General features: G+C 46.2%; 47 protein-coding genes (2 of these 47 cut by a window edge). 34 read left to right on the top strand and 13 right to left on the bottom strand.

The window, feature by feature from the left end; translation table 11 throughout:
* Positions 1-477, top strand: the 3' portion of a protein-coding gene (locus MOX91_RS03350; protein WP_370396663.1) for a PEP-CTERM sorting domain-containing protein. The gene continues 417 nt to the left of window position 1, outside the view; the window shows 477 of its 894 coding nt (coding positions 418-894); the start codon falls outside the window, past its left edge; the stop codon is at positions 475-477.
* A gap of 54 nt (positions 478-531) precedes the next feature.
* On the opposite strand, the gene MOX91_RS03345 is transcribed toward MOX91_RS03350, so the two are convergent.
* Positions 532-1,332: an HAD family hydrolase gene (locus MOX91_RS03345; RefSeq protein WP_370396662.1), complete on the bottom strand. Its 801-nt coding sequence runs from the start codon at positions 1,330-1,332 to the stop codon at positions 532-534.
* Positions 1,333-1,529: 197 nt separating this feature from the next.
* Here MOX91_RS03345 and MOX91_RS03340 point away from each other — a divergent pair, with 197 nt between their 5' ends.
* The 4 genes from MOX91_RS03340 (at position 1,530) to MOX91_RS03325 (ending at position 7,310) form a co-directional block, all read left to right on the top strand.
* On the top strand, positions 1,530-1,823 hold the full coding sequence (locus MOX91_RS03340) for a DUF4282 domain-containing protein (RefSeq protein ID WP_370396661.1): 294 nt from the start codon (positions 1,530-1,532) through the stop codon (positions 1,821-1,823).
* Positions 1,824-1,930: 107 nt separating this feature from the next.
* Entirely contained in the window at positions 1,931-3,142 is a 1,212-nt protein-coding gene (locus MOX91_RS03335; RefSeq protein ID WP_370396660.1) for a hypothetical protein, read from the top strand.
* Positions 3,143-3,279: 137 nt separating this feature from the next.
* Complete coding sequence (locus tag MOX91_RS03330) at positions 3,280-6,063, top strand: glycoside hydrolase family 38 N-terminal domain-containing protein (protein WP_370396659.1); 2,784 nt, start codon at positions 3,280-3,282, stop codon at positions 6,061-6,063.
* A complete protein-coding gene (locus MOX91_RS03325; protein ID WP_370396658.1) occupies positions 6,063-7,310 on the top strand; it encodes a beta-galactosidase in 1,248 nt (415 codons plus the stop codon). Before MOX91_RS03330 ends, MOX91_RS03325 begins: the two co-directional genes overlap by 1 nt.
* A gap of 198 nt (positions 7,311-7,508) precedes the next feature.
* Here MOX91_RS03325 and MOX91_RS03320 read toward each other — a convergent pair whose 3' ends face one another.
* The 3 genes from MOX91_RS03320 to MOX91_RS03310 all read right to left on the bottom strand — a co-directional run bounded on the left by MOX91_RS03320 (position 7,509) and on the right by MOX91_RS03310 (position 10,451).
* Positions 7,509-7,766, bottom strand: coding sequence for an LEA/WHy family protein (locus MOX91_RS03320; protein WP_370396657.1), 258 nt, complete (start codon positions 7,764-7,766; stop codon positions 7,509-7,511).
* A gap of 74 nt (positions 7,767-7,840) precedes the next feature.
* A complete protein-coding gene (locus tag MOX91_RS03315) occupies positions 7,841-10,024 on the bottom strand; it encodes a pentapeptide repeat-containing protein (protein WP_370396656.1) in 2,184 nt (727 codons plus the stop codon).
* Positions 10,017-10,451 (bottom strand): hypothetical protein, encoded by a 435-nt coding sequence (locus tag MOX91_RS03310; RefSeq protein WP_370396655.1) that lies wholly within the window; start codon positions 10,449-10,451, stop codon positions 10,017-10,019. The genes MOX91_RS03315 and MOX91_RS03310 overlap by 8 nt, the downstream gene beginning before the upstream one ends.
* 226 nt (positions 10,452-10,677) lie before the next feature.
* Here MOX91_RS03310 and MOX91_RS03305 point away from each other — a divergent pair, with 226 nt between their 5' ends.
* Positions 10,678-11,676: a tyrosine-type recombinase/integrase gene (locus MOX91_RS03305; RefSeq protein ID WP_370396654.1), complete on the top strand. Its 999-nt coding sequence runs from the start codon at positions 10,678-10,680 to the stop codon at positions 11,674-11,676.
* 8 nt (positions 11,677-11,684) lie between these two features.
* Here the strand turns inward: MOX91_RS03305 and coaD are convergent, their stop codons facing one another.
* Positions 11,685-12,158 carry a pantetheine-phosphate adenylyltransferase gene (coaD, locus tag MOX91_RS03300; protein WP_370396653.1) on the bottom strand — a complete coding sequence of 158 codons (474 nt, stop codon included), beginning with the start codon at positions 12,156-12,158 and terminating at the stop codon, positions 11,685-11,687.
* Positions 12,159-12,235: 77 nt separating this feature from the next.
* Here coaD and MOX91_RS03295 point away from each other — a divergent pair, with 77 nt between their 5' ends.
* The 16 genes from MOX91_RS03295 to MOX91_RS03220 all read left to right on the top strand — a co-directional run bounded on the left by MOX91_RS03295 (position 12,236) and on the right by MOX91_RS03220 (position 33,706).
* Positions 12,236-12,832, top strand: a complete 597-nt coding sequence (locus tag MOX91_RS03295; RefSeq protein WP_370396652.1) for a CDP-alcohol phosphatidyltransferase family protein — start codon at positions 12,236-12,238, stop codon at positions 12,830-12,832.
* A 2-nt stretch (positions 12,833-12,834) separates the two neighbouring features.
* Entirely contained in the window at positions 12,835-13,344 is a 510-nt protein-coding gene (locus MOX91_RS03290) for a phosphatidylglycerophosphatase A family protein (RefSeq protein ID WP_370396651.1), read from the top strand.
* Positions 13,345-13,476: 132 nt separating this feature from the next.
* Positions 13,477-14,730: a transcription termination factor NusA gene (gene nusA, locus MOX91_RS03285; RefSeq protein WP_370396650.1), complete on the top strand. Its 1,254-nt coding sequence runs from the start codon at positions 13,477-13,479 to the stop codon at positions 14,728-14,730.
* Positions 14,731-14,766: 36 nt separating this feature from the next.
* Complete coding sequence (infB, locus tag MOX91_RS03280) at positions 14,767-17,283, top strand: translation initiation factor IF-2 (RefSeq protein WP_370396649.1); 2,517 nt, start codon at positions 14,767-14,769, stop codon at positions 17,281-17,283.
* 16 nt (positions 17,284-17,299) lie between these two features.
* Positions 17,300-17,662, top strand: coding sequence for a 30S ribosome-binding factor RbfA (gene rbfA, locus MOX91_RS03275; RefSeq protein ID WP_370396648.1), 363 nt, complete (start codon positions 17,300-17,302; stop codon positions 17,660-17,662).
* A gap of 25 nt (positions 17,663-17,687) precedes the next feature.
* Positions 17,688-18,695: a DHH family phosphoesterase gene (locus MOX91_RS03270; RefSeq protein WP_370396647.1), complete on the top strand. Its 1,008-nt coding sequence runs from the start codon at positions 17,688-17,690 to the stop codon at positions 18,693-18,695.
* Positions 18,696-18,698: 3 nt separating this feature from the next.
* Positions 18,699-19,430, top strand: a complete 732-nt coding sequence (gene truB, locus MOX91_RS03265) for a tRNA pseudouridine(55) synthase TruB (RefSeq protein ID WP_370396646.1) — start codon at positions 18,699-18,701, stop codon at positions 19,428-19,430.
* Complete coding sequence (gene ribF, locus MOX91_RS03260) at positions 19,430-20,377, top strand: riboflavin biosynthesis protein RibF (RefSeq protein ID WP_370396645.1); 948 nt, start codon at positions 19,430-19,432, stop codon at positions 20,375-20,377. Before truB ends, ribF begins: the two co-directional genes overlap by 1 nt.
* Positions 20,378-20,421: 44 nt before the next feature.
* Entirely contained in the window at positions 20,422-20,931 is a 510-nt protein-coding gene (locus MOX91_RS03255; protein WP_370396644.1) for a thioredoxin family protein, read from the top strand.
* A 203-nt stretch (positions 20,932-21,134) separates the two neighbouring features.
* Complete coding sequence (locus MOX91_RS03250; protein ID WP_370396643.1) at positions 21,135-21,644, top strand: hypothetical protein; 510 nt, start codon at positions 21,135-21,137, stop codon at positions 21,642-21,644.
* A 31-nt stretch (positions 21,645-21,675) separates the two neighbouring features.
* Positions 21,676-24,471 carry an isoleucine--tRNA ligase gene (ileS, locus tag MOX91_RS03245; protein WP_370396642.1) on the top strand — a complete coding sequence of 932 codons (2,796 nt, stop codon included), beginning with the start codon at positions 21,676-21,678 and terminating at the stop codon, positions 24,469-24,471.
* A gap of 259 nt (positions 24,472-24,730) precedes the next feature.
* On the top strand, positions 24,731-25,756 hold the full coding sequence (locus tag MOX91_RS03240; protein WP_370396641.1) for a TraR/DksA family transcriptional regulator: 1,026 nt from the start codon (positions 24,731-24,733) through the stop codon (positions 25,754-25,756).
* A 5-nt stretch (positions 25,757-25,761) separates the two neighbouring features.
* Positions 25,762-26,346, top strand: a complete 585-nt coding sequence (gene lspA, locus MOX91_RS03235; RefSeq protein WP_370396640.1) for a signal peptidase II — start codon at positions 25,762-25,764, stop codon at positions 26,344-26,346.
* Between the two features lie 39 nt (positions 26,347-26,385).
* Complete coding sequence (locus MOX91_RS03230) at positions 26,386-29,388, top strand: alpha-mannosidase (protein ID WP_370396639.1); 3,003 nt, start codon at positions 26,386-26,388, stop codon at positions 29,386-29,388.
* Between the two features lie 101 nt (positions 29,389-29,489).
* Complete coding sequence (locus tag MOX91_RS03225; RefSeq protein WP_370396638.1) at positions 29,490-32,948, top strand: PPi-type phosphoenolpyruvate carboxykinase family protein; 3,459 nt, start codon at positions 29,490-29,492, stop codon at positions 32,946-32,948.
* A gap of 446 nt (positions 32,949-33,394) precedes the next feature.
* On the top strand, positions 33,395-33,706 hold the full coding sequence (locus tag MOX91_RS03220) for a hypothetical protein (protein WP_370396637.1): 312 nt from the start codon (positions 33,395-33,397) through the stop codon (positions 33,704-33,706).
* Between the two features lie 56 nt (positions 33,707-33,762).
* Here MOX91_RS03220 and MOX91_RS03215 read toward each other — a convergent pair whose 3' ends face one another.
* From MOX91_RS03215 to tyrS, 4 genes are read right to left on the bottom strand one after another with little or no spacing between them, the layout of a single operon-like run.
* Entirely contained in the window at positions 33,763-34,266 is a 504-nt protein-coding gene (locus MOX91_RS03215; RefSeq protein ID WP_370396636.1) for a hypothetical protein, read from the bottom strand.
* Positions 34,266-35,156 (bottom strand): archaetidylserine decarboxylase, encoded by an 891-nt coding sequence (asd, locus tag MOX91_RS03210; protein ID WP_370396635.1) that lies wholly within the window; start codon positions 35,154-35,156, stop codon positions 34,266-34,268. Before asd ends, MOX91_RS03215 begins: the two co-directional genes overlap by 1 nt.
* Positions 35,147-37,339 carry an SF1B family DNA helicase RecD2 gene (gene recD2 / locus MOX91_RS03205; protein WP_370396634.1) on the bottom strand — a complete coding sequence of 731 codons (2,193 nt, stop codon included), beginning with the start codon at positions 37,337-37,339 and terminating at the stop codon, positions 35,147-35,149. Before recD2 ends, asd begins: the two co-directional genes overlap by 10 nt.
* Positions 37,339-38,517, bottom strand: a complete 1,179-nt coding sequence (gene tyrS / locus MOX91_RS03200) for a tyrosine--tRNA ligase (RefSeq protein ID WP_370396633.1) — start codon at positions 38,515-38,517, stop codon at positions 37,339-37,341. The genes recD2 and tyrS overlap by 1 nt, the downstream gene beginning before the upstream one ends.
* A gap of 183 nt (positions 38,518-38,700) precedes the next feature.
* On the opposite strand from tyrS, the gene MOX91_RS03195 reads away from it, so the two are divergent.
* Positions 38,701-39,975 (top strand): glucose-1-phosphate adenylyltransferase, encoded by a 1,275-nt coding sequence (locus MOX91_RS03195; RefSeq protein WP_370396632.1) that lies wholly within the window; start codon positions 38,701-38,703, stop codon positions 39,973-39,975.
* 103 nt (positions 39,976-40,078) lie between these two features.
* Here MOX91_RS03195 and fabG read toward each other — a convergent pair whose 3' ends face one another.
* Positions 40,079-40,825 carry a 3-oxoacyl-[acyl-carrier-protein] reductase gene (gene fabG / locus MOX91_RS03190; protein WP_370396631.1) on the bottom strand — a complete coding sequence of 249 codons (747 nt, stop codon included), beginning with the start codon at positions 40,823-40,825 and terminating at the stop codon, positions 40,079-40,081.
* A gap of 402 nt (positions 40,826-41,227) precedes the next feature.
* On the opposite strand from fabG, the gene sucC reads away from it, so the two are divergent.
* The 6 genes from sucC (at position 41,228) to MOX91_RS03160 (ending at position 47,031) form a co-directional block, all read left to right on the top strand.
* Positions 41,228-42,415 (top strand): ADP-forming succinate--CoA ligase subunit beta, encoded by a 1,188-nt coding sequence (gene sucC / locus MOX91_RS03185; protein WP_370396630.1) that lies wholly within the window; start codon positions 41,228-41,230, stop codon positions 42,413-42,415.
* Positions 42,416-42,426: 11 nt separating this feature from the next.
* On the top strand, positions 42,427-43,332 hold the full coding sequence (sucD, locus tag MOX91_RS03180) for a succinate--CoA ligase subunit alpha (RefSeq protein ID WP_370396629.1): 906 nt from the start codon (positions 42,427-42,429) through the stop codon (positions 43,330-43,332).
* A gap of 197 nt (positions 43,333-43,529) precedes the next feature.
* The gene (locus tag MOX91_RS03175; protein ID WP_370396628.1) at positions 43,530-44,639 is read left to right on the top strand and encodes an acyltransferase family protein; all 1,110 of its coding nucleotides are present in this window, start codon (positions 43,530-43,532) and stop codon (positions 44,637-44,639) included.
* Positions 44,640-44,730: 91 nt separating this feature from the next.
* On the top strand, positions 44,731-44,979 hold the full coding sequence (locus MOX91_RS03170; RefSeq protein WP_370396627.1) for a Sec-independent protein translocase subunit TatA/TatB: 249 nt from the start codon (positions 44,731-44,733) through the stop codon (positions 44,977-44,979).
* A 113-nt stretch (positions 44,980-45,092) separates the two neighbouring features.
* On the top strand, positions 45,093-46,043 hold the full coding sequence (locus MOX91_RS03165) for an alpha/beta hydrolase fold domain-containing protein (RefSeq protein ID WP_370396626.1): 951 nt from the start codon (positions 45,093-45,095) through the stop codon (positions 46,041-46,043).
* Between the two features lie 19 nt (positions 46,044-46,062).
* The gene (locus tag MOX91_RS03160; RefSeq protein WP_370396625.1) at positions 46,063-47,031 is read left to right on the top strand and encodes an alpha/beta hydrolase fold domain-containing protein; all 969 of its coding nucleotides are present in this window, start codon (positions 46,063-46,065) and stop codon (positions 47,029-47,031) included.
* 33 nt (positions 47,032-47,064) lie between these two features.
* Here MOX91_RS03160 and MOX91_RS03155 read toward each other — a convergent pair whose 3' ends face one another.
* On the bottom strand, positions 47,065-48,375 hold the full coding sequence (locus MOX91_RS03155; RefSeq protein WP_370396624.1) for an RsmB/NOP family class I SAM-dependent RNA methyltransferase: 1,311 nt from the start codon (positions 48,373-48,375) through the stop codon (positions 47,065-47,067).
* A gap of 61 nt (positions 48,376-48,436) precedes the next feature.
* On the opposite strand from MOX91_RS03155, the gene MOX91_RS03150 reads away from it, so the two are divergent.
* From MOX91_RS03150 to ybaK, 4 genes are all read left to right on the top strand, one after another.
* Positions 48,437-50,398: a GreA/GreB family elongation factor gene (locus MOX91_RS03150; RefSeq protein WP_370396623.1), complete on the top strand. Its 1,962-nt coding sequence runs from the start codon at positions 48,437-48,439 to the stop codon at positions 50,396-50,398.
* 115 nt (positions 50,399-50,513) lie between these two features.
* The gene (locus MOX91_RS03145; RefSeq protein WP_370396622.1) at positions 50,514-51,641 is read left to right on the top strand and encodes an efflux RND transporter periplasmic adaptor subunit; all 1,128 of its coding nucleotides are present in this window, start codon (positions 50,514-50,516) and stop codon (positions 51,639-51,641) included.
* Between the two features lie 4 nt (positions 51,642-51,645).
* On the top strand, positions 51,646-54,780 hold the full coding sequence (locus MOX91_RS03140) for an efflux RND transporter permease subunit (protein ID WP_370396621.1): 3,135 nt from the start codon (positions 51,646-51,648) through the stop codon (positions 54,778-54,780).
* Positions 54,780-55,250: a Cys-tRNA(Pro) deacylase gene (gene ybaK, locus MOX91_RS03135; RefSeq protein ID WP_370396620.1), complete on the top strand. Its 471-nt coding sequence runs from the start codon at positions 54,780-54,782 to the stop codon at positions 55,248-55,250. Before MOX91_RS03140 ends, ybaK begins: the two co-directional genes overlap by 1 nt.
* Positions 55,251-55,313: 63 nt before the next feature.
* Here the strand turns inward: ybaK and MOX91_RS03130 are convergent, their stop codons facing one another.
* Positions 55,314-55,601, bottom strand: coding sequence for a Dabb family protein (locus MOX91_RS03130; protein ID WP_370396619.1), 288 nt, complete (start codon positions 55,599-55,601; stop codon positions 55,314-55,316).
* Between the two features lie 108 nt (positions 55,602-55,709).
* Between MOX91_RS03130 and MOX91_RS03125 the strand changes: the two genes are divergently transcribed.
* Positions 55,710-57,083 carry a hypothetical protein gene (locus MOX91_RS03125; RefSeq protein ID WP_370396618.1) on the top strand — a complete coding sequence of 458 codons (1,374 nt, stop codon included), beginning with the start codon at positions 55,710-55,712 and terminating at the stop codon, positions 57,081-57,083.
* A gap of 399 nt (positions 57,084-57,482) precedes the next feature.
* On the opposite strand, the gene MOX91_RS03120 is transcribed toward MOX91_RS03125, so the two are convergent.
* Positions 57,483-57,671: the 3' end of a tyrosine-type recombinase/integrase gene (locus tag MOX91_RS03120; protein ID WP_370396617.1), read on the bottom strand. It continues 816 nt past the right edge of the window; 189 of the gene's 1,005 nt are visible here — the last part of the coding sequence; its start codon lies beyond the right edge, outside the window; the stop codon is at positions 57,483-57,485.

Genomic DNA, 57,671 nt, shown 5'->3' with positions numbered 1-57,671 from the left:
AGCATAAACTCAACTAATCGCTTGCAGATGATGTCGGGAACAACCGCAACTTACAATGTTGCAGCTTCAAATTTGATTACCCAAAAAAGCTCAGGTTTGGATGACAATGCAATTTTTTACACTACGGGCGAATTTCAACAGATGCAGGGCGAATTTGTTTTGGATTTTTCAAACATACTGCTTCAAGACTTATTTGATGCCGGTATTGAAGGTGGAACGTATTATGTTGCTTTGGTTTCGTTTGGCGTTACCTACAAAACTCTTGGCGGTTCTGAATTTGCGCCGACTTTGTCTGACAATAGCGTATTCGGAGATTTTGTTTCATTTGAAGGCTTTGAATGGGCAAACGATTCAAAAAATAACAACACTTTGTATGCAGTGTTGAATATTAATCCATCGGTTCCGGAACCTTCAACATACGCGGCAATTTTTGGTGCTTTGGCATTGGCTTTCGTTGCTTACAAAAGACGCAAGTAATTTTTTCATAAAGCAAAAAAGCTTCGTTAAAAAACGAAGCTTTTTTTATTGTCGTTATTTCGGCAGGATTTGCGAGAGAGCCTTTGTGACGCCGCCTTCGTTGTAGGAGTAGGTCTGGAAACGTGCGAGTTTTTTTATTTCGTCCAAGGCGTTTGCCATGGCGTAGCTGTATTTGGCGCGTTTTAGAAGCTCAATGTCGTTTAGATAGTCGCCGAACGCGGCGGTTTGGTCGATGCTTACGCCGAGCGAGTCCTGTATCAGTTTAAGGGCATAGCCTTTGTCGGCGAGTTTGTGGGTGATGTCCATCCATTTCAGTCCCGAGATTTTAACCTGAAAATCTCCGCGCAGTTTTTCAAAATGAGGGAAGGCATTTGTAGCAGGGTTTATTAAGTCGCAAATCGTGAATTTGTAGAAAATGTCGTCATCGACTTGCGATATGTCCTTTACGGGCTTCAAGTAGCCCGAATAGCTCGAAAGCCGCGCCAGAAAAACGGGGTCGGGATTTTCGATGTATGCGAATTTTTTGCCCGAAAGCACTATGTATGTGCCGTCGATTTTCCGCGCGATTTCCAAAAATTGCCGCACGTCGTCTTTTGAAAGCTCCAATGACAGAAGCTCTTTGTCCGCCTTTGTCACATAAGCTCCGTTTTCGGCGGCGAAGAAAATTTCATCGACAATTCCCTTAAACTTGATTTTCATGTTGTGGATTTGCCTGCCGCTTGCCGCCACAAAGGCAATTTTATTGCGGCGCATTCTCTCGAAAATATCAAAGAAGTCGGGGGGAAGCTCCGCCTTTGAATTTAGCAGAGTTCCGTCCATGTCGCTTGCTACAAGTCTGATGTCGGGCAAATCCATAAGGTAAAAACTTTCTTTGATTTGCCCTGCTTTGTCAAGCGCGGGATATTTTGGTTTTTTGCGGCATTAAACATATTCCGTAAAAATAATTAAATGGAATTGGAATTTGACGAATAATAATTTGCAATGATTTTATGGGAATTTGAAAAAATCTTTTGGTATGAAAATATGAAAATGTTTAAAACAAAGGAAATGGAATGAATATAAAAGATATATTTAGTCTCGACAAATTGGTTCTCGCAACTGTCCTGCTTTGGATTTACAGGATTTTTCTCTGCGTTGTGGTTATTGGCGGCGCAGTAAGCGGTTTGGGGCTGATTTTTAACGGAGAGTTCTTAAGCGGCTTGTTTGCCATTGTAATCGGCATTCCGCTCGGCGTTCTGTTTTTGAGAATTTGGGTCGAGCTTGTCTATTTGGTTGTGGCAATACACGAAAAGCTGAGGGAAATCAGAGATATTCTGAAAAATAAAAGCAGCGGAAAATCCGAATAGCAAAAACAAAATATTGTCTTTTCTGCGAACGGGCAAATGCGCGTTCGCTTTTTTGTTGGTATTTTTTTAACTTGAATGTTATTAAATTGTTTCGTAATATTTTGACAATGAAATATTTTACTGCTTTGCTTCTTTTCCTAACGCCTGTTTTGGCTATGTCGGATATGATGGTGTCGCTTCTCGAGGCGTTGACGGCTGCGGATAAATCAAATAAATGTGTTTTGCTTTTTTATGGCGTAAATAATCACGAATATGTTTCTTTCAACTCCCGCGTTCGTTCAGATAAAAATTTTGGAAGACTTGCAGAAAGCAAACTGTTGACGGTGTCTGTTGGCGACAAAGGCTTGGCGATGCAGAAGCTTGCGGGAAGGCCTGTTAAGCTTTCAAACTATAAAAAAGCGGAAAAGTACAGAGAAAATGCTTTAAAAAAGGAGGATAAGCTATATGCTTTGAATAACGCAGTTTTGAATGACCTTAAAATCGAGAAAACGGGCATTTATTTAATCCACCCCAAAACAAATTGCGTTGAACCTCTAAAGTTTATGCCATTTGCCGGAGAAAGTTTTTATATAAGTTATAATTCCCTGCTCATAAAATCCGGAGAAAAATTGACCAAGCCAAATTCCAAAATTTCTCCGATTTGGCGAGAAGATTTTGACGGCGCGATGAAATCTGCGCTAAAAAACAACAAGGTCGTGCTTATAAATTTTGCGCCCTATTATAGGATTAGCAACGATAACACAATCGCAAATTATGCCTCAACACACGCGGAGTGCGTAGGCGTATTTTTCGACAGGTCGAATGAAGGCGCATTTTTGTATGACGGCAAATTTAAGGAACGCCACATGGAGCTTTTGAAGAAATATTATCCCGACTGGGTTCAAAACAGGCTGGCATCCGGCATAATACTGATAAATCCCGCATCGGGCATGGAAATGGAAGTGCGGGGCGCGGGCGTAAAATTTGAAAGGTTAAAAAACATAATAAGGGCGTTTCAAAACGGCAGAATCGAATACTATTTGCATGACGGCGCGATATGCTATGGCAACGATTGGGAGTCTGTGAAAGAAATGGCGGCGGCAAAGGGCAAGAAAATTGTTGTGCTAAATGCAAAAGTTCTCCCGTTTTTGCCCAAGGGCTTACAAGATAAATATATATTGTTTGCAAATAGCGACGATGCAAAATATGAAGGCAAAAAGGAGCTCGACTCCATAGACGTATTTATGACTGTTGCCCACTCTTTACAGAATGCGTGCATTTACAATCCGCAAAGCTGCAAATATAAAATAGTTTCGGTTGGCGATTTGAAAAACCTGTAAGCTTCGGGCGGTTCGGGTTTTTCGGGTAAATCCGTATTTTTCAAGCTGTTAAAAAGCCGTTTCGGGCGGGAAAAAACAGGATTTTTTTGCGAAAAATGCTTGTAAAAATCCAAGCGATATACAGCATTTCTCTAATTATGGCAAAAAACTACCAATACCATTTTATCCCTAACACCCACCTCGACAGAGAGTGGACTCTCGACTTTGAACATACACGCAAAATGACTGTGGACTTCATTGACGACCTCTTGGTCATAATGAAGAAAATTCCCGAATACACATTCTTGCTCGACTCTCAGGCTGTTCCGCTTGAAGACTACTTGGAAATCCGCCCCGAAAAGCGCGCGGAGCTTAAAAAGCACATTTCGGCGGGGCGCATAAATGCAGGCCCTTGGTACAGCGCGCTCGACATGAATACAATCACGGGCGAATCTGTCGTAAGAAATATGCTTTACGGGCACTTGACAGTCGAGGAATTCGGCGAGCCGATGAAAGTCGGCTACACTCCGTTCGGCTGGGGGCAGGTGAGCCAGCTTCCGCAGATTTATAAAGGTTTCGGCATAGATGTAGCGATGTTCTACCGCGGTATTACCCGCGACCAGGCTCCGCGTTCCGAATTTACATGGCGCGGCGCGGACGGCTCCGAGCTTTTGGTTTCGCGCTTCGGCATGGGCGCGCGCTACAACTTTTATTTCGGCGTATGGCGCAAGGCGTTATACAAGACGCAAAACCATCGCTTGCACCGCCGTTTCTTCTGGCATGAAGACTCATCTCCTTTCAAGCTCTGCGACGAATCCAACCGCTACAACCACGGCTATGTCTTCCCGAATGATTGGAAGATGGATAAGGACGCCGCAGAAGACGCTTTCAAGAAGCTTGTTGAAGAGGAAAAAACGCACTTCGGCACTCCGCACATTGCGCTCATGCACGGCATGGATACTTCCACTCCCGACTTGCGAGAAGCGGAAATTCTGGAGCAGTGCAAAGATATTGCAAAGAAGGACGGCAACGTGTTCTACTCTTCTTTGGCGCGTTATGCGAAAGACTTGAAAAAGGCGGTAAAGGGCGAAAAACTCCCCGTGATTGAGGGCGAAGTCCGCCATTTGCAGATGAACAAGTACGGCTTTAACTACATCGCAAACGACATCATTTCAGCCCGCACGAGGCAGAAAGTTCTGCTTGCCCAGACGGAAAACGCGCTGATAAAGAAAGCGGAGCCTTTCGGTCTTATGGCTTGGCTAAACGGTGCGCCGTGGCTTGAGCCTTTCTACAACCTTTCATGGCGACAGTATTTGAAATGCCACGCCCACGACACAATCGGCGGTTGCGGCATCGACAGAATTGAGCAGGACGCGACTTACCGTCTGCGCGATTCCATTTCGATTTCCGATATGATTGCAAGCGAATCGCTCTACGCCTTGCAGGCTAAAATCGACACTTCCTCCCTCGACAAGAATGCGCTTATCTTGACGGTATTTAATCCGCTTCCCTTTGAAAGGTCGGAAGTTGTTTCGGCGTTTGTGGATGTCGCCCGCGAAATTGAAGGCAAGGGTTTTGCAATGGAAGATTTCGAGGGCAATCCCGTCGAATTTGACATCTCTTCCACAAACTATTACGGCAAAGTTTTCCGCGACCATGCCGACTTGGCTTTGATGAGTTATGCCGATGAATACGAATTGAATTTCTTTGCGGATAAAGTTCCCGCATGCGGCTATAAAACTTATCTTTTAAAGCGCATAAAGGACGCGCAAAAGGCAAAGTCCGCAAAGGGTTTCGAGCTTGAAAACGAATTCTTGAAAGCCAAAGTCAATTCCGACGGCACAATCACTGTTCTTGACAAGGTTTCAAACCAGGCTTACGAAAACTTAAACAGCTTTGAAGACGGCGGAGAAATGGGGCACTCTTGGAGCCACGTTTCGCCGATAAACGATTTGATTGTTTCGTCAAAGGGCGTGAAAGCAAAGCTAAGCCGCGTCTCATCGGGTGCGGTTTCAAATACAATCAGAGCCGAGTTTACCCTGAAAATTCCTTCCGACACTCCGCGCTCTTCCGATTATATGGATTGGCGTCAGTCAACAAGGCTCGCAAAGGATTTAATCCCGACAACATTTGTCGTGGAATACACTTTGAAGGCAGGGGCAAAGAATGTCGAAGTCAAGGTCGAATTTGAAAACAAGTGCCGTAACCACCGCTTGCGCGCGGTTTTCAATTCGGGCGTAAAGGCTGAAAACAACTTTGCCGAATCTGTTTTCGACGTTGCGGTGCGCCGCCATATTCGCGACAAGAAAAATCCGTATGTCGAATTCCCCGAACTCACCTTCCCGATGGCTCGTTTCTCGGGGCTTAGAGACGCCAAAAGAGGCTTCGCTGTCTTGGGTGGGGGCTTGCACGAATACGAAACTTTTGCGGACGGCAAGTATGCGCTTACAATCACCCGCGCGTACGAAAACAAAATCTGCACTTCCGGCGATTTTGACTTGGAATACAAGCCCGGCGACCTCTCGCAGGGCATCGGTTCTCACTCCTACAAATATGCCCTCTGCTTCGGCGATTTCGGCGAAGATTACGAATTGCTCTTTAAGCAGGCGGACGAATTTTCCGCTCCGCTTTTGGCGGCGGAAACAAAGTCGAGAAATGGCGGCAAGCTTCCGCTTTCGGCTTCGTTTATGTCGCTTGAAGGCGATGCAATACAGCTTTCTGCGGCAAAGAAGGCGGCAAGGTCGAATTCGATTTCGCTGCGCCTTTTCAATCCGTCAGGCAAGGCTAAGAAATGCGTCGTAAAATTTGCAAAGCCCGTGAAAGAGGCAAAACTTTGCAACCTTAACGAAGAAGCGTCAAAGCGCGCAAAACTCGCAAACGGCGGCGTGGTCGTTGAACTCGCCCCGAAGAAAATACAAACAATATTGGTTGATTTAAAATAATGAAAGCAAGAATCATCAACGGCAAAAAATGCGAACTTAAAGGCGGCAGGCTCTATGTTGACGGCGTCTGGAAGTTTATGAAAACGGGCAAGCCTCTGCGCGACTACGGCAACAAAGAGCAAATCGAAGAATTGATTTCGCACCTGCCGATTTTGGCGAAAAAAGGCTATACGAATTTGGCGTTGAACTGCTACTGGCACCACTTCGACTTTGTGGGCGACGGCACAATCTCCGCCGACATCGAGCCTTTGCGCAGGCTGATTGACGCAATAAACGCAAACGGAATGTTCGCGTCTTTGTCGGTGGAAACTTACGGCGTTGGTGGCGGAACTCTGCCTGCGGGCTTTTGGAAAGCCTATCCGAACGCCGTTGCGGTTGACAGCAACGGCGAAAAGGCAAGCGACACCGAATATGCCTACGCTTCCGTTGTCCCGTCATTGTACGATGAAGACTATTTGAGATGTTCGCGCAATTTCATACGCAACCTTTCAAAAGCCTTGTCCGACAAAGATTTCTTGTATTGCGAAACAACAGTCGAACCCCAGTACATGGGCTCGCGCTATCTCGACTACTCCGAAGCCGCAAAGAAAGCATACGAAGCTTGGTGTGATAAAAACTGCAAGTATGCGCCAAAGTTCCCCGAAACTTTCCCCGCTCCCGAAGAATTTGTAAACGATGTTTCTTGGAACGTATTCCGCGCCCATTGGCTCGCCGACTGGGTGAATAACGACGCTCGCGCCTATCGCGAAGGTTTCGGCGAAAAGCCCGTCTGGATTGCTTCCGACTATCTCGACGCAAACGAAAAAACAATGTGCGCGCGCATGGGAAGCCCTATGAATTTCCTCTTGAATCTTGTCGAACCCGACATTTTGCAGGTCAACTGGACATGGCATTTCGACGACCGCCACCCAAATGCAAAGGCATACGCAAGAGTCCGCGAAGTCATGAACGCAACTAAGCGCGACTGGGTTATAACGGAGCATATGACAATTAACGGCACAGACTACTTCCCGCACGAAATGGAAGCTCTTTTGCGAAATACGATAGAAAATTCCACAAATTTTGGCTGGGAATTTGTCGATGTTGCCGTTGACAATGTCGATCCGTCGCAGGAAGGCGTAGTGATAGCGGGGTCGTTTAAGCCGCTCAACTTTTCGGTTTACAATAACGACTGGTCTCCGAAACCCTCAATGGCAATCGTTGACGATAGATGGGACGAATGGATGTCAATCATCAAGAATAAATAACCATTTTTTGCAAAGAGTCCGCAAGTCAGGATTTTTTATGCCAAACGGCGCAAGACTTTTCCCCCTGCGCCGTTTTTTGTTTTAGGTTTTTCAAAATTATTTCTTTATTGAATTTGCCGGCAAACTTAAAACCTCAAAAGCAAAGGCGCAGTCCGCGGGATGCGGGCTGCGCCTCGTTTTATTGACTATAAGAAGAAATTACCAAAGGGAATAGAGGTAGAGGAAGTATAGGGCTGCCGCCGTTCCCATAATCATAATAAGGGAAATGTTAAGCCCCATTTTGTAAGAGCCGTTGTTTTCGCTTTCGGAAGCGTCTCCTGCCGCGAAATTGAGCTTGTAAAATCTGAAACACAGGAATGCGAATATCAAAACCAGCGCGGTCAAAACCAAAAAGCCCTGCGAGAATACCACTTCCACAAAGAAGTCCCAAAATCCGTATTCCGAGTATGATTTCATCTTTCTTCCCTTAGAAAGAGCCTTCGGGCATAAAGCCCGAAAGCCCCGTATCCTATTTTATACCTATAAAAAAATTACTTTCTTCTTCTGTACGCCGCAAAAGCCAACGCCAATGCCCCAAATATCGCCGCATAGGTCGAGGGTTCGGGCAGAACTACAAGCAATCCGCTGTCGGTAATTTCATAGCCCCAAGAATAGGAGTATTCTTTGCCGTTTACATTCAATACAATATCTTCGCTTTTTACCAAATCTTCCAATCCTATAATCTTGGAAACATCTTCCCAATTCATTACCGAAAATTTTAATGTCTCCGAATTGAATTCCGACCATTCAAAATCTTCCAAGTTTATTACAAGCTTTGCGCCGTCTTTAAAGTTAAACGATGAACCTTCTTCTATTACAAACTTGGTTGAAGAATTTAAATCGGTGTTTATTACAATTTCCGAATATTTTGAAAGCGTCAAAGTTGAATTGTTGACTACTTCAAATTCCGCCCCTTTTTCCAGAGTCAAAATCGCCCCTCCCGAAATTGAAGAACTGGTGTTTAATTTTGCCGAAATAGAAGCACCGCCTACGCTTACAGGTTCATATTTCCTAATTGAAAAATTATCGTCCGATGATTCCATTGAAAAATTTTTAATGATGCCGTCATTCCAAATTGTATTTTTTATGTTTTGACTTCCCTTTATATTATTTAAATTAGCTTCACGTAAATCCGCATTGGTAAAATCAGTACCAACAAGTGTTGCATTGACGAAGCCCGCATTTTGTAGATTTTGTCCGGATAAATCCCAAGCGGACATATTCAATCCCGTAAATTTTACACCGTACAGATCTTTTATTTTCCAACTTTTTGTATTGTAGAGATTTCCTGAATTGAATCCCAAAACTCCTTCAAAATTCGCACCCCTTATTATAGAACCTGTCACTAAAGTACGTTCAAGATTTGTATTGGTAAAATTAATATTGGAAAGATCGCAACCCGATAAATCCCAACGCAAAGAATCATTGCCGGAAAAGTCATTTTCAGAGAAATCAATTCCACTTAAATCTTTGTTTTTATAACTTGCAGTGGAATAAAGTTGCTCCTTGGTAAATCCGTTGCTTGTTGTCGAAGAGAAATTTGCGCCTGTAATTACTGCTCCTTCTAATTTTGCATTTGTTAATTTGGCAGAACTTAAATTAGCTCCACGTAAATCCGCATTGGTAAAATTTACGCCTTCCAAAATAGAGGAATTTAAGGAAGTCCCAATTAACAATGTATCATACAATTCTGCATTTGTTAGATTTTGTTTTATAAAATTCCAATTAGATAAATCTAAATTTCCAAGTTTTATTCCCTCTAAATTTTTGTCTTTATAACTTACAGTGGAATAAAGTTTTTCTTTCGTAAAACCTATTGTTTTTGTAAAACTGGCATTTTTGACTATTGCATCAGTAAAATTTGTATTGGACAAAGTATTTTTATAAAAACTCGTTCCAGTTAAATTAAAACCTGAAAAATCAAAATTGGAAAACAAGTTACCATTGGAATCAAATTTTATTCCTGAAAAATCCTTATTTTTGTAATTTACAGATTTTTTAAGGTTATCTAAATTTATATTTTTTAAGCTGGCAAAATTTGTATTATAAATAACTGCATCTGTAAAATTTACATTTGTAAGATCTGCCGAAGAGAAATTCACCCCTGAAAGAACTGAGTCACTAAAATTGGCATTAGATAAATTTTGTCCTGAAAAAGACCAATCGCTAAGATTACATGCGATAAATTTTATATCTGTCAGATCTTTATTTTTGTAGCTTGCCGTAGAGTATAGTTGTTCTTTGCTAAGATTTTGTTTCCCTTGAATTTGAATACCATTAATAATTGCATCGGTAAATATTACATCGGTAAAAAGAGAACCAACATATGTTTTACCATTTCCCAATATTCCGAATTTAACGTTTGTCAAATTTGCATTGGTAAAATTAGATCCTCTAATATCTGCATAATAATAAGCCTGGGATGAAGCATTATCATATCTATAATAAGCAAAAGTAGAATCTCTTAGATTTGCCCCGATAAAGCTACACCCTTTCATACTTACATTTGCATGAAAATAAAAATCACCCCCATTAGTATAGGTAAAGTCTTTATCAACAAGATATTGTCCATCATAATTTTTATTATCAGCGGCAAATGATATGAGATTTAGTAATACAAATAGAAAAGAAACAAAAAATTTTTTAATATTCATTTTTTTTACTCCCTTAAACATTCAAATATTTATTTTGCAAAACAACGATTATGGCGTTTGCGATGTTTTCTGCCATCGAATTTAATTCATTAGTAGGAAATGTTCTCAAAACCAATTTGATGCTGTGTCTGCTTGCAAGTTTATTGAAAATAAACTGAAATACACTATTCTCAGTTTCTTTATTTCTTGAGGAGCAAATAAGAATATCTAATTGCTCTTTTTCAAAAGAATCAAAAACCTTTATGAAATCATCAATATAATCTCCATAGCTAATTATCCCAATTTTCTTTGGACCACATTTTAAGATTGCGGAAAAATCATTATTTCCTTCTATCTCATTTTTTTTCAAAATCTCTACATTATTTAAATTACTCATTTTTTCAAATAAGAGATTTAGCGTTGTTGTTTTTCCAGTGTTAGCGTTTCCCGTTAAAACTATAATGTCCATAGTATTCCTTGTTTATAATCTTGAAGAGCTATACAGTATTTATAATACTATGCGTTTTTAATGTTTATAACAGATTGAGAATTAGATTATTAGAGTTTAGGGCATTGTAAGGCGAAGAATAAAAATACCAAGTTTAGATTGTGTTTAAAGTTTCAAAAGTTCCAATATATCAAACAAATCCAATCTAAAATTGAAATTATAACTTGACCATAGTATTATAAATACGATGGACACTATATTAAATTCAGCTAAGAAAGTATTAGGTGAGACAACGGTTTCGGCTCTCGATTCGGCAAGGTTTGTCAGGAATATTTTGGATGCAAAGCCAAGTGATAGCAAATTGACGGATGCTCAGTTTATTTTAAAGGTAATTGAAGTCGGATTGCGCCATATCCGCACAAAAGAAATGTCATTTTATAAAGGTTTTGAGTTGTATTATAAAACCAAGAAAGACATTCTCCGTCCCGATTCGCTGAGAGACATTAGATATTTAGGGAATCGCTTGATGCGTTCAAATCCCCAACTTGCCAATCGCAATTTTTCGGAACTATCCCGCTTGGACTGCGAAGACTGGTTAAACGATACATTTTTAACGCCGAGTCAATTCAATAAAGGCAGGTCGTTTTTGCATGCGATATTTGAATTTGCGATCCGCAGGGAGTGGTGCGACAAAAATCCCATAAAGCGAATCGAACGCCGAAAGGTAATCGAAAAAGAAATCATACCTTTGAAACTATCCGAAACAAAGCGGCTAATCCAAACCGCACAACGCGAAAGCCACGAATACGCCGTAGTTGCCGCGCTCTTGATTTACGCGGGAATTCGTCCGCGCGAAGTCCGCAGGCTTTCTTGGTACGATATAGATACCGAAGAAAAGACAATTACTGTCCGTTCGCAATGCTCAAAGACAGGCGGCGTAAGGCATGTCGAAATACCTCCCATTCTCAACAGGATTTTGATTGTCAACAAATCCGAAAACGGTTTGCCTATTTGCCCTACGAACTGGCAACGCCGCTGGCGTAAAATCAGGGATAATTCGGGATTTAAGGGGCTTTGGGTGCAAGACGTTCTTCGGCATACCTACGCAAGCTACTTTGCTAAAAGATACTCCGACCTTCCGCGCCTCCAGCTGAATATGGGACACCGCGACCTATCCCTCCTCCGCTCCCGATACGTCAATATGTCGCAAATCTCTAAATCCGACGCGGCGGACTTCTTTAACTGATTTTACGTTTATTGTTTTTTCAGGGCTTCTATGACGTTCGGGGGGACGAACGAGGCTATTCTTGATTCGTCGTAGTATGCCACTTGCTTTATAATTGTGGAGCTTGTGAAGAAATATTGCTTTGAGGGCATTAACAGCACTGTTTCGATGTCGCCTTCCAAGTGTCTGTTCATTTGGGCGAGCTGGTATTCGAATTCGAAGTCGGAAACCACTCTAAGCCCTCTTATTATGATTGTCGCATTGTGTTTTTTTGCGAAGTCAACCGTAAGCCCTTCGAGGACTTCCGCGCTTGCGAAAGGAAGCCCCGAAATGTTTTCGCGCACGAGCCTCATTCTTTCTTCAAGCGAGAACATCGGGTTTTTGGAATTGTTCGGGGCGACAGCCATAATGATTTTGTCAAAGAGCTTTCCCGCTCTTTTTAAGATGTCCAGATGTCCGAGAGTGATTGGGTCGAATGTGCCCGGATAAATTGCAATTTTCATTTTTTTGCAAGTTAGGGTTAAATTATCTTGCATATGACTGTTATTGAAATCATAAACGAAGGCAACGCTTTTTTAATATGAACGTACCGAATTTTTTAACGGCGATGCGCGTGATTTCAAGTTTCGCGGTCGCGATTTTGCTTTGCATTCCGTGCAAATATCTCGTTTCTGCCGCATTTGTTTTGTATGTCGTGGGAGCGGTTACGGACTGGTTTGACGGGTATATCGCAAGAAAATGCAACATTGTGACCAATATCGGCAAGTTTATGGACGCGCTTTGCGACAAGATTATGGTCATAGGTCTATTTTTAGTCTTGCTTGGGCTTGATATGTTTGGCGGCTATGGGGATTTTTGGAAGATTACGGCGATATTTTGCGCATTCTTTTCAAGCGCGCGCGAGTTTTTCGTAAGCGGAATAAGAATGATTGCCGCTACAAAATCCATCGTTTTGGCGGCTGAAAATCTTGGCAAGTACAAGGCGGCTTTTCAGATGTACGCAATAGGGGCAATCATTTGCGCAAAAATGATGGTGGTTGATTTGGGAATTGCCGATTGCTTTTTGACGCCCCTTGCGTTTTATTCGGGTATGGGTGCGCTGGTTGTTTCCACAATCTTGTCGCTGATTTCGGGCGTTGGATATGGTGTCCGCTATTCTTATTTGTTGAAAGGGTAGCAGTGGACTGGCGCGTATTTTATCCGTGGCTTGGGGTTGCTCCCCAAAAATTTTGTGCAAGTCTTTCAACCTTGTTTTTTCTGGGGGCGTTGAAAGCTCCGGGTACTTGGGGCAGTGCGGCGGGATCTTTGTTTGTCGCGTTTTTGCTTTCGCGTTTTAACCCCGTATTTTACGTTCTATTTGCGGCATTCTTAATTTACTTTTCTATAGGTATTTGCGAAATCGGTGAGCGGGTCTTCAAGTTGAAGGACCCCGGCAAGATAAATTTCGACGAATTTGCGGCGATGCCCGTATGTTATTTGTCTGTTTATCTTTCGGGGGCGTTATGGCATCATTTTTGGGTGTGGATATTGGCGGGGTTTATCGTTTTCAGATTTTTTGACATTGCAAAGCCTTTCGGCATAAAGCGCGTGCAAATTTTAAGCGGCGGACTGGGCTGTGTTATAGACGATGTTTTGGCAGGCGTCTTCACAACATTGGTTTTGTATTTCGCAAGTCTTTTTTATTGTTAAAAAAAAGATGTTGACACGGGCGGTTTGGCGTAGATTATAAGAAGTCAAAATTAAACTCTCGGCAAGGAGTGGGTGCGAAAGCCCGCTTTTTTTTGTCATTTAAATTTTAACTACATAACAAAGAAGAACATCATGAGCAACAGCAGCGAAATATTGGCAATCATCGAGTACATGGAGAAGGAAAAGCAGATTAGCCGTGAGGATATGATTGAAAAAATATCCGCAGCCATCAAGCAGGCCGCTTCTAAAAGCTCTTTGCATTCGGGCAAGGATTTGCGCATAGAAATCAATCCGCGCACGGGGGCAATCAAGGCTTGGACTGCGCTGAAAGTCACTGATTCCGTTGCAGATCCCGCTTGCGAAATACACATCGACAAGGCGCGCCTCTATTTGCCTGATCCCAAAATCGGCGACGAAGTTTTGCGCGAAATGGATTTGAGCTCCCTTGGCAGAATTGCCGCGAAGAATGTTTACCAGAGCATAATCCAGAGCGTGCGCCAGTTTGAAAAAGAGCGCGTCTATGTTGAGTACAGGGACTTGGTTGGCGATATTGTGACAGGCACTGTGCGCCGCCGCGAAAAAGGAACGCTTTTGGTAGATTTGGGCAAGAGCGAAGGCATAATTCCGCGCCGCGAGGCAATCCCGGGCGAAGATTTGGCTATTGGCGACAGGGTTCGCTGCCTGCTCTTGGAAATCGAAACCACTCCGCGCGGTCCCGAAATCATTTTAAGCCGCGCAAGCTACAAGTTTGTAAACCGCCTCTTTGAATTGGAAGTCGCGGAAATCACCGACGGCAGTGTGAAAATCGAGGCAATGGCGCGCGAGCCCGGGTATCGCACGAAGATTGCGGTTTCGAGCTCTGACCCCCGCATCGACCCCGTTGGCGCGTGCGTAGGTTCGGGCGGTTCGCGCGTAAAGAGCATTGTCAGGGAATTGGGCGGAGAAAAAATCGACGTAATTAAGTATTACGATGACCCGAGGCTCTTGCTTGAAGAGTGCATCAAGCCAGCCAAGGCGAAGAACGTTCGCATAATTCCCGAGCAAAAACTGATTAAATTTGAAGTTTCCGACGAAGATTTGAGCGTTGTAATCGGCAAGAAAGGTTCAAACGCCAAGCTTACTTCCCGACTTTTGGGATGGAGGCTCGATATTGAGCAGGAGGCTAAGCAGAATGTCGGTATCAACGACAAGCTCCAAGCTGCCGCGGGATCTCTTGCGCAAATTTTGCCGAACATTACGGAACACCAGGCAATGATTCTCGCAAATAACGGCTTAAACAGCATTGAAACTTTCCACGACGTAACTGTCGAAGATTTGGCTGAAATGGGATTTTCCCCCGTCGAAGCGGAGGAAATATTGAATACCGTAAAGAAATACGGCGTGTAAAATCGGGGAGATTTTAACCTTAAACGGAAATAAAAAATGGGCGTAAGAATACATGAACTTGCAAAAGAAGTCGGGCTGACAAGCAAAGAGGTCATAGACTTCATAAATTCTCGCAAGGAGCAATACGGGCTTGAAGTCAAGAGCGCGTCTAACTCCATTGCAAACCTTTACGCCGATACTATTAAAGGCGACATCTTAAAGAAATCGGCCGAAAAAACGGAAGAGGCGTCTGAAGCTCCTTCTGAAAAAGCGGAATCCGCTCCGGAGCCGAAACCCGAATCAAAGCCTGCCCCCCAACCGGAGGTTAAAGCAGAAGAAAAGGCTGAGCCCGTGGCGGAGAAAAAGCCCGTGGAAGTTCCGCCGTCTGTTTCGCAGAATGTTGCAGAGCCGAAGCGTCCCGCTCCCGCTCCGAAAATTCCGCCCATGCAAAAGCGTCCTGCGCCTTTGCCTCCGCGTCCGATTGTAAAGCCCGCCGTTCAAAAGCCTGTCGAAGCCGCAAAAGCTCCCGATTTGCCGTCGGCGCGCATAGTTCAGCCCGAAGTCGTGGTGCGCGAAGCCCCCAAGTCGGCTCCCGCTCCCATGGTTCCCCCGCGTGTAAACGCTCCGAAAACTCCTTCTGTGCCGCCGAAAATTCCGATGACGCCCAAGTCGCCTTCGGTTCCTCCGCGCATAAATTTACAGCAGGTTAAAACGCCAAATTCTCCCGCGCCCATACCGCCGCGCCCGGGAGTTTCTAGCCAGCCTACCCAAGAACCGGGCAAGGCGAAGATAATTCAAATCAAGCCTCCGATAATCGTAAGGGATTTTGCAAAGGCTTTGGATTTAAAGAGTTTCAGGCTCATTTCCGAGCTTATGGATATGGGCATTTTCGCTTCGATGAACCAGACTATCGAAGAGGATATTGCCGTAAAAATTGCATCAAAGCACGGTTTTGAATTGGACATCAAGCACAGGGGCGAACAGCATGCCCGCGAGCTTGCCGCACAGGCAAAGAAAATCGCGGAGGAAAAGGCTGAAAAAGAAGATCCGAAAAATCTTGAGCCGCGCCCTCCGATTGTCTGCATTTTGGGGCACGTTGACCACGGCAAAACGACTTTGCTTGATACCATCAGAAAAACCAACGTTGTTGCGGGCGAAGCGGGCGGCATCACTCAGCATACCGCCGCCTACCAGGTCGAACTGAACGGCAAAAAAATAACTTTCCTGGATACTCCTGGGCACGCGGCGTTCTCGAAAATGCGCGAGCGCGGCGCAAATGTAACAGACATCGCAATCTTGGTTGTCGCCGCCGACGACGGCTTTATGCCGCAGACGGACGAGGCGCTCAGCTTCGCGCAAAAGGCGGGCGTTCCCGTTGTTGTCGCCATAAACAAAATGGACGCAAAGGGCGCGAACATCGACAAGGTGAAACAGCAAATGCAAAAGCGCGGCATTGCACCCGAAGACTGGGGCGGAGAAACCCTCTGCTGCGGCGTTTCGGCATTGAAGGGCGAGCATATCGACGAACTATTGGAGCTTGTTTTGTTGCAGGCTGAAATGATGGAGCTTAAAGCAAACCCGAAGCGCGACGCAAAGGGCGTTGTCATCGAATCCCAAATCGAGCAGGGCAGAGGCGCGACCGCAACTGTAATCATAAGGGCGGGAACTCTGAAAACGGGAGATGTCATCGTTTCAAAAGGCAATATGTGCAAGGTCAGGGCAATGCTTGACGACAAGGGCGCAAAGCTTCAAAAGGCTCTTCCCGGAACTCCTGTTTTGGTCATGGGCTGGACAGGCGCGCCTGAGGCGGGCGACGAGTTTGAAAAGGTATCAAACGACCGTGTTGCCCGCAAAATGGTAGAAGAATTTGAAGAACAGCGCAAAAAGGCTCTTGCGGCTTCCAATGTCACTAAGCCCGCAAGCATCGAAGACTTGATGGCGGCAATCGAAAGCAAGGATCAAAAGACTTTCAAGTGCATCGTAAAAAGTGATGTTTTCGGCACTGTAGAAGCCTTGGTTGCATGCTTAAAGGACATCAAAAGCGATAAAGTCGCCCTTGAAATCATCGGTTCTTCCGTAGGGCAAATCACCAAAAACGACGTTGATTTTGCCTCCACAGCGTCTGCGTCAATCGTTGCATTTAACGTTAAGCAGGACAACGGCGTTGCAAGCCTTGCCAAGCACGAAAACGTTGAAATTATCACCCACAACATCATTTACGAATTGATAAACAAGGTTCGCGAAGCAATGAAGGCTCTGCTCGATCCCGAACTTCGCGAAAACAAGCTTGGTGCGGCGGAAGTGCGCCAAATATTCAATGTTTCCAAGGGCGGAAAGGTCGCGGGTTGCATGGTAACCGAAGGCATTGTAAAGCGCGACAAGTTCTTGCGCATATACCGTAAGTCCAAGGAAATTGCAAAGGGCAAAATCGCAGACATCAAGAGGTTTAAAGACGATGTTACGGAAGTCCGCGCGGGATACGAATGCGGTATCGGCGTTTCCGGCTTTAACGACTACGAAATCGGCGACATTTTTGAATGTTTTGAAATTTTGGAAGTCCGCCCCGACTTATAATTGAAATTCCTTTTTTATGGACAGCAGAATAGTAAGGGTTGGAGAGCTCGTTTTAAGGGAGTTGAGCGGAATTTTGCATTCGAGGTGGCGTTCCGAGGCTGTTGCCATCACGCTTACCCATGCCGAAGTTTCGCCCGACTTGCGCAAGGCTCGCATTTATTATTCGGCAATCGGCGGGCGCGAAGCCGCCGCGGGCGCAGGCAGGTTTTTGTCGCGCATAAAAAAAGAGCTTAAATCTTTGATGACCAAGAATATCACGCTGAAATACACTCCCGACTTGGAGTTTGTTTACGACTATTCTTTTGAGCGCGGGGCGCGCGTCATGGATTTGATAGAAGAGCTTGAACAATCCGAAGGGGAAAATTCAGGCGAAAGCTGATTTGGATTTTTTCCGATAGTAAATTATGGACGGATTGCAAGAGAACAAAAAATTTTTCCCGAAATTTGAAGGTGCTTTTTCAGAATTTGCGGAAAGCGTAAAAGGCGGAAAATTCGCCGTCGTCGGGCATATGCGTCCAGACGGCGACTGCATAGGCTCTCAGGTCGCGATGGCGTATTTGTTGCGCAAACTTGGCGCCGCGGAAGTTGTGTGCCTCAACAAAAACGATGTTCCGTTTCTTTACAGGGAATTTACTTGCGGCGAAAAATTTTTAAATACCGAAGATTTTTGCGACGAGTCTTTTGAAATTGTGACGGTAGATTGCGCCGACCTGAAAAGGACAAGCGACGAGCTTGGGCGCAAATTTCCCGTTCCGTTTGCCTGTTTCGACCATCATGCTTCAAACAAGCCCTACGCAAGGCTGAACATAATAGAGCCTTCCGCAAGCGCGACAGGCGAGCTTTTGGCGGGGCTTATGGCGGACGCGGGTATTGAATTTGGAGATGACATTGCAAGCGCGCTTTATGTCGCGCTCATGATGGATACGAGGCAGCTTACGACTTCAAACACGAATTTGAGGGCTTTTGAAGTTGCCACTTTTTTGGTGTCAAAGGGGGCTGATCCCGCCGATATTTCCGTAAAGCTCTATCAGCGCGAGAAGTTTGGCAGAATGAAGCTTTTGGCGCAGTTTTTGCAGTCGCTTACCATGCACTACGATGGAAGAGTTTGCATAGGTCTTTTAAAGAGCGGAGTTTACGAAAAAACAGGCTCTTCAAAAGAAGACAGCGACGGCTTGGTTGACTACGCAAGAAACATAGACGGCGTGGAAATCGCCGTTTTGCTGGAGGATTTGGCAGATGGCGGAGTTAAAGGCTCTCTTCGCTCGAAACGCCCTGAAATGCAGGTGAATGAAATTGCCGCGCACTTTGGCGGCGGCGGGCACTTCGCGGCGGCGGGCTTCAATGTCAAAATGTCGATGGACGAATTTTATCCTGAACTTTTAAACATAATCGGGGAACATTTAAAAAGGTAGTTTATGGAGAAAAAAATTGCCGACTACGAAGGTATTTTGCTTATAGACAAGGCGCAGGGGTGCACTTCGCATGACGTTGTAAACGATGTGAGGCATATTTTGAAGATGAGAGCGGTGGGACATGCCGGAACTCTCGATCCTCTGGCGACCGGGCTTTTAATAATTCTTGTAGGCAAGGCAACCAAGGCTTCCCAGTATTTGATGAGCGTTGACAAGGTTTACGAAGGCTCGTTTAAACTCGGAGAGGAGACAAACACTCAGGACAGCGAAGGCGAACTTGTCGCAAGCCTGCCTGTTCCCGCGCTTTCGGGGGAGGATTTGAAAAAGCAGATGGCGTCTTTTTTGGGGGATCAGTATCAGACTCCGCCAATGTTTTCCGCAAAAAAAATTAACGGCGTGCCTCTTTACAAGCTTGCGCGCAAGGGGCAGGAAATCGAGCGCGAGCCGCGTTTTATCCGTATTTCAAAATTCGAGCTTTTGGATTGGAATTCGGAATCGAAGGAGGCAAAGTTCAGAATTGATTGCAGCAAGGGAACTTATGTCCGCACTGTTTGCCACGATTTGGGAAAGCGCATCGGCTGCGGAGCGCATATGACTTCTTTAAGGCGCGTGAAAAGCGGCCAGCTTGATATTTCAGACGCGGTTTCCATAGAGGAATTGAAAGAAATGCCGCCGTCCGCCGTCCGCAAGGCTTTAATTCCCGTAAGCACGGCGGTTCCAAGTATTGCTTTTTAATGGAAAATGCGGTTCAGTCTTTGGACGGCGGCGGGGTTTTTTGCGAGCCTTGCGCGCTTGCCATCGGCATTTTTGACGCGGTGCACAAGGGGCATCAACATGTTTTGAATGCCGCGAAAGATTTTGCCGCAAAAAACGGGGCAAAAGCGTTTGTCTTGACGTTTTATCCGCATCCGTCAAAGGTCTTGGGAGGAGAAAAGGCAGGGGGATGCCCGCTTATTTATCCCGCAGACGTTCGCGCGGAACTTTTGTTGGATTTTGGAATGGACGGCGTTTTCTTTAAGGATTTCACCCCTGAATTCGCCTCGAAAACTCCGGAAGAATTTTTCGGCTTTTTGATGGAGAAATTCCCAAATTTGAAATGCGTCGCGACGGGCGAAAATTTCCGCTTCGGCGTTCGGGCTTCAGCAGATGTCAAAGTTTTGAAGGAGCTTGCAGGCGGGAGTGGCGTTGAAACCATATCGGTTTGCGGAGTTTTGGACGGGGGCAATTTCGTAAGCTCGACGCGTCTTAGGAAAGCTTTGCAAGATGGCGACATGCAGTCTTTTTATGAAATGTCCGGGCGCAACTATTTTTGCAGGGGCAGGGTCGAAGGCGGCAGAAAACTTGGCAGAACCATAGGTTTTCCCACGTTAAATTTGAAAGCCTTTGGCGAGTGTAAGCCGAAGTTCGGGGTTTACGCGTCCCGCTTGCAGAATTTGGACACGAAAGAAATTTTTTGCGGAGTTTCTAATGTAGGGGTAAATCCCACAGTTGGAGAATGCGCCCCCGTATTGGAGACAAATACTTTTGATTTCCCTGATTTCGGGGAGGGCGCGAACATAAAAGTCGAGCTTTTAAAATTCTTGCGCGGAGAGAAGAAATTTGCTTCAATAAATGATTTGAAAGCTCAAATTGCTGTTGACAAGGAGAATGCAAATAAATTTTTCCGCGTTTGTGGCTGTTAAATTTTGCGCTTAAAGGTTCAGGCAAAAAATCGATTTGTTAAACTATGAAAATTATAAAAATTCTATGTTTGTTCGGGGCGGCAGCTGCCTCTTCCATCTCTTTGTTTGCGGAAGCAAAGCCGTCTGATGAAAAAGCGGCAAGCCGCGAAGTTTCCGAAAAATCGGTAAACTGGTTTTTGGATATAAAAAAGGCGGAAAAGCAGGCGGCAAAAGAAGGCAAGCCTCTAATCATATTTTTTACGGGGTCGGACTGGTGCATCTGGTGCAAAAAACTTGTCCGGGAAACGATTTCAAAGCCCGAATTTGTGGATTATGCCAATAAAAACTTCGTGATGCTTTTGTGCGATTTTCCGAACGAAGGGGCGGACAAGGAGCAGATTGCGAAAAACTCCGAGCTTGCAAGCGCGTTTAAAATTGAGGGTTTCCCGACCCTTGTTTTGCTCGACATAAAGAACAAGAAGGCGTTTAATTTCGGTTATTCGGAAGCAAACACTCCGCAAAAGTTCATTGATTATGTCAAGAAGACGATGGAAAAATCAAACGCCGCGAAGTAGCTTTCAAGCCTCTAAGGCGGGCTTTGCCGTAAAAATTGCGCAAAATTTTCTTTTTGCGCAATTTTTGTTTATAAAACTGGCTGAAAATGCCGTTTTTTTTGTTTACGTAAAATCCGCGTTGGGATATAAAAATTTTTGTAAAAGATGCGCGTTTTTAAGTTTTTATGTTGAATGAATTTTAAAAATCTATTTGATTTTGCAAAATGAAAATTTCACCTATAATAGTCTTTGGATTCGTTTTTGCGTCTCTTGCATTTTTTGCGCCTCTTAAAGCGCAGGAAGGGGATTTGCAAATCGCTTCCCTGCAAAAGGAAATCGAGTCTTTGAAATCGACCATAAAGCAGATGGAAAAAGATTATTACGACGTTTTGCTTGAAAACATGAAGCGTCAAAACAAACTGCGCGCGGAAATTCGCAGATTGAAAGAAGAGCTTGAAAAATCCGCCGCGGGAAATATCGGAAATTCTTTTGCGTCCGCCGATGCAGGGGGCGCGCTTCCGAAATCGGGCATTGCAAACTCTCCCGATTCCGCAAAGCGCGAAACTTTTGACAAGGACGCGGAGTATAGGCAGGCGCAGGCTCTGCGCATTGCCCGCGAGCGCGAAGAAGCCGAAAAGAAGGCGTCTCAAAAACCTGAAGAAAAATCTGTGGCGGAAGAGCCGAAGCGCGGAGATAAAAACTCTTCGTTTTGGGACCATGCTTTCCCCTTTTGATAACTTGAAAAATTTTTAAAGAAATAAAGAAATGTCGGATAACGATTTTAAAAATTCATTAAATCTCCCTAAAACAGGCTTCCCCATGAGGGGCGACCTCGTAAAGCGCGAACCCCGACGCATAGAGTTTTGGAAAGAAACAGACCTTTACGGGCGCATTCAAAAGAAAAATGCGGGCAAGCCGAAATTCGTTTTGCACGATGGGCCTCCGTTTACAAACGGCGATGTTCACATCGGCACCGCTCTCAACAAGATTTTAAAAGACATCATCTTGCGCTACAAGTCCATGCGCGGATTTGAGACTCCGTACTGCCCTGGTTGGGACTGCCACGGGCTTCCAATCGAGCATAAAGTCGTGAAGATGTTGCGCGAGGAAAACCGCGTTTTGCCGATTGCGGAATTGCGCGCGGAATGCGCAAAATTTTCTTCGTCTTTCATCGAAAAGCAGACGAAGCAGTTTTTACGCCTCGGCGTTTTGGCAGACTGGAAGCACCAGTATAAAACCATGTCCCACGCATATGAAGCCGAAATTTTGAGGACGTTTGCGGCGTTTGTCGAAAAGGGCTTGGTTTACCGCAGCAAGAAGCCCGTATATTGGTCAATTCCGTGCAAAACCGCGCTTGCGGAAGCGGAAATCGAATATAAAGACCATGTTTCGCCTTCCATTTGGGTCGCGTTCAAATTAGACGAGAACGCAAACAATTCTCTTGGTTTGGACAAGGCCGAAATTGTCATTTGGACAACGACTCCGTGGACTTTGCCCGCAAACTTGGGCATAGCTGTCCATCCCGACGTCGATTATGCGGCTGTAAAGGCAAACGGCAGGACGTTTATTGTTGCAATGCCCCTTGCCGAAAAATTCGTTGCGGATTTGAAGCTTGAAGGCGCGGAAATTTCAAATGTTTGCAGGGGCGAAAAGCTGGTCGGCTTGAACGCCCGCCATCCGTTTATCGAGCGCGACGCTCCCATTGCCGCCGCGCGCTATGTCACGATGGATTCGGGCACGGGCTGTGTGCATACCGCTCCGGGGCACGGTCTTGAAGACTATCTGACGGGGCTTGAAAACGGTTGGGAAATTTATTGCCCGATTGACGACGACGGTAAATATGTCGATGACGGAAGAGTTCCAAGGGAACTTGTCGGCACGAGCGTTTTGGAAGAAAACGGTAAAAATTTGGCAAACATAAAGGTCTTGCAGATAATCGAGGCAAACGGATCTCTTTTGAAGCTTGCCAAAATTTCCCACCAATATCCGCATTGCTGGCGTTCAAAGACTCCTGTGATTTTCCGTGCGATGGACCAGTGGTTCGTGTCTCTTGACAAAAATAATTTCAGGCAGGACGCCCTGAACGCGATTTCGGACGTAAGCTGGCTGCCCGCAAGCGGCGAAAACCGAATCCGCGGGGCGGTTGAATCGCGCCCCGACTGGTGCATATCGCGCCAAAGGGTTTGGGGCGTTCCCATTCCCGCTTTCTACGACGAAAACGGCAAGGCGTATCTTGACGCGGGCGTCGTTAAAGCCATTGCAGACAAGGTTGAAAAACTGGGAACAGCCTACTGGTACACGGCAAGCGAAGATGAAATTTTGGACGGCATCAATCTTCCGGATTCATGGAAGGGCGTTGGCGCGCTCAAAAAGGGCGTCGATACTTTGGACGTTTGGATTGACTCCGGCTCGAGCCACAGGGCGGTTCTTGCAAAAAATCCCGACTTGGCAGTACCCGCCGATTTGTATTTTGAAGGCAGCGACCAACACAGGGGCTGGTTCCAAAGCTCTCTTTGGACGGGCATTGCCACAATCGGCAAGGCTCCGTACAAGAAGGTTATCACGCACGGCTTTATCGTTGACCAAAACCGCAAGAAAATTTCAAAGAGCGACGGCAAGCCGCACACGGCCGACATGTATGTGAACAAGTGGGGTGCCGACATCGTGCGCCTTTGGATTTCGTCTGAAGATTATCAGGCAGACATTCCCGTTTCGGACGGCATCTTTACGCATGTCGCAAACACTTACCGCAGTGTCCGCAACACCATCATGTACCAGCTTGGCAACTTGTCGGATTTCGATTTCGGCAAAGACGCCGTGGCGCTTTCCGAGTTGGACGCGATTGACAAATGGGCGTTGCACAAGGCGGCGTTGTTTGCCCAAGACGCAAAGCAGGCGTATGAAAATTACGAGTTCCACAAGGTTTACCGCCTGATTGACGTCTTCTTCGGCGTAACTCTTTCAAGAATTTACCACGACATCTTGAAAGACAGAATGTACACGTTCGCCGCACATTCAAAGCTCCGCCGTTCTTCCCAGACTGCAATCTGGCTCATAAACGACATTTTGCTGAAAGTGATTGCGCCTATTTTGACGTTTACTGCCGACGAAGCTTATTCTTTCAAAACTTCGGGCAGTGAATATTCGGAAAATTCAATCCACTTGCAAAATTGGTGCGAAGTTGCCGAAGGCTGGCTGAACGAAGGCGTTTACGAAAACATCGAGCGTCTTTTGCAAATTCGCGACATGGTAAATGAAGAGCTTGAAAAATTGCGCAAGGACAAGGTAATAGGCAAGAGCCTTGAAGCGGAAATTGAAATTATGGTTTCATCCGACAGTGCCGATGCCGATATTCTTGAAGCGTACAAGGACAAGCTCCCCGAGCTTTTCATCGTTTCGGAAGTCAAAATCGTCAAGGGAAGTTTCAGCACGATTGCAATTCAGGCAGGCAAGGCGGAAGGCGAAAGGTGCGTCCGCTGCTGGAGAGTGTTGCGCGATTTGGACGAAGACGGCATTTGCCCGCGCTGCCGCGCCGCGCTTGACGAGCTTGCGGGAAAGTAGGCATTTGCGCGGAATATCCGCGCAATGTCTTTTAGGTATTTTTTTATAACAAAACAAGATTATGGCGACTGCGAAAAAAACAAAGAAAATTGCCGCGTCAAAAGCCGTTTCTTCAAAAAAGAAAGCGGCGACCGGGGTCGCGGCAAAAAATGTTGTGTCAAAAAAAGCTCCAAGCAAGAAATTCGTTTCCGCGAAAAATGCGGAAGCAAAAAAAGTGAAGCCGCAGCCAAAACAAACAAAACAACCAATTTCAAAAAAAGTGGCTACAAAAAAAACAATAGCTAAAAAAACTGCGCCGAAAAGCGCGTCGGCTTCAAAGTCGGAGAAAGCGTCTTCTGTCAAGACCGCAAGCGCAAAAACAGAGCATAAGAAATCCGCCCCAAAAGAAGCAAAATCTTCGGAAAGCAAGGCTTCTCCAAAACAGGTTTCCGAAAAGAAAGGCAATTCCTCAAAGAAAATCAGCGATATAAAAAAGCACACCATTTCCGTTGCGGAAGCGATTGCGGAAATCTTGAAGAACAAGAAGCCAAAATCTTCCGCGCCCGTTGAAAAGCTTCCTGTTGCCGGTTCAAAGCAGAGGGCTTGCGCGGGAATTTATTTTTCGATTGAGGATCTCGACAGCTATTTGGCAACGCGCGGCACTGCAAAGCCCGAAGAGGACGCAAGTTCCGTTTCGGCATCCGCTTCAACCAAAAAGTCGGGAAAAGTTTCGGCGGCGCAGGTCGTCCAAGTTCCAAAGCGCGCGTTGTCTGCGGCGAGCATTGCCGATATTTTGGGATTTAATCCGATAGAGCAGTCGCGCTCCGCTTTTGAGGAAAAAGACGTTCCCGCAAAGTGGAAGAAATACTACAAGCTCTTGGTCGAAATGAAAAATCGAATCCAAAACGGCTCGAGCGACAAAGTTGAAAGCGTCAGCTCTTCAAACATCCAGCTTTCGCACGAAAATTCTACTCAGGGCATGGATGTTGCAGACATCGGCGCGAAAAATTTTGAGCGCGACATGGCTTTCAACCTACTTTCAAACGAACAGAACATAATTTCCGAAGTTAACGCGGCAATAGAACGCATAAGAAACGGGACTTACGGCATCTGCGAAGTAACGGGCAAGGCAATTCCCGAAAGCCGCCTTTTGGCGGTTCCCTTCACCCGATGCACAATCGAAGGGCAGAAACAGAAGGAAATCGAACAGCGCAGGCTAAGGGCGGGACAGCGCGCGCGCCAGTATGATGTTGACTTGTCTGCGGACGGGCAGGAATCCGAAGTTCCGGAAGACGATTCTGAATAGGTCAAGTGCTTAACATATCGCAAAAGTCCGAAAACCCCGCAAAGGGAACCTCGCTTTCGTGGTTCTCATGGAGGTTTTTTATCACAATGCTGCTTACCTTCGCGCTGGACAGAATTACAAAGCTTTTGGTCGTATTTTTAATGCCGATTGACGAGTCCAAGCAGATTTCCTCTCGCGTTGTCGAGATTGTTGAAGGGGTTTTTTCAATCGTGCATGTTACAAACCACGGCGCGGCTTGGGGCATCCTTTCGGGGCAGACCTACCTGCTTTCGTCGATTGCGGTTGTTACCATGGCGTCTCTTTGGTTTTTCAGGCGCGAGCTCGGGCTTTCGCACCCATTGATGCAGTACGCCATGGGATTTTTTGTCGGCGGAATTTTGGGAAATTTGTTCGACAGGATTTATTACGGGTGCGTGGTGGATTTTCTGGACTTTACAATCCCCTTTATAAATTACAGATGGCCCGCCTTTAACGTCGCCGATTGCGGAATTTTCGTCGGGGTTGCGATGTACATAATTGTGAGCGTCGTAATTGAACGTCGCGAAAAAAAGGAAAGAACATCCGGCAGAAAAAAATTTGAAGGCAGCTGATTGTTGCCTTTTTTTATGTCCTTTTAACTCTCAAAAAACATGCTTAATTCTCAAAAAACACGCTTTCTCAATCGCCTGAATTTTTTATACGAAAATATTTCATCTGATATTTCGCGCTTGAAAATCACCGCATTCTTGACGCGTGAACCCGTAAAGTTCGCAGACAGGGAAAGCGGCGAAAAACTTGAATTGAAAGAGGGAGACCGCTGGGGCGAGAGGCTTTTTGATTGCGCGTGGATGAAGTTTGAGGGGGAAATGCCCCGCGCAAAAGAAAACATCGCATTGAAGCTCGATGTAAACGGGGAAATGTTCGTGGCGGACAAGGGCGGATCTCCTGTCTGCGGGCTGACTTGCAAAATGTCGACATTTTCGGAGTCTCTCGGCAAGCCTGCCAAATGTTTTTACATTCTTCCAAAGCAGTTTTACGGCAGGAAAAAAATTTCGGTTTGGGCTGACTGCGGGCTTAACGATTTATTCGGCAGGCTGAAAGGCGAGGGCAAAATCGCCTGCGCGCGCATTGTGAAAATCAATCCCGAAATCCGCGAATTGTATTATAATTTCGAGCACGCATACGACTGGCTTTCGGCGGTCGAAAGCGGAGATGAAAACGAAAAAATTTTGTCGGACGCGCTTGTTGAAGCCTGCGATTTGCTCGATGAAAACTTTGAAAAAAATTTAAAATCCGCCTCAAAATGCCTTGAAAAAGTTTTGTATAGAAAGTCCGCGCGCCCGAGGCTTGAAGTGTCGGCAATAGGCCATGCTCACATGGACTTGGCATGGCTTTGGCCCATTCGCGAAACCAAGCGCAAGCTTGCGAGGACTTTCGCAACGGCATTGAATTTGCAGGAGCGTTTTCCCTCCTACGTTTATGGGGCGAGCCAGCCGCAGGGTTATTTGTGGATGAAGGAAGACTATCCCAAGCTTTATTCGCGCATAAAAGAGGCGGTTAAAAAAGGCAGTATCGACGCGCTTGGCGCAATGTGGGTCGAACCCGACTGCAATATGCCCTCAGGCGAAAGTTTTGTAAGGCAAATCCTTTACGGACGAAAGTTTTTTTATGATGAATTCGGAATAAAGCCGGACTATTTTTGGATTCCCGATTCTTTCGGCTATTCGCCACAGTTGCCGCAAATTCTGAAAAAAAGCAGGGTGAAATATTTTATAACACAAAAGCTTTCCTGGAACATGATAAACAAATTTCCGTACCATTCGTTTTGGTGGCAGGGAATTGACGGGAGCAAAGTTCTTGCGCACATGTTGCCCGAAAACACTTACAACAGCCCCATCGCGCCAAGAAGCCTTGTGAAAGTCGAGCGGGAATATGCGCAAAAAGACGTGAGCCGAAACGCGCTGATTGCATTCGGCATAGGCGACGGCGGCGGCGGGGCGGGCGAGGAGCATATACGAAGGCTCTTGAAAAACCGCAAGGTTTTGTCGCTTAACAAAATCAAAAACCGCAAAGTTTCCGCGTTTTTGAAGGATCTTGAACGCGAGTCCGAAAATTTCCCGACATGGAAGGGCGATTTGTATTTGGAAAAGCATCAGGGAACTTTCACTACGCAGGGCAAAAATAAAAAGCATAACCGCTTTTGCGAAAATCTGCTGCGCAAGGCTGAATGGCTCGGCTATGCTTGCGAGCGAATTTTGGGCGGACGCCAAGACATGTCTTTTTTGGAGCCAATAGAAAAAGAAATTTTGCTTTACCAGTTCCACGACATTCTCCCCGGCTCTTCCATCGAAAGGGTTTACGCGGAAAGTTGCGCGCGCTACGAGGAATTGGAAAAACTCCTGATTTCCGCAATCGAAAATTATGAAAGGAAGCTCTCAAACTATTTCGGGCAAAATCTTCTCGTAAACTGCAATTCGTGGAGCGGGAAATTTTACAAATCGGGGCGCGTTTCAAATGTTCCCGCATTGGGATTTTCGGCAGGGGCGGGCTTTAAAAAAGTTTTGAAAGCATCGGCAAAGCCTTTTGTTTTGGAAAACGGAAAATTGCGCCTCGAATTTTCGGATAGCGGTGAAATGCTTTCCCTAAAAGAAAAAGATTCGGGCGCGGAATTTTTCGACGCAAAAAAACCGTCAAACGTTTTTATGGTTTACGACGATTGCGGCGACGCGTGGGATTTCGGCTACGGCTACCGCAAAAACGGCAAGTCCAAAATGGAGTGCGTTTCTAAGAAGTTTTTTGAAAAGTGCGGGGCGGCGATTGCGGAACTGAATTTCAGGTTCGGGCAGTCAACGCTTGTTGAAAGGGTTGTATTGGAAGGCGAAAGCGACGAAATTAAAATTGAAATTTCGCTCGACTGGAAGTCGAAGCGCAAGATGTTAAGGCTTGTTTTGCCGCTTGGCTTCAAGGCTCAAAAGTCTGTTTCGGAAGTCGCGTTCGGATATTATGAAAGAGAGCCGAACGATGTCGGCAAGTGGCGCAAGGCGCGCATTGAAACGCCCGCGCACCAGTGGGTTGCAATGAAAAATAAAAAGATGTTTTTCGCGCTTTTAAACGATTCAAAATACGGATACAGGCTGAAGGAAAACGCGGTTGAAGCCTGCCTTTTGCGTTGTGTGCCGCGCCCCGGTGAGCCTTTGATTTTTGCCGCCGACAAGAGCAAAAATCCGACGGGCGACGACGTTGATTTTGCCGATGTGGGGCGTCAGAATTTCAAATTTTCCATTTTTGCGAAAAGCGGAGCTTTCGACGTGAAAGAAGTTGCGGCAAGGGCGAGGGCGTTAAATATGCCAATCTCGAACGCAAGCTCTGAAAAATCCGCCAAGAAGCGCGATTTTCAAGATTTTTCGCTTGTTGAAATCGACAACAAAAATATTGAGCTTGCGGCGATGAAGCCTGCCCAAGACGGAAAGTCTTGGATTATGCGCCTTGTCAATTTGAGCGGAGAATGCGAAAAGGCGCGCATAGGCTTAAAATTTGTCCCGAAAGAGGCTTTGGAGTGCGATTTGGCGGAAATTCCTGTCAAAAATCCGCAAATGCTTGAAAATCTTGCTTTTGGGGCGCATGAAATCAAGAGCTTTATTTTGAGATACTAAACTTTCGGCAAAATGGGTCGAAAACTTTAACATATCCGCTTGCAAAAAGTCTTGTAAAAAGGGGCTTTAAAGATTTTTATTTCACTGTAATTATCAGAATTATGGATTACGAAACCTACCTTGGCATCAACTCTGAAACAGGTCGCAACATAAAACTCGATTCCGCGTTTTTTGAATACGTCAACATGCGCCTAAGCGCGTTCGGAGCTCCAGTTTTCGGCTCGGAAAGCTCTTATCCGCTGTTGAAGCTCGCGGGGCCTCTGATTGAAAACTACCGCGAATTTGCAAGGAGAAACTCGACGAATTTATGCCCGACTGATTTGCGCATAATGAACTTTTTGCGCGGCTTTTTGGCTGAAACTTTGGACGAGCGCGAAGTTTTGCCGTCCCTTCCGTGGGCTTTCTGCCTCGAAAGAAACGGTGTCGCACGCGCGCTTTCGATGCCTGCCGACAGGGATTCTTACGAAAATTCATATGTGAAATCCTACAAGATAAAGCAGGGTGTTTTGCATAACCCCAAAAATGACAGGCGCACCACCAAGGGCGTTTTCCATGTCGTGGAAGGCGGGCTTCCCGTGCCCGACGACAAAAAGAGCGTTCCAAAGCTTGTTTTTAAAAACCTTTTGAAGGCCGCGCTCGACGCTCCCGAAGAGCTTTTGGAGCTTCCGTTTACTTCGACGCAGAAAGAGAAGGCGAAAATATGGGTATCGCTTTTCATGCGCCCGATAGTGTGCCCGCGCGTTCCCAACGGCTCTCCCGAAAAGAGCATGGAAATTCGCTTTTTTGCTCCCGGAGGGCTTGTTTCAAATTTGGATTTTACCGAAAGCATTTTCGGGAACGCCGGCAATCCTTACCTTTCAAAGAATGACCCCGCAAACGATTTTGAAACTTGGACGGGGCATACGGGCTGCATAATTTTGGCTCCGCATTTGACGCTTCTTACAAAAAAATCTCTGGGCTTGCCGCGCTATGAAGACGCGACCGAACGCCAAAGGCGCGACGGTATGTGCTACAAGGAAGAGTCCGAGCTTTACAACGACGGCGGCGCGTTCAAAATCACGGCGCGCGATGCGGGCGGAGTGATATTTACAATCATTGCCGACAACTATTTCGGCTACTCGAAAAAAGAAGTGAAGACGCAGATAAGCTTTTCCGCAAACCTCTTCGGGCAGTGCGAGGAAGAGCATAGCGGCGGCGCGCTGGCGTATTCAAGTAGGGACTTGGGCGACGATTTCTATTTGTCTTCTTACCCCAATTCCAAAAAAGGCTCGTTTAAGGAAGCAATGGAAATTATGGGCGACACCGTGGAAGTTTTTGAGGACGGATGGGCGAAAGATAAGAAGTATCCCGACATAATTTACGTTCCCGAAAACGCCTATTTCTCTTTGAAAACTCAAACCGTGAGCTGGCAGAAAGACGGGGCAGAAAAGAAAATCCGGCTTTCTCCGCACACAACGTACATTTCCCCGATTGGATATAAAATTGAAATGATGCGCCCGCACGAAACCCGCAGGTGGCGTCTTGTCGGCACGGTTGAAGAGGGTGTTTACTGCCACAAGCCCGCGACGGTTTCGGGCGGGGGCAAGAGCGAAATTTCAAAAGACATTTCAGACGCCATAATCCACGGGCCGTCCATCGTTGCCGATTTTAAAAGCGACATGGAAGCAGTTTCGGCAATCATAAACAAAAACTACGGCGACAGAAACAAAGACCCCTCTCAAAACAAAGGCAAGGACAGCCGTCCGATTTTGGATTCCCGCCGCACGATGGGTTCTGTCGTAAAGCTTCTTACTCCTTCCGAAGAGTTTACCGACGAGTATAACGAGTGGCTGAAATCCATACCGTTTTATATTCGCGAATTTGTGCTTACCGTAAAAAGGCACTATCGTCCCGAATGGGACGGCGACTGGCAGAGCAAGTTTTCGGTTGACACTATAAACGGGAAGGGCGGGAATTTGCTTAAATACAAGAACTCGAACGTCCTTACCTCTTATTTGCGCATAGGCTTTACCGAGGACGGCTCATGGCGCACATTCAGCTTGCGCAAAGACTTCTTCCCGTCCTGCAAGGTGCAGCTTGAAGACGACATCACAAGCTCCGTCGTTGTTCCGTCGCGTGATGTCGAGTATTTGCCCGACGGCTTTGAAACCCGCCATCCGTCCGTAAAGTTTACGGAAAACTGCGAGTACAGGCTCTTCCAGCGTCCCGACGAGGCAATCGTCAGGGGCTATGACAAGCGGGCTGAATTTGACATGTCGCAAAGCGATGTCTTTTTCTCCAACTACGAGCCGCTAAACCGCGCACAGGTAAAGGAATTGACGGACGACGTTTTGCGCTTTTACCGCTTTACCGAGCCGATGCAGAAAAATCTCGAGGATTTCTTGCGCGAAAACAAGCCTGAATATGTTGTAAGCTCTTCAAATCCGCGCCTTGTGAACGGATCTCCGTCCAAAAACGTGCGTTATTTGCAAAACCGCGACGACATGGTAAATCCGCGCAAATACTACATTTGCGATGTGGGCGGAAGGCTCTCCCGCAAAATTCCGATTTCAAAAAGCGTTCCGCATCCTGTTTCGAGTGTCATTGCGGGCAGGCGCAACAATCCCGCTTCCGAAGGGATACGCCCGCTTGCGGTGCATGGGCCTTTGCACTATTTGGAGCTTCCCGAAGCGTTTATGGAGTTCATAGCTTCAATGACGGGTAAGTCTCCGTCAACAACGGGCGCGGGCTTGGAAGGGGCGATGACAAAGGGCCCGTTCAACGCTCTTTGCCCGATAACCGACTTGAACAACGCCCTTGTTTCGTTTGCCCTTTGCAACTATTCGATATGGCTTAGCAGTGCGGGCTATCTCGGACCGAAGTACAGAGTTGACCACGACATAAGCCTGCTGATTCCCGAAATCTGGTCTCGAATGCGCTCGTCTGAACGCAAGGTTGATTTCCTCATGGAAAACGGAATGCTTGAACGGTGCAGGGATTTTGAATACAAAAACAAAACCGTTTGCGCGTCGCGTTTGGGCTGGAGAATAACAAGGGAGTTTGTGAACGCCTACTTCGGTAGGATTTTCTCAAGCCCCGACAGCATTTTTACCGACGACATGTTGCGCCCCGAATTGCAGGACATGGAAGTGTTTGCCGACGGAATGGACAATATGGCGGGAGCGCACAAGCGCGCCGCCGAAGCTTATTTTGCTGACGGCTCTATAGAGGGGGCATGTCCGCCTTTGCGCGCGCTTCTTCACATCATGAAAGACGGAAGCTTCGAGGGCAAAACGTTGCAGGATGCGGAAGTCAGAAAAATGTTCGACCGCGAAGAAATCGTAAAGAGCGACTGGTATGCTGAACGCCTGATTGCAAAGCAGCAGCTTGACTTGGCGGCGGCGCAGAAATCAATCGCATACTTGAACTCCAAACTGCAAAATCTTTCGGACGGCAAATCGCCTGCGGAGCTTAATCAAAAAATTGCGGAGGCGAACGCGAAATTAAAAAGCATCAAGACGCTGAATTCCCTTAAATCTTTGGGCGGAACGATTGGCGTCGATCCCTACGTTTACCAGTAAGATTTTGCACTCGGAAAGCGAGGCGGAATTTCCTTTAAACAAAGGAGAGTTGCCAAGTTTTTCATGCAGGAGGCGGCATTGGTGCCGCCTCTTTTTTTTGCGTTCAATGCGCAAAATCTATTTTGCGGAAAAGTTTTATTTTATAATGCAGATTGAATTTGTTTTGAAAAGTCCCGCAAATAAATCCCTTTTATGATAATAAGGTTTTAAGTCGGGTTTAAACTTTATTTGTTTATAATATCCATATACTTGCGTGTTTTTTTGCGCAAGGTTTTACATGGAGAGATATTTTTAGCTCGGAAAAGCATGCTGAAATCAATGTTTTAAACGGTGGAAATTTAGAAATTGCCAACGGCGGATGGTTTCAGAGAGGAAATAAATTTGATATTTATGTTGATTCGACTTCGTCTTTCACAAATTCGTCAAGAACCAAATTTTCAGGAAAGTTGAGCTTTGAAGCAGGAGCGGAAGTATCTTTTACAAACCTAAGCAATATTGACGATATGTCCTTTGAGTTCGTCGTTGACGACATTTCAGCTTTTCAAGACAAGGAATTAAACGAGTATTTCGAGACTATAACGCTTGCGGGAAGCTCGATAGAAAACTTGCTGACATCTGAAAATTTGACGGTTTTCGACAAATCTACAAATATGACGTACAATATAAGAATTTCAGATAGCGGCACTATTACAATCATTCCCGAACCTTCTGAATGCGCGGCGGTTTTCGGCGCGGCGATGCTTGTCTTTGCGGCATAACGCAGGAAAAGATAGCCATTTTTTTTTACAAAGGCGGGCTTTAAAAGTCCGCTTTTTTATTCTTCAAGTTTTTGGGCTTTTCGCCTCATTTCTATGGCTTCCGCGCTTCTTCCCGAATTGTCCAGTTCGCGCGCGAGCATTCTGTATTTGGAGGCGATTAAATCTTTTGAGCTCGGCGCAAGCTCTTCGAGATTTTCAAGCGACGCGGTTTTGCAGGCGATTGAATTTTGAATGTCGCCAACTGCTTGATACGCTTTTGCGAGGTTGTCGAGCGCGTATGAAAATTCCATTCCGCGCGGAAGCATTGCCTGCATTTCGAGGGCTTTTTCGTACTCTTCTTTCGCGCTTTTGAAATTTTTTTGCGCCATATAAGTCGAGCCTTTTGCCGAGTGCAGGGCGGCGAGCCATTTTATGCCGCTTTCCGTTTCCCTTTCGGCGGACGCCTCTACCATTTCAATGCCTGCGTCACACATTTTAAGTGCTTCTTGAAAACGCTCCGAGAGCGCGAGCTTTACGGAAATGTCCTTGAATTTTTGAAGTTTTTGCGCGAGTATTGACATTAAATAAGTTCCCCTGATTTCGAGTTTGCCTTTGACAGGTATTCAATCGGCTCTTTGCTTAGTTTTATTAGCGTTTCGTCAAACTTTGCCGCGCCTTCTTCAAAAATCGAGACAATGCAAGAGCCTCCGAATTTGAACATACCCATTGTGTTTCCGCGCAAAACCTTGTCGCCTACCTTGTCGAAGTTCATGATTGAGCCGACGTTTGTCGCGCCTATTTGGACTACCGCGCACATCTTGCCGTTTTCAAGCTCAATCAAGTTGAGCACGCGCTTGTTTTCATTGAGGTAGTTTAAATTTTTCGAGAGGGCGATGGGGTTTACTGAGTAGAGGAAGCCGCCTATTTCCCTGCGGGCGACGAGTCTGCCCGAAACCAAGTGGTGGAACCTGTGGTAGTCGAGCGGGCATAGGCGCGAAATCAGCATAGAGCCGTTTTCAAAGCGCGCGGCAAGCTCCCTGTCTTTTAGAAAACTTTCGAGGTTGAACTTTTGGTTTTTCGCAAAAAATGTATCGGATTTCGAGATGTTTTCAAACGCCAGATTGCGGGCGTCGGCGGGGAATGAAATATCGTTTGCTCCCTTTGAAAGAGGTCGGACTTCTGGCTTTATTTCTCTTGTGAAAAAATCGTTGAAGTTTTTAAATTCTTCGGGCTTTTTCGTGAAATCTGAAATTTTTATCGAGTGGTCTTTTATGAATTTTACCGCGGATTTTCGGCTTATTGGCAAATTCGCCCAAAGTCCCGTGAGAGCCGAGAAAAATTTGCGCTTAAACACGCTCCAAAGCAGTAGGCTTCCGATTGGATTTCCATAGAGAAACTCCAAGAATTTTTCCTGGCAAACATCTTCTTTTTCAATTTTTCCCGTTTCGGGATTAAAAACTTCTACTGCCATATGAGCCTTTCTTTTAGCGCGGTTCTGCGCTGTGTCATCCGCGAGTTTTTGACCGCGAGGGCGAACGCATATGGGTCGCCAACTATAAACACTTTTCCGCGCGCGCGCGTTATTGCGGTGTAAATCAAGTTGCGTTGAAGCATCACAAAGTGCTGCTTTAAAAGGGGGATTATCACTATCGGAAATTCGCTTCCCTGCGATTTGTGTATTGAGATTGCATAGGCGAGGGCAAGATCGGCGCAGTCGGTTCTTGAAAATTCTTGAATGCCGTTTTCAAACTTCGCGCTCATTTTATTTTCTTCTTTGCAGATTTTTTTTACTATCCCCATGTCGCCGTTAAAAATGTCGAGGTCGTAGTTGTTGCGCATTTGCATTATTTTGTCGCCCTCCTTGAAGAAAGTCCCGCCAAGGCTTGCGCATTCCTGCGACGTATTTAATTCTTTTTGCAAGACGGAATTTAACACGCCAATTCCCGCGGAGCCCTTGTGCATGGGCGCCAAAATCTGCGAGCCTGAAATTTTGTCCGCGCCGTACCAGCGCGGAATGAAGGTTTTTGCAAGGCGGGTGCAGGCATCGACGCATTCTTCGGGGGTCAGAGCCTCTATGAAATGTATGTCGCGTTCGGGCTTTACCGCATTTATGGAAGTCGGCACAAGCCCTTCGATTGCGCTGTTTCCCTTCAAAATTTCGTGCGACGCAACTACGATTTGGCTTCGCGAGCCTTGTCTGAAAATTTTTTCAAGCTTTGTTGTTGATATAGAGCCTGAATCTATAATGTCTTTTAGCACATTGCCCGCCCCGACGCTCGGCAACTGGTTTGTGTCGCCTACAAGCACAAGGCTTGCGCGGTTTGGGACTGCGTTTAAAATGGAAGATGCAAGGCGGGTGTCGAGCATCGAACTTTCGTCTATTATTATGAAGTCCGCGTCGAGCGGAGAGCCTTGGTTTCTGGCAAATCCGCCTTTCGAGACGTCGTAGCCTAAGAGCCTGTGTATTGTTTTCGCTTCAAGAGAGGTTGCTTCCGACATTCTTTGGGCGGCTCTGCCCGTGGGAGCGGCGAGGGCGATTTTGACTTTCTTCGCTTTCAATATGTCGCATAGGGCGCGCAAAATCGTGGTTTTGCCCGTCCCGGGGCCGCCTGTTATGATGTGGACCTTGTTTTTTAACGCCGCCAAAATTGCCTGAGACTGCTGCGGCGCAAACTCGACTTTCATGCGCTTGCATGCCCAATCGAGCGCGATTTCGTGCTTGATTGGAGGCAGGCAGGAGGGCGTTTTTGAAATTTTTTCCAGCCTTTGGGCGAGGTTGTTTTCGCAATAGTCGAGAGAGGAAGACTGTATGCTCCGTTCGCAGACTATCTTTATCTCATTCTTTTTTAGAAGCGCGCCTATTGCCTCCGCGCACCGCTCTTTTGTAAGCTCCAGCATTGCCGCCGCTTTTGCTTCAAGCTCTCCTGCGGGGACGCGGGTGTCTCCTTCCTCTTCAAACTCTTTTAGGGCGTATAAAATTCCCGTTTCGACCCTCTGCGGGCTTTCGTTCGGAATGCCTGAATTTAGCGCGATTTTGTCGGCGGTCTTAAAGCCTATTCCGTCGATTTCCCTTGCTATGCGGTAAGGTTCTTCGCGTATCACCGCGGGGCTGTCCATGCCGAATTTGCGCACGATTTTAAGGCAGGTGCCTACGCCCACTCCGTAGCGTTGAAGAAAAATCATAACGTCTCTTAGGCATCTGCGCTCTTCCCATGACGCCTTGATTTGCTTTGCCCGCTTTGAGCCTATGCCTTCAACTTCCGTCAGGCGTTTCGAGTCGTGGTCGATGACGTTAAGTGTGTCTTGCCCGAAGTGCGCGACAATCCGTTTCGCGTACTCCTTGCCGATTCCCGAAATCATTCCGCTTCCCAAAAATTTTTCCAGCCCGTAAAGAGTAGATGGCAGGCGGCTTTCAAATTCGCCGACTTTTATTTGAAGCCCGTACGATTTGTGGTTTAACCACTGCCCCTTTACAAGCACGGTTTCGCCGCACTCCAAGTTTGGCATTATTCCCGTAATCGTTATTTGCGGCTCGCTGAACTTTTGTTTTGAAGGCTTTATTTGCGCGATGCAAAAATGGTTTTCCTCGTTGAAAAACACAATGCGCTCCACAACGCCTTCCACTTCCGCGAAACTGCCGCTTTGTTCGGGCATCAGGCTTTTATTTTAAGGAAAATTCTCTTGCCCGCCTGCACCACCGTGCAGCTTTCGGGTTTTTGCAAGACTGCCGACGGGTCTGAAACTTTTTGATTATCGATTTTTACCGCGCCCTGTTCGACGAGCCTGCGCGCCTCTTTTTTGCTCGGGAAGAGCTTTGTTGCCGCCATAAGGTTAACAAGGTTTTCCTGAGCGTTTTCAGTCAGGCTTTTCCATTCAAATTCGGGCATGTCATCCGGAAGTTCGTTTTTTGAAAACACCTTTTCAAAATTTTCAAGCTCCGCCTTGCCTGTTTCTTCGCCGTAGAATTTCGCCACCAAAGTTTGCGCCAAGCGTTTTTTGCAGAGCATGGGATGCTCCGTTTTCATTTCTTCGATTTCGGAAGACGTTTTCAAAAGCAGATATTGGTAGTACTTCCACATCGTCTCGTCCGAAACCGACATGATTTTGCCGAACATTTGGCGGGCGTCGTCGTTGAATGCGATGTAATTGTCGTAGCTTTTAGACATCTTTTTTACGCCGTCCAATCCAACCAAAAGCGGCATTGTTATTACCGCCTGCCCCGACATTCCCGCTTCTGCTTGCAAGGAACGTCCGACCAAATTATTAAAGAGCTGGTCGCTCCCGCCAAGCTCGACGTCCGATTTTATCATGATTGAGTCGTAGCCCTGGATGAGCGGATACAAAAATTCGACTATTGAAATCGGTGTTTTCGAGGCGTAGCGTTTTGCGAAGTCGTCGCGTTCGAGCATTCTTGCGACCGTCATTTTGCGGGCGAGTTCGAGCATGTCGCCGAAAGACATTTTTGCGAACCACTCGCTGTTGAAATGCACTTCGGTTTTTTGCGGGTCCAAAATTTTGTACGCCTGCTCCAAATATGTTTCGGCATTTTTTTTGACTTCTTCGGGGGTTAGGACGGGGCGAAGCGCGCTTCTTCCGCTCGGGTCGCCAATGCAGGCAGTGTAGTCGCCGATGATTAAGACTGCCTGGTGTCCCATTTCCTGGAACTGCCTCAGCTTGTTGAATACGACCATATGCCCGAATGTAAGGTCGGGGCGGGTGGGATCGACGCCGAGTTTGACGCGCAGGGTTTTGCCGTTTTGAATTTTTTCGGCGATTTCGTCTCTGCCGATAAAATGTTCCGAATTTAGGGCTATCTGGTCTAAAATTGTCATAAATATAAAAATGTTGCTGTGAAAAAATATCATTTTTTGAAACGCCGTTTGCAAGCATCTTTTGACGATTTTGAGAACTTTTGCGGGTGAATTGTTCGGAATGTGTTTAGTTTCAATTATTTTTTATTTAAAAAAGTTTTTTTATTTGATTTCTTGAAAAATCGTTCTACTCTGAAATCCCGTATGAAAAACGTTATAAGCATCATTATGGGCGGCGGAAGAGGCACGCGCCTTTATCCGCTTACAAAGGCGCGCTGCAAGCCCGCTGTTTCGCTTGCGGGCAAGTACAGGCTTGTGGATATTCCCATAAGCAACTGCATAAATTCGGGCTGCAAGCGCATTTATCTGCTTACACAGTTTAACACGGCGTCCTTGCACAGGCACATTCAGCAGACATATAAATTCGACCCGTTCGGCGGCGGATTTGTAGATATTCTTGCGGCGGAGCAGACCGATGCAGGCGGAAACTGGTATCAGGGCACTGCCGACGCCGTCCGCAAAAACATGCACCATTTCTCGTCTGTCGATAGCGAATACTATTTAATTCTTTCGGGCGACCAGCTCTATCAAATGGACTTCAAAAAGCTTGTCGATGCCCACAAGGCAAGCGGCGCGGACGTGACAATCGCGGCAAAGCCGATGCCAACTTCCGTTGCGAGCGAGCTTGGCATAATGAGGGTTGACGGGAGCCTAAACATTACGGAATTTGTCGAAAAACCGAAAGACGAAAACGTTATAAAGTCCCTCATAATACCCGAAGACTTGAAGAAGAATTTAAAGGACAAGAGCAAGGACTATTGTCTGGCGTCGATGGGCATTTATGTGTTTTCCGCGAAAGTTTTGGAAGAAAAAATGCGCGGAACTGAAATCGACTTCGGCAAGGAAGTAATCCCGGGGCTTCTCGGGCAGAAGAAGCTTTGCGCGTATATTTTTGACGACTACTGGGAAGACATCGGCACAATCGACGCTTTCTTTGAAGCCAACTTGGCTCTCACTGACGACAATCCCGAATTCGATTTTTACAATCAGGAAAAGCCCATTTACACGCACACGCGCTATCTGCCAAGCTCGAAGATATACGACAGTTCCATGGACCATACCAATGTTGCCGAGGGCTGTGTCGTTAAAAAGGCAAAGCTGAAACGCTGCATGATTGGCGTGCGCTCCGTCATAAGGGAAAACACTTCGCTTGAAAACGTCGTGATGATGGGCGCGGACGCATTTGAAAGCGAAGAGGAAAAGCTTGCCGACGACAAGTGCGGAAAGCCGAGAATAGGCATCGGCAAGAATTGCAAAATCAAAAATGCAATCATAGACAAAAACGCAAGAATCGGCGACAATGTGGAGCTTTCGCCCGAAGGCAAGCCCGATAAGTGGGAAGAAGGCTCTTTGTATGTCAGAGACGGCGTGATTATCGTGATGAAAAACGGCGTTGTGCCTTCAAACACGAAAATATAACGTAAAAAATATCTCAAAAAAAAGGCTCTTGCAAATGCAGGAGCCTTTTTTTTGAGATTTTTGTAGAAATTTTGTGGATTTGCGGAAATTAAATTTTAATTTCTTAAATGCACATACCGCCGTTTACGGAAATTACCTGACCTGTAATGTAGCCGCCTTCTTCCGAGCAGAGATAGACGCACATTTTCGCAATGTCTTCGGGCTTTCCGAAACGCTTTAACGGTATGATTTCCTTTGCCTTTTCAACAACAGATTCGGGAAGCTTCTTTGTCATGTCGGTTTCGATAAATCCCGGGGCGATGGCGTTTGCTGTTATGTTTCGGGAGGCAAGCTCGCGGGCGAGCGTCTTTGTGTAGCCTATCAACCCCGCCTTTGCCGCCGCGTAATTTGCCTGACCTGCGTTGCCCATAATGCCTACTACCGAAGAGATGTTGACAATTCTGCCCCATCTTCCGCCCATCATTGCCTTTACGAAACTGCGCACTACATGGAATGCGGAAGACAAGTTTGTGTCGATTACGTCCTGCCATTCATCGTCGGACATTCTAAGCATCAGGTTGTCGCGCGTAATTCCCGCATTGTTTACGATGATGTCTATTTTGCCGTATTTCTTTAAAAGTTCGGCGGCGGCGTTTTTAATTTCTTCGGGCTTTGAAACGTCTATTGCGCATGCTTCGGCATTCAGCCCCATTGCGTTTATTTCGTCTGCAACCGCCCCGCAGGAGGAAATGTTTTTGCTTGCGCAAATTACCTTGCATCCCGCCTTTGCAAGTTCGACTGCAATTTCTCTTCCAATGCCGCGCCCCGCGCCGCTTACGAACGCCACTTTGTCATTAAATGTTAATTCCATAATGCCCAAAAAGTATTTTGAAAATTTTTCTCTTGGCAAGAATTTTATATTTTGGGATTTTTATATGTTTGAGGTGTAAAACTTTGGTTGCGGGGTAAAATGGCGTTGGTTTTTTCTGAAAAATTGCTACAAAATTGTAAGAAATTCAAAAAAAACCGAAAAAAATAAAAATTCCCTTGAAATTCGGGATAATAGGGGTACTTTTAAAGACAATATTTATAAAGTCGTCCAATGGGCGTTGCAATTTTGGGTTCTGCTTGCTCATTCGTTTGAGCATAGGGGGCTTTTTCTTGGAGTCGGAAATTCCGAACGTTTTTTGCAATATTTTTTTTGCAAAATTCAAGCGCGGTTGCAACCCATGTTCGGCTTTCTTTTTTTTAGAAAATTAAAAGCATCAATATAATGAATATTCACGAGTATCAGGCAAAGGAATTGTTTGCAAATTTTGGCGTGGCGGTTGCAAAAGGCGCCGCGGCAAAAGACGTTTCTGAATTTGAAGCGGCGGTTGCAAGCTTGAATGGTTCACATGTTGTGGTCAAAAGCCAAATCCATGCTGGCGGCCGCGGCAAGGGCGTTTTCAAAGACGGTTTCAAGGGCGGCGTACACTACGCAAAGCGCGAAGAAGCTGTTGAAATCGCAAAGAAAATGTTTGGCAACATTTTGGTTACCAAGCAGACGGGCGAAGCGGGCAAGGAAGTTAAGACAATCTACTTTACCGAAGGCTGCGACATCGCAAAGGAATACTACCTTTCAATCGTAATGGACAGAGCTTCCGGCAAGGACGTTGTAATTGCATCTTGCGAAGGCGGCATGGAAATCGAAAAGGTCGCCGAAGAAACTCCCGAAAAAATCAAGAAGGTGTTCATAAATCCCGAAACGGGCATCCAGCCCTACCAAGTCCGCGAACTCGCGTTCTTCTTGGGTTTTGGCGAAAAGGAATTGCAGAAGAAGTTTGCGGCTCTCATCAAGGGTCTCTATAAATTGTACGCTTCAAAAGACTGCTCTTTGGTCGAAGTAAATCCCTTGATTTTGACTCCGCAAAACGACATCATTGCTCTCGACGCAAAAGTTTCGTTTGACGACAACGCGCTCTTCCGCCATCCCGACATTTTGGAATACCGCGACCTTTCCGAAGAAAATCCGCTTGAAATCGAAGCCAAGAAATTCGAGTTAAACTACATCAAGCTCGACGGCAACATCGCCTGCATGGTTAACGGCGCAGGTCTTGCGATGGCAACGATGGACATCATCAAGTATTACGGCGGCGACCCCGCAAACTTCTTGGACGTCGGCGGCGGCGCGACGGAAGAAGCCATCACTGCGGCTTTCAAAATCCTTTTGAGCGACGAAAACACAAAGGGCATTTTAATCAACATCTTCGGCGGAATAATGCGTTGCGATGTCATCGCAGCGGGCGTGGTTGCCGCGGTCAAAAATGTTGGCGGCCTCAAAATCCCCCTCGTTGTCCGTTTGGAAGGCACGAATGTTGAACAGGGCAACAAAATTCTCGCTGAAAGCGGAATTGACATCACAACCGCTTCCGACTTGGACGATGCGGCTCAGAAAATCGTAAAAATCGTATCAAAATAAGGATTTGAAAGATGAGCGTACTAATTAACAAAGACACAAGAGTAGTAGTAAGCGGCTTGACGGGCAAGACAGGCACTTTCCATGCCGACCAGTGCATGCGCTACGGCACAAAAATCGTTGGCGGCGTCACTCCGGGCAAAGGCGGAATGATGTATTCGGGAAACGACAAAATTCAGTTTGAACGTCCCGTTCCCGTTTTCAACACGATTGCCGATTCTGTTTCAAAGGAAGGCGCAAACGCATGCGTGATTTTCGTTCCTCCTCCGTTTGCGGCAGACTCCATTTTGGAAGCCATCGACGCGGGCGTTGAAACCATCATCTGCATCACCGAAGGCATTCCCGTACGCGACATGGCGATTGTCCGCGCGCGTCTCAACGAAACAGGTTGCAAATCGCGCCTCATCGGGCCGAACTGCCCTGGCGTAATCACTCCCGGCGAATGCAAAATCGGCATTATGCCCGCAAAAATCCACCGTCCCGGCACGGTAGGCATCGTTTCAAAGTCGGGTACTTTGACTTACGAAGCGGCCTTCCAGGTTTCAAATTTGGGCTACGGTCAGTCAACAACAATCGGCATCGGCGGCGACCCGATTAACGGAACGTCAATGCTTGAAGCAGTGCAGATGTTCAATGCCGACCCGCAGACGGAAGCAATCATCATGATTGGCGAAATCGGCGGCAACAACGAACAGATTGCGGCGCAGTGGCTTAAAGAAAACTGCAAGAAGCCCGTTGCGGCGTTCATCGCAGGCACAACCGCTCCCAAGGGGCGCAGAATGGGGCACGCAGGCGCAATCGTTACGGGCAAGTCGGGTTCGGCTGCCGAAAAGATTGCAACGTTGAAGGCTTGCGGCATCGAAGTTGCGCCCACTCCCGCGCAGATTGGCAAGACGCTTCTCAAAGTTTGGGGCAAGTAATTCTTGAAACAGCTTTGCTTGACGGCATTCGATTGCGAATGCCGTTTTTTTGTCGCGAAAAAATGGGGGTTTAGGCTTGCAAACGGGAATATATTGATTTCTTTAATAAGTTTTAAATCCGATTGTCTTTAAATGTAAATTATATATGCCTGTTTGGAATCGGTGTTTTTTTTGTAAACTTTAAATTATTGATTTATATGAAGTTATACCCCACCCCACTGAACATTCGCGTTGAAGGCGTCAATTCTTTTAACGCGTTTGAAAATAATTTTGACTTGATAAGACTTTTTGCCGCAGTTCAAGTAATGGTTTTAAACCATTACAATTCTTATTTCCATTTCAAGTTTGATTTTGCATGGTGCTTTGAAGCGTTTTCGGGAGTTCCCATATTCTTGTTCATAACGGGCTTTTTCATTCCGATGTCTTTTGAGCATAATCCGAAAGTTTTTCAGTTTTTACGCAACAGATGTTTGAAAATTTTTCCCGAAATGTGGGCTTCGATATTTTTAAGCGTCATATTGATGCTTTTGTCGGGATATGAAATCAGGGCATCGGTTTCTTCTTTTGCGCTTTATGTTCTGTCGTATTTGATATATCCCCTTTACACTCCCGAATATTTGAGGGGATACGGGGCGGGAACTTTAAACGGGGTTTTGTGGATTATACCGGTGCAGTTGTGCTTTTATGCGGCAATCCCCGTTTTGTATAAGGTATTTGATTTTAAAAGGAGATCTTCGATTTGGCTTTTGCTCCTTTTTATATTTTCAATCGCTTTTAATTCTTTGGTTTATGAAGTATTTCATTCTTTCGGAATTTCGGAGAGCGGCGCGTTTGCAAAGGCTTACAAATGGTCGATATTCGTGCATTGCCCGATGCTGATTTTGGGAATGTTTTTCTTTAAGAACAGGGAGAGAATGTACAGGCTTTTAAGCGGAAAATTTCCCATTGTTTTAGCGGTTCATCTTTGCATTTTCTTTGCGCTTCACTGCCTGGGGCTCCCGAATTATCCATTGGGGCAGGAGAGCGGATATTTTAAGTACATCGTAATGGTGTCTCTTGCTTTTTGCGTTTTTTCGGCGGGATATTCAATGCCGAAACTCGGAAGGAAGCTTTTGGGCGGTTTCGATTTGTCTTACGCATTGTATGTGTACCATATGCCGATTGCAAATTTTGTGATTTATGTTTTTGGAAGCGGTTGGAAATATGGCGTTTTGTCGGCTTTTGCCGTCGTGGGTGTTTCGGTTTTGTCAAAAAAATATTTGGAAGATTATTTTGTTCGGCTTAAAAAGAATTCTTTGCGCAGTTGAAGAAGCGCGTTTGCGTCGGGCGCGGCTCAAAATTTTTACCGCGCTAAAAATATGTTGCATTGAAAAAAAAAATTGGTAGCGTCTGATTTATATGAAGGAAACATTTGCATTTTTAAACATCGGCAACACGGAGCTTATAATCATTTTGGTGATTATTCTCCTGCTCTTTGGCGCAAAAAAACTTCCGGAACTTGCAAGGGGATTGGGGAAATCCATGCAGGAATTCAAAAAGGCGACTCGCGAGGTTGAAGACAATTTCCGCGACGCGATGAATGACGAAGAAGTCAAAAAGCCCGCGCCGAAAGTCGAATCCAAAGAGGAAAAAGACGCCGAAAAGTAGTTCTCTTTTCGATTGGTTTTTGTTTATGCCTGCTGTTTGCAGGCATTTTTTTTGGGGGTGTCGTTGTGATTTTTGGTTTGAAATGCTCAATTTTGTTTGTTTAATAAAAATATATGAATATTTTTAAGGCGGCAATTTTTTTACTGTGTCTTTCTGCATTTGGTTATGCGGGGGAAAAGTTTGATTTCAAGCCATGCCCACAAGAGTTGTCGTGGCGTTTCGGCAGGGGGCAGATTTTTGAAAATCTAAACAGCAAAGTCGGCGTTGTTTACAAAGAGGCTGACAATGAAAAGCTTTGTTTTGACATTTCCTACCCGAAATCCGCCGCGCCCGAAAGCGGCTATCCGCTCTTGTTTTACATTCACGGCGGAGCGTGGGTAGGCGGGGAGAGGTTTTCCGGCTACGGATATTTCAATGACGAAATCAGATACTACAACCAAAAGGGCTTTGCGGTCGCGAGTGTTGACTACCGATTTGCGCGTTTTGAAAATCCCAAGCGCACGATGGATTGCTGTGTGGTTGACTGCATGGACGCATTGCGCTTCATCGTAAAAAACGCGAAACCATTGAATGTCAATCCCGAAAAAATAGGGGTTTACGGGCATTCTGCGGGCGGGCATCTCGCATTCATGCTTGCAATGGCGGATCAAAATTTGTTTTTGGGAGACGAGAGTTTGCAGGGCGTAAAATATAAGGTTTCCTGTGCCGTTCCGCAGTCGGGCCCCGTGCTTTTCGGTGATGAAAAGGGAAGCGAGTATGGGTTATATTTTGTCCTTTTCGGGAAACCTTATGACAGGGCGTTAATGAAAAAATTGTCGCCGATAAATTATGTAAAAAAAGACTTGCCCCCAATGCTTATTTTGCACGGGAAAAAGGACGAGCTTGTGCCAATCGAAGGCGCGGAGCTTATAAAAAGCAGGCTTGAAGCCGCGGGCGCGCCTGTCGAAGCCGTTTTTGCAGAAAATGCCCGCCATAGTTTTGAAGACGCGAAAGAGCCGAATAACGACAGGCTTGCCGACATTCGCAGGGCGTTTTTCGTGAAACATTTGGGTAAAAAAGACTAATTTTAAATCTTGAACGAATATGAAGAAAATATTTTTTGCGTTTTTGCTTTCCGCATTTTTTGGAACGGCGTTTGCCTTTGATTTTTCGGTGTCCGCCCCTAATAAAGTGCCCTTCGGGGCATCAGAGGAGTACGACATATACAGGAATTTGAACGTTAAGTTCGGCATTCCCTACAAGGTTGCCGACGAGCAGGTTTTGTGCTTTGACATCTGCTATCCGAAAACGGAAGCCCCCAAGAGCGGATTTCCTTTAATCGTGTATTTTCACGGCGGCGGCTGGTCGGGCGAGGAGCGTTTTTCAGGCTACGGATTTTTTTACGACGAAGTACGCCATTACAACGAGCGCGGCATCGCAGTGGCAACCGTAACTTACAGGTTTTCGCGCTGGGGAAAGCCGCGCAGGGATATGAGCGTGTGCGTTGTTGACGCGATGGACGCCTTGCGCTATATCACAAAATATGCAAAAAACCTTGAAATCAATCCGTCAAAAATAGGGGTTTACGGGCATTCTGCGGGCGGGCATATCACTTTTATGGTTGCGCTTGCCGACCAGTCGGTTTTTGAGGGCGACAAGAGCTTGAAGAATGTAAAATACAAAATTGCCTGCGCTGTTCCGCAGTCGGGTCCTACTTCGTTTGTTGACGACAGGGCGGACGCGGAAGGCTCTTTCATGAAGAACAAAAATCAAATGCGCCAGCCTCTTGCGGGGCGTTTTGACGATGTGGAACTTTTAAAGCGTTTAAGCCCCGCCGAGTACATAAAAAAAGACTGCCCGCCCATGCTCATTTTTCAGGGCGAAAAAGACACCATTGTCCCGCAAAATGCGGCATTGTTCATGATGCAAAGGGCGCGTGAAGTCGGGGCAACCCAAGTCGAATGCGTAATTTCGGAAGGGGCGCAGCACTCTTTTGAAAACGCCCGAAAGCCCGACAACCATGAGCTTGCCGACATACGCAGGGCGTTTTTCATAAGGCATTTAACAAAATAAAGCTTCAAATGCGCCGCATGTTCGGCGCATTTTTTATTGGCGTTTTATAAGGGCAATTCCCGCCCCGTCGCATGCGTCTGGAAGAATTGTTTGAAGATGGTCGATTTTAAAATCTTTAAGCCCTTCAAGTGCTTCTTTGGGGGCTTCCTCGTTTTCGGACTTATCTATCGAACAGGTTGAATAGACGAGCCTTCCGCCTTTTTTCAGCAGGGGAAGGGCATTTTTTAAGATTTTGATTTGAAGAGATTTGCAGTTTGAAATATCTTTCGGCTCAATTCTGTATCGGGCATCGGGGCGTCTTCGCAAAACGCCCGTGTTCGAGCACGGGGCGTCGAGAAGAATGGCGTCGAAAGAGGCGGGGAGGGACGATTTTTCAAGTATGTCTTTTAAATTTTCGTTTGCCAAATCGCATGCAATGCAGGCGGTTTTTAGAAAGTCGATTTTTGAGATGTTTTGCTTTAATTTTTCAAGGCGCGGAGAATTTAAATCGACGCTCACAATCAGGGTGTCTGCCAAAAATCCGTCGGGATTTTTCTGCCTTGCGAGGTCTGCAATCATTCGGCTTTTGCCCCCCGGCGCGGCGCAGAGGTCTAAAATCTTTTCCGATTTTTGCGGATTTAAAAGCGTCGGGGCGAATTTTGTGGCGGGGTCTTGAATGTAGGCGAAAGGGGTATCGAGAAAGCTTTTTATGTTTTGGAAGCATCCGCGCTTTGCCTTGTAAAAATTCTCAAATTCGCTTTCGCATAAAAATTCAGAGTATTTTTGAAGCTCTTTTTTTGCTTTCGGAGTGTTTTGCACTCTCAAAAAAACTTCGCTCGGCTCTTGATTTTTGCGCATTATTCGGACGGCTTTTTCAAAACCGAATTGCGCCTGCCAGCTTTTGGCAATCCAAAGCGGGTGGGAATATAGCAGTGCGAAGTCTTCAAGCGTTTTTGCGTTTGAGCAAATTTCGGAATATTTTTGCGAAAATTTGCGCAAAACCGCATTTGCGAGCTTCGACTCTCCCTGCGAGCAGATTTTTTTTGAAACTTCCACCCACGAGTGTACCGTTTGCGCGATTTTGTCTTCGCGGGCGGAAATAATTTCGGCGCATGCGCACTTCAAAACGGCGAAAAGCACGGGGCGCGGCGTTTTTTTCAAAAAAACCGCCAAAATGGTGTCAATTAAGAGCTTATTTCTTAAAACTGTTAAAAAGATAAATTGACAAACGCGCCTTTCTTCTCCGTATTTATAGAAAAAGGAATATTGAGAGTCGAGAAATTCGTCCGCTTTCAAGGGGCGTTTTTCATACTCCATTAGCAATTTTGCGGCGTTTGCAAGTTTAACTGTGTCCGTGTTCGGCATGGATTTAAAAATTAAGCGGCTGCATATATTGCACATCTTCCATTTAAAAACAAATAAAATTATGAATTCAGAAGCGATTATTAGAAAAAATCCGAAACTCGCAGCCAAGCGCGAGAAGATTGAAAAATTTGCAGTCGGCTCTTGCTGTATGCATCAAAGCTGGGGTCTGGGCGTTGTAAGCGGCATTGACGAGGAAAACAGCAGGGTTATTATTGATTTTGACGCCAAGCCGAACCATTCAATGGATCTCGCTTTTTGCATCGACAAGCTCGACATTCTGGATGAGGGCGACATTTTGGTCCAATACCAGAAAGACCCCGCTTCTGTTGAAAAGAGGATGAAGGATTCCCCCGCTGAGTTCATAGAGGATTTGCTTGCGAGAATGCCTGACCAAATGGCGACTCCCGTCGAAATCGAAAATATTTTGGTGCGCCTTTTCAAAGTCGAAAAAGAATTCCGTTCGTGGTGGAACAAGGTAAAGAAAATTTTGGTGCGCGACCCGAAAATAGAATGCCCCAAAAAGAAAAACGAACATTATGTGCTTCGCGAAGAGGGCGAAGAAATCAAGCCCGAACAAGAGCTTCTGAAAGAATATTTCTTAAACCGCGACTCCAAGAAAAAAATCCTGCTTGCCGAAAAACTCTTTAATATGGTTTCTTCGGGCTCCGACAAGGAGGAAATCGCAAAGAGCATAGAAGAAATTAAAAACGACCTTCCGAAAATCAAGGAAGAGCTTACTTCCGCAATCAAGACTGCGCGCTCTTTGAAGCAGGCGGACAAGCTGCACGGCATCTGGGTCAGAAACGACCTTGTGCGCTTCCTCTTCCCGGGCGAAGAAGACAAAGTTGAAGAAATTTCCCCGCGCAGCCGCGACATCATTTTTGCGACAATCGAAGAAGACCCGAAGAACGGCTTGAACGACTTGGCAAAGAATTTGCCGTCCGCTTATTACGACCGCTTTTTGGACTTGCTCACGCGCAATTTTGCCGACACTTGGCGCGACATCATAATCGAGCTTTTGAAAAATTCCGAAGGCAGGTTCACTAACGAATGCGTAAACTTCCTTGTCGATTGGAAGGGCATGTCAAAGTATGTAAAGGGCGAAGAAGGCAAGGTTGAAGAGGAAAACAGCGCGGACTGCAAGGTTTTGGTAAAAGAAAGCCTGCACCGCTGGCTCGACGAGCAGACTTTGCGCGGTCCCGTGATTTTGTGGATTGTCAAAAACCGCAATTCCCAGAAATTCTCCGGTATTTTGAAGGATTTGATTGGCCAGCGTTTGTTTACGGCTCTGCTTTCCGCTATTGACGACGAAGCTTTGCAAAGCGACACAAACCGTCGCATTCCGCTTGTCGAAGCTTTGAGCGACGACAAGGAGCTTGTGGCAGACCTTTTGAAGGGTGCGTCTGCGGAAACCGCTCGCGACTTGGCTCAAAGCCTCCTCTTAAACCAGGGCTTTGACGACCTTACTCAGAAGTCGATTTTGGCGCGCTTTATCAAGCTTTATCCCGAAGTCCAGACTTTGGTTGCGGGCAGGGGCGACACGAAAGTGGAGCGTTTGTATGTTTCAAAATCCTCTTTGGACAGCCGCCGCGCGGAATTGGAAGACATCGTCAAAAATCAAATTCCGGCAAGCAAGGCTGCAATCGAAGCCGCCCGCGAACTCGGCGACTTGCGCGAAAATTCCGAATACAAAATGGCGCGCGAACACGACGAAACTTTGTCTGCCCGCCGCGCCCAGTTGCAGCGCGACATCGCAAAGGCGGAAGTTGTGGACTTTACGCAGGCTCCCGTTGACGTTGTCGGCATCGGCTCTGTGGTAACGGTTGAAAAGGACGGTTCGGCAAAGCAAATCTGCTCTATTCGCGGCGCATGGGACAGCAATCCCGACAAGAACATTTACTCCTACAAAACTCCGTTTGCGCAGGCATTGCTCGACCACAAAGTCGGCGATGTTGTCGAAACTAACATTGAAGGGCATAAAACGTCCTGGAAGATTGTCAAAATCGAACGCCCGACGGAATAGTTTTTGTTTTTTAGGCTTAAAAGACGTCCGATTTTTTTCGGACGTCTTTTTTTTATCTCTTGAAAAAAAGTTTTGTCTGTATAACTTTGATTTTAATTAAAAAAGGGAGAGGTATATGTTTTTTGGAAAAACAGCAAAATCAATTTTAATTGTTTTGTGCGCAGCGTGCTTCGTTTGCGCATGTAAAAAAGGCGGAGATTCCGCCCCCGCCGAAAAGCGCGTCCGCGAGGTCGTCGTAATGACGCCGCAAAAGCGGGCTTTGGAAATTTGGGATAAATACACCGCCCGAATAGAGGGGCAGAAGAGCGTCCAAATAAAGGCGAGGGTAAACGGCTATCTCGAAAAAATACTCTTTAAAGACGGCGCAAAGGTCAAGGAAGGCGACATCCTTTTTGAAATAGATTCGCGCCCGTTCGAGGCGGTCGTAGAGGCTCAGTCTGCCGCGATTGACGAAATAAAAACCCGCATCGAGCTTGCGAAGTCAAATTTGGAGAGGGCAAAGGAGCTTTTGGAGGTCAACGCAATTTCGCGCGAAGTTTACGAAACCCGCCTTTCGGAGTTAAAGTCTCAAAACGCAAAGCTCTTGATGGCGGAGGCGAATTTGCGCAAGGCGCGCCTCGATTTGGAATTTACAAAAGTGCGCGCCCCCATTTCGGGATACGTCAGCCGCAGGTATGTTGACGAGGGGAATTTGGTTGAAGATTCAAAGACAATGCTTGCCGATTTGGTTTCGCGCGACGTCGTTTACGCTTATTTTGAAGTCAGCGAACGCGACATCATAAGGTATAACGACAGCGGCTTGCTCGCCGATTTGAACGCGGGCAGGATTGAAAATTTGCCGGTAAAGCTCTCTTTGATGGACGATAAAAATGCGCGCGCCTTCGGCAAGCTCACCTATGCCGACAACAAGCTCGAATCTTCGAGTCTTGAATTTCGCGCGGAAATCGAAAACAAAAATTCCGACTTGTACCCCGGAATGTTTGCGGAGCTTGAACTTCGGGCGGGCGAACCGCGCGAAAAGCTCTTGATTCCCGAAGCCGCGATTGGTACTGACTTGGTTGGCAGGTTTGTGTATATTGTCGATTCGGACGACATCGTAAGGTACAGAAAGCTCTCTGTCGGCGAGCTTGTTGGAACCGACAGGGTTATAGAGGAAGGATTGGGCGAGTCCGACAGGGTGGTTGTAAACGGCATCCAGCGCGCGGCAATCGACACAAAGGTAAAACCGATTTTAAAGAAGTAGGCGTATGAAATTTTCGCACTTTTTTATTGAAAGGCCGATATTTGCAAGCGTCATATCGATTTTGATTGTAATTGTCGGCGCAATCAGCTTTTTCAGGTTGCCAATCACGCAGTATCCAAACATCGTTCCGCCGTCGATTGCAATATCGACAAAATATGCGGGGGCTACTCCCGAAGTAATAATGGACACGGTTGTCGCTCCCATTGAGCAGGAAGTAAACGGGGTCGAGCACATGCTTTACATATCGAGCCAGTGCGGCGCGGACGGCACGGTTACGATAGACGTTACTTTTGAAGTCGGAACAAGCATCGACATTGCTCTCGTGCAAGTTCAAAGCCGCGTTTCAAAGGCGGAATCGCGCCTGCCGAAGGAAGTTCGAGACTTGGGCGTCACAGTGCGCAAGCGTTCGCCTGATATGCTTGTTTTCATCAATTTGATTTCCCCCAAAGGCACGCGCGACAAGCTTTATCTTACCAACTACGCCATAACGCAAATTCAAGACCGCCTTTCCCGCGTGTACGGCGTAAGCGAATTCAGCGTTTTCGGCGCAAAGGAATATTGCATGCGCATTTGGATGAATCCCGAAAGGCTGGAAGCCTTGGATTTGTCGGCGGAACAGGTCGTGAATGCAATTCAGGAGCAGAACAAGCAGATAGCTCCCGGCAAGCTCAATGCTCCGCCCCTTGCCACCGGTGCGCCTTTCGAGCTTATGATAAACGCTCAGGGCAGGCTTCAAACGGAATCGGAGTTTGAAAACATCATCGTAAAGAGTATGCCAAACGGCAGGATTGTGCGCCTAAAGGACGTTGCGCGCATTCAGCTTGATTCTTATTTGTACGGCAATGAAACTTACATAAACAGCAAAAGCACCGTCTCTATGGGCGCGTACCAGCTTCCCGGCTCAAACGCTGTTGAAACAGCCAAGGCGTTGAGGCGCGAAATGGAGGAAATCAAGAAGGAATTTCCCGCAGACGTCGATTATTTGATAGGGCAGGACACGACAGAGTATATTTCAGAATCAATTTCAAAAGTCTATTCCACGATATTTGAGGCGGTTTTGCTTGTAGTATTTGTCGTAATGGCTTTTTTGCAGAATTGGAGGGCGGCGGTCATTCCGCTTTTTGCCATACCCGTTTCGCTCATCGGCACGTTTTTTATGATGTATGCCTTCGGGTTTTCCATAAACAATTTGACGCTTTTTGGGTTGGTTTTGGCAATCGGGATTGTCGTTGACGACGCCATTGTGGTTGTGGAAAACGTTGAGCGAAACATGAAACTTGGCTTGAAGGTCAAAGATGCCACAAAACAGGCAATGACCCAGGTGCAGGGGGCGTTGATTGCCATTGTGCTTGTTCTTTCTTCTGTATTTCTTCCGACCGCGTTTTTGGAGGGCATTTCGGGGCAGTTTTACAGGCAGTTTGCGATGACAATCGCTTCTTCCACGATAATTTCGGGCATAGTGTCCCTTACGCTCACTCCCGCCCTTTGCGCCGCAATGCTGACTGAAAGCGATGCAAAGCCCGACTTTTTCACTAAGATTTGGAATGCGACGCTTGGCAGGTTTTTCGCGCTCTTTAACCGAGGCTTCGATTTCTTCGCTCGGAAGTACGGCGCGTTTGTCGCAAGAATTGTGCGTTTCGGATTTATTGCGATATTGCTTTACGCATTGCTTTTATACGGAACATTCGAGCTTTTCAGCATCACTCCCAAAGGATTTATTCCCAAGCAGGACCAGGGTGTGCTTTCCGCTGCCATACAGCTTCCTGACGGCGCAAGTTTTGAGCGCACTGAGGAAGTCGCAAAAAAAGCGGGCGAGATTGTTATGGGCATAGACGGCGTGAAATACACCCTCGCAGTTGCGGGCAGGCACGGTTCCAACAATACCATGGTTTCAAACGCCGCAAAGCTTATCATAAATCTCGGCGACCGCGCAATGCGCGACAAAAAGGGATTGAGCGCGGACAAGATTTTGCATACTGCGCGCGTCCTTTTGGACGAGCAGATTATGGAGGCGGACACGAAGATGATGACGCCCCCTCCCGTTCGCGGCATAGGTTCGGGCAGCGACTTCAAGTTCCAAGTGCAGGACAGGGTCGGATTTGGCATAGCAGAGCTTGAAAAATACACGAAGATTTTTGTCGAAAAAATAAACGAGACACCGATGGTTTCTCAGGCTTTCACAAGCTATACTATTTCAAATCCGCAGCTCTTTGTGGATATAGACCGCACCCGCGCCCAAAAGCTGAATGTTCCCATATCTTCGATTTTCAGCACAATGCAGTACAACTTGGGCTCGATTTATGTAAACGACTTCAATTTGCTTGGCAGAGTTTACAGAGTCGTGGCGCAGGCGGACGCATACAGCCGAAAGGATATTTCGGATATTTACAGGCTGAAAGTCCCGAACGAGCAGGGCGAAAATGTTCCGCTTGGCTCGCTTGTCAAAGTAAAGAGAATAATCGGACCCGACCGCGTTATGCGCTACAACCTTTACACGAGCGCGGAAATTCAGGGAAATCTGAATGCGGGGTACAGCACAGGGCAGGTGATTGAATATGTCGAGGCTCTCGCAAAGGAAGTTTTGCCCGAAGGCATGGGCATCGAGTGGACCGACATCGCTTATCAGGAAAAGCGCGCGGGCAACACTTCAATGTACATTTTTGCCCTTTGCGTTGTTTTCGTATTCCTGCTCCTTGCGGCTCTTTACGAAAGCTGGACTCTTCCGCTTTCGGTAATTTTAATTGTGCCCCTTGTGCTTTTGTTCGCGATAATGGGCGTTTATCTGCGCGGAATGAACAACAATCTTATGACGCAAATCGGCTTCATCGTTCTGATAGGGCTGGCTTGCAAGAACGCGATTTTGATTGTCGAATTTGCCCACCAGCGCGAGATGAAGGGCGAGGAAATCGCAAGCGCGGTAAGCAACGCTTCGAAAAACCGCCTGAGGCCGATTATAATGACTTCGCTTGCGTTCATCTTGGGCGTTGTTCCTTTGGCGTTCGGGCATGGCGCGGGTTTTGAGCTGAGGCAGGCTTTGGGGACTTCCGTATTTTTCGGAATGATTGGCGTTACGGTTTTCGGGTGCGTGTTCACTCCGATTTTCTATTATGCAATAAGGAGCATAGCAAGAAAGGCTTGATGTCGGAGCAAAAAACAAATGCAATGCGCCTTCTCGACTCCAAAAAAGCCGACTACAAAGTTTATGACTACACAAAATTCCCAACGACAAACGGGGAGGAAGTAGCCGCGGTTTTGGGGCAAAATCCAAACCGCGTCTTCAAAACTTTGGTTACTGTTGGCAAGTCGGGGAAAAATTATGTGTTTATGCTTCCCGTCAACGCCGAACTCGATTTAAAAAAAGCGGCATTGGCGGCGAAGGAAAAATCCGTTGCCATGCTTAAAAGCCGCGACCTTCTGCCGCTTACGGGCTATGTTCACGGCGGTTGCTCTCCAATCGGAATGAAAAAGCTTTTCAAAACTTTCATCCATTCTTCCGCGCAAGATTTCGACGCTATTATTTTTAGCGGAGGGCGCATTGGCTGGCAGATTGAAACAAGTCTTGCGGAAATTCAAAAGCTTGTGCCGTTTACGCTCGCAGATATTGTTTGATAATGCCGAGTTTTTCTGTTCTGCATTAAAAAACTTCCAAGAAAATCTTGGAAGTTTTTTTTGCTATCTTATGTCGAAAACTTGGACTTTCACTCCGAGCCGTTTCAGGCAGTTTTCGTTGAAATCCAAGTGGATTGGGTGGTTCATGTAGGCATCGACATTTTCCTCTTTCATGGTGACTACGATTGCGCATGCAAATGTGTCGTCAACCACAGGGCGCAGGCTTGGAATTGGAATTCCGCAGACAAAATTTTCCGCAGTCCCTATTTCTTCGAGTTTTTTTGCGCCTGCCAAGACTTCCGCTTTGTCGGCGTCGTTTTTTGTTCTGAATATTACAACGTGGGTTACCATATTACTTCCTTTTTTTTAAATGTTTTAATATTAGTCCGATTTATTTACGAGTAAAGTTTTTAATATAAATCTTGTAAGTCGGGCATTTTTATGGTTTTATTCATTGCGATGAAAAGGTCTAAAATATTATCTGTTGCAACGATGGTTGCAGCTGTTTTTCCGAGTTTTTTGCTTGCGCAAACTTCGGCGGACATCGAAAACGCGCGCCAAGCGGCATGGAGCGGCTTGGATGCTTACAATGCGGCTTACCGCAAAATAGAATCGGCGGGGTCGATTATAGGCGACCTTTTTGAAAAGCAGGCTTCCTCTTGGCTTAAAGCAAAAGATTTGGACAGAAAGTTGAAACGCCAAAATTCCCAGCTTGCGGAAATTGAATTGAGCGTAAAGGCAATATCGGAAAGTTTTGAGAAGGACAAAAAATTTCTTGAAAACGTAAACGGAGACTTGAAGTCGGCTTCCGAGATTTTCGCGTTGGCGCAAAACCGTTTTGAGTTTGCGGACAAAATAAACGCAAAACTTAACGACCTCGCCGCAAAAAACCCGGGAGACAGGTATCAGGATAGGAATTACGGCAATTATCTTTCAAACAACTATTTAAGCGCAAAAGAAGAATTCAAGCAGGCGCAAAACCGCATCACGCGTCTTCTTGTCGAATCCGACATCGCAAATCCGCGCATAAGCGGAATTTCAAGCATGATGGCTCTTTCTCGTTCCTTCTTGAACAGGGCGGAGGACGAAATTAAAATAAACAGTGAAAATCTCGCGTCGCTTTCTTCCGAATACAAGGCATTGGAGGCGGGCGCGTTTGAAAATCTGAAAGAGTTGAATTTGTCGGTTGAAAAACTGCGCAGTGTCAAGATGAATTTCTTGTCGGAATACATGAAGCTTCTTTCAGTAATGGGCTCGCAAGATAGGATATTTAAGGAAAATCCCAACATGAAAAATATTTATGTCGAGCATATCGGCAAGATGTCAATAAAGCCCGACTATAACGCCTTTGAAGCCGCGTACGCCAATGCTAATTCCTTTGGGAGCGCGTCCAATTCGGACGAAGTTGCAAGAAGCGCAAGCCATGACACCTTAAAAAAGGCAAAAGCGCTCTCCTCTTCCGTAAAATTCGACAATGTAAGGGTTGAATTTTTGGAAATAGGCAAAAACTTGTCAGACTTGACCCGCGAAATCGAGGAAGCTACAATGCTTTTAAACGCGGTTGCCGACGAGGCTGAAAGCACGATAGTAAGCATTCGCGACTTGGAAGCTTCGGCAAAGGCTGTTTTGCAAAAATCCATAAGCCTTTCCACAAACGCCCAACTGTTAAATTCCGACATCGCGATTTATAAGAGCGATTTGGCAGTGATTACTGCGCAGTTTGAAGTTTCCATCGCAAACATAAAAACGATGCTTGGCAATTTCGTTTCCGACTGCAATTTGTGCTCTGAAAAAACTTCGGAAATAGAAAACTTGCTTTCCGATTCCAAGTAGTGGGTATAAATTTAAAACCTTTGAAAACCGCCTGAAAAATGGCGGTTTTTTATATTTAAAAAAACGCTTGGCTTGTATTTTGTAAAAACGGTAAAATGTTATGAAAAGTTTTTGATTGTCTTTTACGATTCGATTTCGGCGCGGTTTGTTTTTTGCGACCCACGAAAATGAAACTTTAAAAAAGCATTCATAGCTTTGCATTACATATCCTGATTTTTCGAAAACTTCCAAGGATAGTTTGAGGGCAATGCGCAAAATGATTGCAGGTCGTTTTTGCGGCATGGACGACTTCATAAAATACGAAAATTCAAAAATGTTTGAAGCGAGATATTTTGGCTTCGGTCTGGAAACGCGAAAATCCGTATCTTGCGGCTATTATGAACACGGGGATTCATTCTTTCATTTTTCGCTCCAGAATTTTTTTGCGGAGGCGATGGTTATGCCCCTTAAATTTATGTATCTGAACCTTAAAAGCGATTTGTCGCGATGCCCCATTTCGCTTTGCAACTTGTCGAGGTTTTGAAAGTGCTTGAAGTGGTAGGATGCGAATGTGTGCCTCAGGACGTCTTGCACCCATTTGTCTTTAAA

It is taken from the genome of Intestinicryptomonas porci, from assembly GCF_033971905.1.
Taxonomy (GTDB): Bacteria; Verrucomicrobiota; Verrucomicrobiia; order Opitutales; family Intestinicryptomonadaceae; genus Intestinicryptomonas; species Intestinicryptomonas porci.
The sequence above is the reverse complement of the archived record's forward strand: the minus strand, read 5'-3'. Positions and strand labels throughout refer to the sequence as shown.

Excerpts from the sequence above, each read along its gene's own strand:
- MOX91_RS03345 (WP_370396662.1), bottom strand. The coding sequence starts at position 1,332 with ATGGATTTGCCCGACATCAGACTTGTAGCAAGCGACATGGACGGAACT.
- MOX91_RS03340 (WP_370396661.1), top strand. The coding sequence starts at position 1,530 with ATGAATATAAAAGATATATTTAGTCTCGACAAATTGGTTCTCGCAACT.
- MOX91_RS03335 (WP_370396660.1), top strand. The coding sequence starts at position 1,931 with ATGAAATATTTTACTGCTTTGCTTCTTTTCCTAACGCCTGTTTTGGCT.
- MOX91_RS03330 (WP_370396659.1), top strand. The coding sequence starts at position 3,280 with ATGGCAAAAAACTACCAATACCATTTTATCCCTAACACCCACCTCGAC.
- MOX91_RS03325 (WP_370396658.1), top strand. The coding sequence starts at position 6,063 with ATGAAAGCAAGAATCATCAACGGCAAAAAATGCGAACTTAAAGGCGGC.
- MOX91_RS03320 (WP_370396657.1), bottom strand. The coding sequence starts at position 7,766 with ATGAAATCATACTCGGAATACGGATTTTGGGACTTCTTTGTGGAAGTG.
- MOX91_RS03315 (WP_370396656.1), bottom strand. The coding sequence starts at position 10,024 with ATGTTTAAGGGAGTAAAAAAAATGAATATTAAAAAATTTTTTGTTTCT.
- MOX91_RS03310 (WP_370396655.1), bottom strand. The coding sequence starts at position 10,451 with ATGGACATTATAGTTTTAACGGGAAACGCTAACACTGGAAAAACAACA.
- MOX91_RS03305 (WP_370396654.1), top strand. The coding sequence starts at position 10,678 with ATGGACACTATATTAAATTCAGCTAAGAAAGTATTAGGTGAGACAACG.
- coaD (WP_370396653.1), bottom strand. The coding sequence starts at position 12,158 with ATGAAAATTGCAATTTATCCGGGCACATTCGACCCAATCACTCTCGGA.
- MOX91_RS03295 (WP_370396652.1), top strand. The coding sequence starts at position 12,236 with ATGAACGTACCGAATTTTTTAACGGCGATGCGCGTGATTTCAAGTTTC.
- nusA (WP_370396650.1), top strand. The coding sequence starts at position 13,477 with ATGAGCAACAGCAGCGAAATATTGGCAATCATCGAGTACATGGAGAAG.
- infB (WP_370396649.1), top strand. The coding sequence starts at position 14,767 with ATGGGCGTAAGAATACATGAACTTGCAAAAGAAGTCGGGCTGACAAGC.
- rbfA (WP_370396648.1), top strand. The coding sequence starts at position 17,300 with ATGGACAGCAGAATAGTAAGGGTTGGAGAGCTCGTTTTAAGGGAGTTG.
- MOX91_RS03270 (WP_370396647.1), top strand. The coding sequence starts at position 17,688 with ATGGACGGATTGCAAGAGAACAAAAAATTTTTCCCGAAATTTGAAGGT.
- truB (WP_370396646.1), top strand. The coding sequence starts at position 18,699 with ATGGAGAAAAAAATTGCCGACTACGAAGGTATTTTGCTTATAGACAAG.
- ribF (WP_370396645.1), top strand. The coding sequence starts at position 19,430 with ATGGAAAATGCGGTTCAGTCTTTGGACGGCGGCGGGGTTTTTTGCGAG.
- MOX91_RS03255 (WP_370396644.1), top strand. The coding sequence starts at position 20,422 with ATGAAAATTATAAAAATTCTATGTTTGTTCGGGGCGGCAGCTGCCTCT.
- MOX91_RS03250 (WP_370396643.1), top strand. The coding sequence starts at position 21,135 with ATGAAAATTTCACCTATAATAGTCTTTGGATTCGTTTTTGCGTCTCTT.
- ileS (WP_370396642.1), top strand. The coding sequence starts at position 21,676 with ATGTCGGATAACGATTTTAAAAATTCATTAAATCTCCCTAAAACAGGC.
- MOX91_RS03230 (WP_370396639.1), top strand. The coding sequence starts at position 26,386 with ATGCTTAATTCTCAAAAAACACGCTTTCTCAATCGCCTGAATTTTTTA.
- MOX91_RS03225 (WP_370396638.1), top strand. The coding sequence starts at position 29,490 with ATGGATTACGAAACCTACCTTGGCATCAACTCTGAAACAGGTCGCAAC.
- MOX91_RS03215 (WP_370396636.1), bottom strand. The coding sequence starts at position 34,266 with ATGTCAATACTCGCGCAAAAACTTCAAAAATTCAAGGACATTTCCGTA.
- asd (WP_370396635.1), bottom strand. The coding sequence starts at position 35,156 with ATGGCAGTAGAAGTTTTTAATCCCGAAACGGGAAAAATTGAAAAAGAA.
- recD2 (WP_370396634.1), bottom strand. The coding sequence starts at position 37,339 with ATGCCCGAACAAAGCGGCAGTTTCGCGGAAGTGGAAGGCGTTGTGGAG.
- tyrS (WP_370396633.1), bottom strand. The coding sequence starts at position 38,517 with ATGACAATTTTAGACCAGATAGCCCTAAATTCGGAACATTTTATCGGC.
- MOX91_RS03195 (WP_370396632.1), top strand. The coding sequence starts at position 38,701 with ATGAAAAACGTTATAAGCATCATTATGGGCGGCGGAAGAGGCACGCGC.
- fabG (WP_370396631.1), bottom strand. The coding sequence starts at position 40,825 with ATGGAATTAACATTTAATGACAAAGTGGCGTTCGTAAGCGGCGCGGGG.
- sucC (WP_370396630.1), top strand. The coding sequence starts at position 41,228 with ATGAATATTCACGAGTATCAGGCAAAGGAATTGTTTGCAAATTTTGGC.
- sucD (WP_370396629.1), top strand. The coding sequence starts at position 42,427 with ATGAGCGTACTAATTAACAAAGACACAAGAGTAGTAGTAAGCGGCTTG.
- MOX91_RS03175 (WP_370396628.1), top strand. The coding sequence starts at position 43,530 with ATGAAGTTATACCCCACCCCACTGAACATTCGCGTTGAAGGCGTCAAT.
- MOX91_RS03170 (WP_370396627.1), top strand. The coding sequence starts at position 44,731 with ATGAAGGAAACATTTGCATTTTTAAACATCGGCAACACGGAGCTTATA.
- MOX91_RS03165 (WP_370396626.1), top strand. The coding sequence starts at position 45,093 with ATGAATATTTTTAAGGCGGCAATTTTTTTACTGTGTCTTTCTGCATTT.
- MOX91_RS03160 (WP_370396625.1), top strand. The coding sequence starts at position 46,063 with ATGAAGAAAATATTTTTTGCGTTTTTGCTTTCCGCATTTTTTGGAACG.
- MOX91_RS03155 (WP_370396624.1), bottom strand. The coding sequence starts at position 48,375 with ATGCCGAACACGGACACAGTTAAACTTGCAAACGCCGCAAAATTGCTA.
- MOX91_RS03150 (WP_370396623.1), top strand. The coding sequence starts at position 48,437 with ATGAATTCAGAAGCGATTATTAGAAAAAATCCGAAACTCGCAGCCAAG.
- MOX91_RS03145 (WP_370396622.1), top strand. The coding sequence starts at position 50,514 with ATGTTTTTTGGAAAAACAGCAAAATCAATTTTAATTGTTTTGTGCGCA.
- MOX91_RS03140 (WP_370396621.1), top strand. The coding sequence starts at position 51,646 with ATGAAATTTTCGCACTTTTTTATTGAAAGGCCGATATTTGCAAGCGTC.
- ybaK (WP_370396620.1), top strand. The coding sequence starts at position 54,780 with ATGTCGGAGCAAAAAACAAATGCAATGCGCCTTCTCGACTCCAAAAAA.
- MOX91_RS03130 (WP_370396619.1), bottom strand. The coding sequence starts at position 55,601 with ATGGTAACCCACGTTGTAATATTCAGAACAAAAAACGACGCCGACAAA.
- MOX91_RS03125 (WP_370396618.1), top strand. The coding sequence starts at position 55,710 with ATGAAAAGGTCTAAAATATTATCTGTTGCAACGATGGTTGCAGCTGTT.